The organism is Natronomonas sp. EA1 (assembly GCF_051195035.1).
Taxonomy (GTDB): domain Archaea; phylum Halobacteriota; class Halobacteria; order Halobacteriales; family Haloarculaceae; genus JBNTJV01.
Window position 1 is genome coordinate 105698 of record NZ_JBNTJV010000004.1, and the last position, 53189, is coordinate 158886.

General features: G+C 68.1%; 62 protein-coding genes and 2 tRNA genes (1 of these 64 cut by a window edge). 38 read left to right on the top strand and 26 right to left on the bottom strand.

The genetic code is table 11. The annotated features are described in order from the left end of the window. On the bottom strand, positions 1-288 hold the start of the coding sequence (locus tag ACQUQR_RS13945; RefSeq protein WP_435197113.1) for an amidohydrolase. 1221 nt of this gene lie to the left of the window's left edge; 288 of the gene's 1509 nt are visible here — the first part of the coding sequence; it begins with the start codon at positions 286-288; the stop codon falls past the left edge of the window. A gap of 170 nt (positions 289-458) precedes the next feature. Between ACQUQR_RS13945 and ACQUQR_RS13950 the strand changes: the two genes are divergently transcribed. After that, the gene (locus ACQUQR_RS13950) at positions 459-1094 is read left to right on the top strand and encodes a hypothetical protein (protein ID WP_435197114.1); all 636 of its coding nucleotides are present in this window, start codon (positions 459-461) and stop codon (positions 1092-1094) included. A 289-nt stretch (positions 1095-1383) separates the two neighbouring features. Next, positions 1384-2595: a hydroxymethylglutaryl-CoA reductase (NADPH) gene (hmgA, locus tag ACQUQR_RS13955; protein WP_435197115.1), complete on the top strand. Its 1212-nt coding sequence runs from the start codon at positions 1384-1386 to the stop codon at positions 2593-2595. A 1-nt stretch (position 2596) separates the two neighbouring features. Here hmgA and ACQUQR_RS13960 read toward each other — a convergent pair whose 3' ends face one another. Further along, positions 2597-2962, bottom strand: coding sequence for a hypothetical protein (locus tag ACQUQR_RS13960; protein ID WP_435197116.1), 366 nt, complete (start codon positions 2960-2962; stop codon positions 2597-2599). Beyond that, entirely contained in the window at positions 2959-3474 is a 516-nt protein-coding gene (locus tag ACQUQR_RS13965) for a DUF5817 domain-containing protein (protein WP_435197117.1), read from the bottom strand. The genes ACQUQR_RS13960 and ACQUQR_RS13965 overlap by 4 nt, the downstream gene beginning before the upstream one ends. Before the next feature lie 117 nt (positions 3475-3591). Here ACQUQR_RS13965 and ACQUQR_RS13970 point away from each other — a divergent pair, with 117 nt between their 5' ends. Both ACQUQR_RS13970 and ACQUQR_RS13975 read left to right on the top strand, forming a co-directional pair. After that, on the top strand, positions 3592-3924 hold the full coding sequence (locus ACQUQR_RS13970) for a cupin domain-containing protein (RefSeq protein ID WP_435197118.1): 333 nt from the start codon (positions 3592-3594) through the stop codon (positions 3922-3924). Beyond that, positions 3921-4826: a hypothetical protein gene (locus tag ACQUQR_RS13975; RefSeq protein ID WP_435197119.1), complete on the top strand. Its 906-nt coding sequence runs from the start codon at positions 3921-3923 to the stop codon at positions 4824-4826. The genes ACQUQR_RS13970 and ACQUQR_RS13975 overlap by 4 nt, the downstream gene beginning before the upstream one ends. A 90-nt stretch (positions 4827-4916) precedes the next feature. Here the strand turns inward: ACQUQR_RS13975 and icd are convergent, their stop codons facing one another. After that, positions 4917-6176, bottom strand: coding sequence for an isocitrate dehydrogenase (NADP(+)) (gene icd, locus ACQUQR_RS13980; protein WP_435197120.1), 1260 nt, complete (start codon positions 6174-6176; stop codon positions 4917-4919). Between the two features lie 120 nt (positions 6177-6296). Here icd and ACQUQR_RS13985 point away from each other — a divergent pair, with 120 nt between their 5' ends. Beyond that, positions 6297-7196: an isoaspartyl peptidase/L-asparaginase gene (locus tag ACQUQR_RS13985; RefSeq protein ID WP_435197121.1), complete on the top strand. Its 900-nt coding sequence runs from the start codon at positions 6297-6299 to the stop codon at positions 7194-7196. On the opposite strand, the gene ppk1 is transcribed toward ACQUQR_RS13985, so the two are convergent. After that, a complete protein-coding gene (ppk1, locus tag ACQUQR_RS13990) occupies positions 7193-9430 on the bottom strand; it encodes a polyphosphate kinase 1 (RefSeq protein WP_435197122.1) in 2238 nt (745 codons plus the stop codon). The genes ACQUQR_RS13985 and ppk1 overlap by 4 nt on opposite strands. Then, positions 9427-10134 carry a metallophosphoesterase gene (locus tag ACQUQR_RS13995; protein ID WP_435197292.1) on the bottom strand — a complete coding sequence of 236 codons (708 nt, stop codon included), beginning with the start codon at positions 10132-10134 and terminating at the stop codon, positions 9427-9429. The genes ppk1 and ACQUQR_RS13995 overlap by 4 nt, the downstream gene beginning before the upstream one ends. Positions 10135-10304: 170 nt before the next feature. Between ACQUQR_RS13995 and map the strand changes: the two genes are divergently transcribed. Next, positions 10305-11201 carry a type II methionyl aminopeptidase gene (map, locus tag ACQUQR_RS14000; protein ID WP_435197123.1) on the top strand — a complete coding sequence of 299 codons (897 nt, stop codon included), beginning with the start codon at positions 10305-10307 and terminating at the stop codon, positions 11199-11201. Positions 11202-11250: 49 nt separating this feature from the next. Here map and ACQUQR_RS14005 read toward each other — a convergent pair whose 3' ends face one another. Continuing rightward, positions 11251-11454, bottom strand: a complete 204-nt coding sequence (locus ACQUQR_RS14005) for a hypothetical protein (RefSeq protein ID WP_435197124.1) — start codon at positions 11452-11454, stop codon at positions 11251-11253. A gap of 224 nt (positions 11455-11678) precedes the next feature. Between ACQUQR_RS14005 and ACQUQR_RS14010 the strand changes: the two genes are divergently transcribed. Next, complete coding sequence (locus ACQUQR_RS14010) at positions 11679-12227, top strand: HIT family protein (RefSeq protein WP_435197125.1); 549 nt, start codon at positions 11679-11681, stop codon at positions 12225-12227. A gap of 22 nt (positions 12228-12249) precedes the next feature. Beyond that, positions 12250-13173, top strand: coding sequence for a cation diffusion facilitator family transporter (locus ACQUQR_RS14015; protein WP_435197126.1), 924 nt, complete (start codon positions 12250-12252; stop codon positions 13171-13173). Here the strand turns inward: ACQUQR_RS14015 and ACQUQR_RS14020 are convergent. Then, on the bottom strand, positions 13148-14161 hold the full coding sequence (locus ACQUQR_RS14020) for a helix-turn-helix transcriptional regulator (protein WP_435197127.1): 1014 nt from the start codon (positions 14159-14161) through the stop codon (positions 13148-13150). The two genes, ACQUQR_RS14015 and ACQUQR_RS14020, sit on opposite strands and share 26 nt — an antisense overlap. Positions 14162-14342: 181 nt before the next feature. On the opposite strand from ACQUQR_RS14020, the gene ACQUQR_RS14025 reads away from it, so the two are divergent. The 5 genes from ACQUQR_RS14025 to ACQUQR_RS14045 all read left to right on the top strand — a co-directional run bounded on the left by ACQUQR_RS14025 (position 14343) and on the right by ACQUQR_RS14045 (position 17779). Next, complete coding sequence (locus tag ACQUQR_RS14025; protein ID WP_435197128.1) at positions 14343-15494, top strand: hypothetical protein; 1152 nt, start codon at positions 14343-14345, stop codon at positions 15492-15494. Between the two features lie 65 nt (positions 15495-15559). Next, positions 15560-15961, top strand: coding sequence for a hypothetical protein (locus tag ACQUQR_RS14030; RefSeq protein ID WP_435197129.1), 402 nt, complete (start codon positions 15560-15562; stop codon positions 15959-15961). Beyond that, complete coding sequence (locus ACQUQR_RS14035; RefSeq protein ID WP_435197130.1) at positions 15961-16815, top strand: FAD:protein FMN transferase; 855 nt, start codon at positions 15961-15963, stop codon at positions 16813-16815. The genes ACQUQR_RS14030 and ACQUQR_RS14035 overlap by 1 nt, the downstream gene beginning before the upstream one ends. Continuing rightward, on the top strand, positions 16805-17230 hold the full coding sequence (locus ACQUQR_RS14040) for a hypothetical protein (RefSeq protein WP_435197131.1): 426 nt from the start codon (positions 16805-16807) through the stop codon (positions 17228-17230). Before ACQUQR_RS14035 ends, ACQUQR_RS14040 begins: the two co-directional genes overlap by 11 nt. Continuing rightward, complete coding sequence (locus ACQUQR_RS14045; RefSeq protein ID WP_435197132.1) at positions 17231-17779, top strand: hypothetical protein; 549 nt, start codon at positions 17231-17233, stop codon at positions 17777-17779. 178 nt (positions 17780-17957) lie between these two features. On the opposite strand, the gene ACQUQR_RS14050 is transcribed toward ACQUQR_RS14045, so the two are convergent. From ACQUQR_RS14050 to ACQUQR_RS14065, 4 genes are all read right to left on the bottom strand, one after another. Further along, positions 17958-18251, bottom strand: a complete 294-nt coding sequence (locus tag ACQUQR_RS14050) for a type II toxin-antitoxin system VapC family toxin (RefSeq protein ID WP_435197133.1) — start codon at positions 18249-18251, stop codon at positions 17958-17960. Beyond that, positions 18248-18397 (bottom strand): hypothetical protein, encoded by a 150-nt coding sequence (locus ACQUQR_RS14055; RefSeq protein WP_435197134.1) that lies wholly within the window; start codon positions 18395-18397, stop codon positions 18248-18250. The genes ACQUQR_RS14050 and ACQUQR_RS14055 overlap by 4 nt, the downstream gene beginning before the upstream one ends. Before the next feature lie 82 nt (positions 18398-18479). Further along, the gene (locus ACQUQR_RS14060; RefSeq protein WP_435197135.1) at positions 18480-18719 is read right to left on the bottom strand and encodes an Hsp20/alpha crystallin family protein; all 240 of its coding nucleotides are present in this window, start codon (positions 18717-18719) and stop codon (positions 18480-18482) included. A gap of 22 nt (positions 18720-18741) precedes the next feature. Beyond that, positions 18742-18933 (bottom strand): hypothetical protein, encoded by a 192-nt coding sequence (locus tag ACQUQR_RS14065; RefSeq protein ID WP_435197136.1) that lies wholly within the window; start codon positions 18931-18933, stop codon positions 18742-18744. A 78-nt stretch (positions 18934-19011) separates the two neighbouring features. Here ACQUQR_RS14065 and ACQUQR_RS14070 point away from each other — a divergent pair, with 78 nt between their 5' ends. Continuing rightward, positions 19012-20196 (top strand): CBS domain-containing protein, encoded by a 1185-nt coding sequence (locus ACQUQR_RS14070; protein ID WP_435197137.1) that lies wholly within the window; start codon positions 19012-19014, stop codon positions 20194-20196. Positions 20197-20301: 105 nt separating this feature from the next. On the opposite strand, the gene ACQUQR_RS14075 is transcribed toward ACQUQR_RS14070, so the two are convergent. From ACQUQR_RS14075 to ACQUQR_RS14085, 3 genes are all read right to left on the bottom strand, one after another. Further along, positions 20302-21585, bottom strand: a complete 1284-nt coding sequence (locus ACQUQR_RS14075) for a tRNA (N(6)-L-threonylcarbamoyladenosine(37)-C(2))-methylthiotransferase (RefSeq protein WP_435197138.1) — start codon at positions 21583-21585, stop codon at positions 20302-20304. 76 nt (positions 21586-21661) lie between these two features. Next, on the bottom strand, positions 21662-22132 hold the full coding sequence (locus tag ACQUQR_RS14080; RefSeq protein ID WP_435197139.1) for a hypothetical protein: 471 nt from the start codon (positions 22130-22132) through the stop codon (positions 21662-21664). Next, the gene (locus ACQUQR_RS14085) at positions 22129-22644 is read right to left on the bottom strand and encodes a winged helix-turn-helix domain-containing protein (protein ID WP_435197140.1); all 516 of its coding nucleotides are present in this window, start codon (positions 22642-22644) and stop codon (positions 22129-22131) included. Before ACQUQR_RS14085 ends, ACQUQR_RS14080 begins: the two co-directional genes overlap by 4 nt. 181 nt (positions 22645-22825) lie before the next feature. Here ACQUQR_RS14085 and ACQUQR_RS14090 point away from each other — a divergent pair, with 181 nt between their 5' ends. Then, complete coding sequence (locus ACQUQR_RS14090; RefSeq protein WP_435197293.1) at positions 22826-24346, top strand: spermidine synthase; 1521 nt, start codon at positions 22826-22828, stop codon at positions 24344-24346. Here ACQUQR_RS14090 and deoC read toward each other — a convergent pair. After that, complete coding sequence (gene deoC, locus ACQUQR_RS14095; protein WP_435197141.1) at positions 24335-25009, bottom strand: deoxyribose-phosphate aldolase; 675 nt, start codon at positions 25007-25009, stop codon at positions 24335-24337. The two genes, ACQUQR_RS14090 and deoC, sit on opposite strands and share 12 nt — an antisense overlap. 117 nt (positions 25010-25126) lie before the next feature. Between deoC and ACQUQR_RS14100 the strand changes: the two genes are divergently transcribed. From ACQUQR_RS14100 to ACQUQR_RS14120, 5 genes are read left to right on the top strand one after another with little or no spacing between them, the layout of a single operon-like run. Continuing rightward, on the top strand, positions 25127-26074 hold the full coding sequence (locus ACQUQR_RS14100) for a ribose 1,5-bisphosphate isomerase (RefSeq protein WP_435197142.1): 948 nt from the start codon (positions 25127-25129) through the stop codon (positions 26072-26074). Between the two features lie 52 nt (positions 26075-26126). After that, positions 26127-26933, top strand: coding sequence for a DUF63 family protein (locus tag ACQUQR_RS14105; protein ID WP_435197143.1), 807 nt, complete (start codon positions 26127-26129; stop codon positions 26931-26933). A 42-nt stretch (positions 26934-26975) separates the two neighbouring features. Beyond that, positions 26976-27830 (top strand): carbohydrate kinase family protein, encoded by an 855-nt coding sequence (locus ACQUQR_RS14110; RefSeq protein WP_435197144.1) that lies wholly within the window; start codon positions 26976-26978, stop codon positions 27828-27830. 28 nt (positions 27831-27858) lie between these two features. After that, the gene (locus ACQUQR_RS14115; RefSeq protein ID WP_435197145.1) at positions 27859-28386 is read left to right on the top strand and encodes a hypothetical protein; all 528 of its coding nucleotides are present in this window, start codon (positions 27859-27861) and stop codon (positions 28384-28386) included. A gap of 51 nt (positions 28387-28437) precedes the next feature. Next, a complete protein-coding gene (locus ACQUQR_RS14120) occupies positions 28438-29163 on the top strand; it encodes a nucleoside phosphorylase (protein ID WP_435197146.1) in 726 nt (241 codons plus the stop codon). 294 nt (positions 29164-29457) lie between these two features. Here ACQUQR_RS14120 and ACQUQR_RS14125 read toward each other — a convergent pair whose 3' ends face one another. Next, positions 29458-31680, bottom strand: coding sequence for a CDC48 family AAA ATPase (locus ACQUQR_RS14125; RefSeq protein ID WP_435197147.1), 2223 nt, complete (start codon positions 31678-31680; stop codon positions 29458-29460). A 199-nt stretch (positions 31681-31879) separates the two neighbouring features. Between ACQUQR_RS14125 and larC the strand changes: the two genes are divergently transcribed. After that, positions 31880-33241 (top strand): nickel pincer cofactor biosynthesis protein LarC, encoded by a 1362-nt coding sequence (gene larC / locus ACQUQR_RS14130; protein ID WP_435197149.1) that lies wholly within the window; start codon positions 31880-31882, stop codon positions 33239-33241. Here the strand turns inward: larC and ACQUQR_RS14135 are convergent, their stop codons facing one another. Next, on the bottom strand, positions 33242-33994 hold the full coding sequence (locus tag ACQUQR_RS14135) for a hypothetical protein (RefSeq protein ID WP_435197150.1): 753 nt from the start codon (positions 33992-33994) through the stop codon (positions 33242-33244). A 91-nt stretch (positions 33995-34085) separates the two neighbouring features. On the opposite strand from ACQUQR_RS14135, the gene radB reads away from it, so the two are divergent. Next, on the top strand, positions 34086-34787 hold the full coding sequence (gene radB, locus ACQUQR_RS14140) for a DNA repair and recombination protein RadB (RefSeq protein ID WP_435197151.1): 702 nt from the start codon (positions 34086-34088) through the stop codon (positions 34785-34787). 1 nt (position 34788) lies between these two features. On the opposite strand, the gene ACQUQR_RS14145 is transcribed toward radB, so the two are convergent. Next, positions 34789-35931 carry a CBS domain-containing protein gene (locus ACQUQR_RS14145; RefSeq protein ID WP_435197152.1) on the bottom strand — a complete coding sequence of 381 codons (1143 nt, stop codon included), beginning with the start codon at positions 35929-35931 and terminating at the stop codon, positions 34789-34791. A gap of 86 nt (positions 35932-36017) precedes the next feature. Between ACQUQR_RS14145 and ACQUQR_RS14150 the strand changes: the two genes are divergently transcribed. Next, positions 36018-36338 carry a lycopene cyclase domain-containing protein gene (locus ACQUQR_RS14150; protein ID WP_435197153.1) on the top strand — a complete coding sequence of 107 codons (321 nt, stop codon included), beginning with the start codon at positions 36018-36020 and terminating at the stop codon, positions 36336-36338. Positions 36339-36375: 37 nt separating this feature from the next. Here ACQUQR_RS14150 and ACQUQR_RS14155 read toward each other — a convergent pair. Further along, positions 36376-36450 (bottom strand) — tRNA-Val (locus ACQUQR_RS14155). Between the two features lie 209 nt (positions 36451-36659). Here ACQUQR_RS14155 and trpD point away from each other — a divergent pair. The 4 genes from trpD to trpG all read left to right on the top strand — a co-directional run bounded on the left by trpD (position 36660) and on the right by trpG (position 40717). Further along, positions 36660-37664, top strand: a complete 1005-nt coding sequence (gene trpD, locus ACQUQR_RS14160; RefSeq protein WP_435197154.1) for an anthranilate phosphoribosyltransferase — start codon at positions 36660-36662, stop codon at positions 37662-37664. Continuing rightward, positions 37661-38293 carry a phosphoribosylanthranilate isomerase gene (locus ACQUQR_RS14165; RefSeq protein WP_435197155.1) on the top strand — a complete coding sequence of 211 codons (633 nt, stop codon included), beginning with the start codon at positions 37661-37663 and terminating at the stop codon, positions 38291-38293. The genes trpD and ACQUQR_RS14165 overlap by 4 nt, the downstream gene beginning before the upstream one ends. 244 nt (positions 38294-38537) lie before the next feature. Then, a complete protein-coding gene (gene trpE, locus ACQUQR_RS14170; RefSeq protein ID WP_435197156.1) occupies positions 38538-40118 on the top strand; it encodes an anthranilate synthase component I in 1581 nt (526 codons plus the stop codon). Next, the gene (trpG, locus tag ACQUQR_RS14175) at positions 40115-40717 is read left to right on the top strand and encodes an anthranilate synthase component II (RefSeq protein ID WP_435197157.1); all 603 of its coding nucleotides are present in this window, start codon (positions 40115-40117) and stop codon (positions 40715-40717) included. The genes trpE and trpG overlap by 4 nt, the downstream gene beginning before the upstream one ends. Positions 40718-40731: 14 nt before the next feature. On the opposite strand, the gene ACQUQR_RS14180 is transcribed toward trpG, so the two are convergent. Beyond that, positions 40732-40950: a hypothetical protein gene (locus tag ACQUQR_RS14180; protein WP_435197158.1), complete on the bottom strand. Its 219-nt coding sequence runs from the start codon at positions 40948-40950 to the stop codon at positions 40732-40734. A 375-nt stretch (positions 40951-41325) separates the two neighbouring features. Between ACQUQR_RS14180 and ACQUQR_RS14185 the strand changes: the two genes are divergently transcribed. From ACQUQR_RS14185 to ACQUQR_RS14200, 4 genes are all read left to right on the top strand, one after another. After that, positions 41326-44439 (top strand): adenosylcobalamin-dependent ribonucleoside-diphosphate reductase, encoded by a 3114-nt coding sequence (locus ACQUQR_RS14185; RefSeq protein ID WP_435197159.1) that lies wholly within the window; start codon positions 41326-41328, stop codon positions 44437-44439. Between the two features lie 127 nt (positions 44440-44566). Further along, positions 44567-45289 (top strand): RAD55 family ATPase, encoded by a 723-nt coding sequence (locus ACQUQR_RS14190; RefSeq protein ID WP_435197160.1) that lies wholly within the window; start codon positions 44567-44569, stop codon positions 45287-45289. Between the two features lie 39 nt (positions 45290-45328). Further along, positions 45329-45673 (top strand): ArsR/SmtB family transcription factor, encoded by a 345-nt coding sequence (locus ACQUQR_RS14195; RefSeq protein ID WP_435197161.1) that lies wholly within the window; start codon positions 45329-45331, stop codon positions 45671-45673. A 24-nt stretch (positions 45674-45697) separates the two neighbouring features. Beyond that, positions 45698-45814, top strand: coding sequence for an HVO_2523 family zinc finger protein (locus tag ACQUQR_RS14200; protein WP_435197162.1), 117 nt, complete (start codon positions 45698-45700; stop codon positions 45812-45814). A gap of 3 nt (positions 45815-45817) precedes the next feature. Here ACQUQR_RS14200 and ACQUQR_RS14205 read toward each other — a convergent pair whose 3' ends face one another. Further along, complete coding sequence (locus ACQUQR_RS14205) at positions 45818-46462, bottom strand: TVP38/TMEM64 family protein (RefSeq protein WP_435197163.1); 645 nt, start codon at positions 46460-46462, stop codon at positions 45818-45820. A gap of 72 nt (positions 46463-46534) precedes the next feature. Between ACQUQR_RS14205 and ACQUQR_RS14210 the strand changes: the two genes are divergently transcribed. Then, positions 46535-46888, top strand: a complete 354-nt coding sequence (locus ACQUQR_RS14210; protein WP_435197164.1) for a DUF5830 family protein — start codon at positions 46535-46537, stop codon at positions 46886-46888. A 137-nt stretch (positions 46889-47025) separates the two neighbouring features. Here ACQUQR_RS14210 and ACQUQR_RS14215 read toward each other — a convergent pair whose 3' ends face one another. Continuing rightward, positions 47026-47934: a DUF7115 domain-containing protein gene (locus tag ACQUQR_RS14215; RefSeq protein ID WP_435197165.1), complete on the bottom strand. Its 909-nt coding sequence runs from the start codon at positions 47932-47934 to the stop codon at positions 47026-47028. 116 nt (positions 47935-48050) lie between these two features. Here ACQUQR_RS14215 and ACQUQR_RS14220 point away from each other — a divergent pair. The 3 genes from ACQUQR_RS14220 to ACQUQR_RS14230 all read left to right on the top strand — a co-directional run bounded on the left by ACQUQR_RS14220 (position 48051) and on the right by ACQUQR_RS14230 (position 48986). After that, a tRNA-Met gene (locus ACQUQR_RS14220) sits at positions 48051-48185 on the top strand. A gap of 225 nt (positions 48186-48410) precedes the next feature. Further along, positions 48411-48533, top strand: a complete 123-nt coding sequence (locus ACQUQR_RS14225) for a hypothetical protein (protein ID WP_435197166.1) — start codon at positions 48411-48413, stop codon at positions 48531-48533. Between the two features lie 54 nt (positions 48534-48587). Beyond that, a complete protein-coding gene (locus tag ACQUQR_RS14230; protein WP_435197167.1) occupies positions 48588-48986 on the top strand; it encodes an acyl-CoA thioesterase in 399 nt (132 codons plus the stop codon). Here the strand turns inward: ACQUQR_RS14230 and ACQUQR_RS14235 are convergent. After that, a complete protein-coding gene (locus ACQUQR_RS14235; RefSeq protein ID WP_435197168.1) occupies positions 48983-49225 on the bottom strand; it encodes a DUF7543 family protein in 243 nt (80 codons plus the stop codon). The genes ACQUQR_RS14230 and ACQUQR_RS14235 overlap by 4 nt on opposite strands. Positions 49226-49308: 83 nt before the next feature. Here ACQUQR_RS14235 and ACQUQR_RS14240 point away from each other — a divergent pair, with 83 nt between their 5' ends. The 3 genes from ACQUQR_RS14240 (at position 49309) to ACQUQR_RS14250 (ending at position 51160) form a co-directional block, all read left to right on the top strand. Further along, positions 49309-49728, top strand: a complete 420-nt coding sequence (locus ACQUQR_RS14240) for a hypothetical protein (protein WP_435197169.1) — start codon at positions 49309-49311, stop codon at positions 49726-49728. A gap of 193 nt (positions 49729-49921) precedes the next feature. Next, positions 49922-50155, top strand: coding sequence for a hypothetical protein (locus ACQUQR_RS14245; protein ID WP_435197171.1), 234 nt, complete (start codon positions 49922-49924; stop codon positions 50153-50155). Between the two features lie 24 nt (positions 50156-50179). Further along, complete coding sequence (locus tag ACQUQR_RS14250) at positions 50180-51160, top strand: aldo/keto reductase (RefSeq protein WP_435197172.1); 981 nt, start codon at positions 50180-50182, stop codon at positions 51158-51160. Between the two features lie 2 nt (positions 51161-51162). On the opposite strand, the gene ACQUQR_RS14255 is transcribed toward ACQUQR_RS14250, so the two are convergent. Together ACQUQR_RS14255 and ACQUQR_RS14260 are read right to left on the bottom strand one after the other, a co-directional pair. Next, positions 51163-52128, bottom strand: a complete 966-nt coding sequence (locus ACQUQR_RS14255) for a PrsW family intramembrane metalloprotease (RefSeq protein WP_435197173.1) — start codon at positions 52126-52128, stop codon at positions 51163-51165. Between the two features lie 55 nt (positions 52129-52183). Beyond that, positions 52184-53137 (bottom strand): DMT family transporter, encoded by a 954-nt coding sequence (locus ACQUQR_RS14260; protein ID WP_435197294.1) that lies wholly within the window; start codon positions 53135-53137, stop codon positions 52184-52186. Between the last annotated feature and the right edge of the window lie 52 nt (positions 53138-53189).

Genomic DNA, 53189 nt, shown 5'->3' on the forward strand with positions numbered 1-53189 from the left:
GAGCGTCGACAGCGCGGCCCCCCGCGAGTCGGCCGAGAGGTCGGCGTGGACGAGATACCGACCGGTCGTCTCCATGTGGGTGTGTGCGTCGATGAATCCGGGGAGGAGCACGCCCCCCTCGCAGTCGACCACCTCGGTCTCGACGCCGTTCAGGAACTCGATCTCGTAGGCGGAATCGACCCGGACGATCTCGCCGTCGCGGACGGCGACGGCCTCGTGAACCTTGTCCCGTTCGCCGAGCGTGTGCACCTCGGCGTTGGTGAAGATGCGGTCCGCAGGTGCGGTCATACCGGATGAGGGAACGGCTCCTACATAGCCGCTGGGGAACCGACGACAGGTGGCTCGCGCCGGGGAAACCACTAAGTATCGGGGAGAGTATTGCGAATTGACACCATGCGACGCGCGGGGGACGCACCGATGGCCGGGGTAGCGCGACCGACCGACACCGCGGGGGAACGATGGTCTTCTTCACGCTGAAGCTCATCAAGCTCGTCTTCCGGATCATCCTCTGGCCGTTCCGGGTCACCATCCGGCTTCTCAAGCGGCTGGCCGGGATGGACACGGGCGGGGTGAGCGTCGGTGCCGCGGCGACCGGCGGTGCCACGGCGACAGAGGCGTCATACGATACCTCGGCCGGCGGCAGCAGCTACCAGCACTACTTCATCCGGACGTACCAGGTGCAGGGTTTCATTCTGGTGGGACTCGGCCTCCTCGCCATCGTCGGGAGCTCGGCGCTCGGGGGAATCGCGTTCCTGCTGCTCGGGGGGCTGCTCCTCGCGCTCGCCTCCCGGCTCGACGAGCCCTCGCTGCTGGCACAGAAGGCCGGTATGGTCACCGCCATCCTCATGTCGCTACTGCTGAGCCCATTCGGGTTCGCCGCGCTCTACTTCGGCTACAAGGCGAACGGGGGCCGGCTCTGGCCGACGCCACAGTCGATGGTGACGACGACGCTCGCGGACGATTCGGCGGCCAGCGCGGGGATGGCCTCCACGACGGGCGCGACCACCGACGAGACGGCGAGTACGGGGAGTACGTCGACGGCCGAGACCACGGCGACGGCCGGGAGCACATCGACGGCCGAGACCCCGACCTGAAGACGCCCGTCGCCGTCGTCGGGCTGGCCGCCGACGAACGGGTCGAACTCGGCATCGACGACCACCTCGAACAGGACGGCACCTACTACCTCTCGCTGGCCGACCGCATCCTCAATCTGGAGGCGGTCGCCGACCGGCTGGACGAACTGGAGGGGGCGCTCCGCGACGTGCTCGTCGAGGAGCGTCACGCCCGCCGCCCGCGCGCGGAGATCCGGGAGCGCCTCGGCATCAGGAACGGGAACCGGTAGGAAGGGGAACCGTTAGGAAGCCCCGCCCCCGACTCGCGGGCATGACCGACGCCCAGGAACTCGCGGCCCGGGTCCGCGAGGGGGAGCTTCGCCTGCACGAACTCGAACAGCACGCCGACCACGACACGGCCGCCGCGGCCCGTCGTCTCCTCCTAGAAGCGGAGACCGACGCCGACCTCTCCACCGTCGGGAGCTACACGTTCGACGCCGAAGTCGCGGACTCCGCCATCGAGAACATGGTCGGTGCGGCGCAGATCCCGATGGGCGTCGTCGGGCCAATCCCCATCGACGGCGGAGCGACCGACGGGGAGTATCAGCTCCCGCTCGCCACGACGGAGGGGGCGCTCGTCGCCTCGGTGAACCGGGGCTGTTCCGCGATTCGCGCCGCGGGCGGGGCGACCGCACGCGTGCTCAAGAACGGGATGACCCGCGCACCCGTCTTCCGCGTCGCCGACGTGGGTGAGGCGAGCGAGGTCGTCGCGTGGGTCCGCGAGAACGAGGCCACCCTGCGCGACGCGGCCGAATCGACGACGAACCACGGCGAGCTCACGGATGTCACGCCGTACGTGGTCGGCGACTCCGTGTTCCTGCGGTTCAGATACGACACGAAGGACGCGATGGGGATGAACATGGCCACCATCGCCACGCAGGCCGCCTCGGAGGTCGTGGAGGCCGAAACCCCTGCGGAACTCGTGGCGCTCTCGGGGAACCTCTGTTCGGACAAGAAGCCCGCGGCCATCAATTCGGTCGAAGGCAGAGGCCGCACCGTCGCCGCCGACGTGGTGCTCTCACGTGAGCAGGTGGAAGACCGGTTCAAGACCACGCCGGAGGCCATCGCGGAGGCCAACACCAGGAAGAACCTCGTCGGCTCGGCGAAGGCGGGCGCGCTCGGCTTCAACGCCCACGCCGCGAACACGATCGCCGCCGCGTTCCTCGCCACCGGGCAGGACGCGGCGCAGGTCGTCGAAGGCTCCAACGCGATCACGACCGTCGATGTCCGAGGGGACGAACTCTACGCGAGTCTCACCATCGCGTCGCTGGAGGTCGGAACGGTCGGCGGGGGGACCAAACTCCCCACGCAGTCCGAGGCGCTCGACGTGCTCGGGCTCCGCGGTGGTGGCGACCCCGCGGGCGCGAACGCGGACGCGCTCGCGGAGGTCATCTGCACCGCGGCGCTCGCCGGCGAACTCTCCTTGCTCGGCGCACTCGCCTCCTCGCATCTCGCGAGCGCCCACGAGGAGCTGGGGCGGTAACTCAGTCCAGCTGTTCTCGCGCTTCCGTGACGAGCCAGCCGAGCCCCGCCACCAGCAGGACGATACCGGCGTAGAACACGAGCTCTGAGGCGAACGCCGTCCCCGCGACGATGAGCCCCCACGAGACGCCGACGACGGCGTGGCCGAGCCCCACCAGCCGGTTCCCCCGCCGGAGGTAGATGCCCGCGCCGAGCAGCATCCCCACCGTGAACACCAGCGCGGCGAGCGCGACGGGCCGCACCCGCAGCGAGCCGAACTGGAACGGGTCGACGACCGGCTCGACGAGGAACAGCATCCCCGCCGCCCCGACGAAGAGGGCGACGACGATGGAGGCGGGGTCGGGCCAGCGTCCGCGTTCGTCGGTCACAGCAACCGGTAGACGCCGCGCGATTCGGAGACCTCGCCCCGGCGCGTGAGCTTTTCGAGGGCCCGTCTGGCGTAGTCGGCATCGACGCCCGCGTCGTCGGCGTACTCGACCACGTCCTCCTCGGTCGGGCGCTCGAGGTCGCGAAGCGCGTCGAGCACCACCTCCTTCCGGGAGCGGGAGGCCGTGGTCCCGTCCGCGCGCTCGCCCGCGGCGTCGATCTCGGCCGCGTCGAGTCCCGACGCCTCCAGATACTCCGCGTCGCTCATCCCGGCGTTCATCGCGTCCTCCTCCAGCCCCGAGAAGGAGTCGAGCTCCATGTCGTCGAAGCCCGCGCGCTGACGCAGCATCCGCGAGCGGATCTCCTTCGCCATGTCGGCCTCCTCGTGGGTGAAGAACTGTTTGAGCTTTTTGAACCGATGGCGTTTGCGACAGCGGGGACAGGCGGTGGTGTCGGGCCGCCCCTCCACCACCCACAGGGCGCTGCACTCGTTGCAGCCGACGACCGCGTACATATCCCCAGTTCCCGCTGCCGGGCCTTGATTCGCTCGGTCGGGAGTGTCGGCCGGGCGTGGTGACCGGAAGTGGCGGTCGGGGGTTGGGGTTTTATTCGTGGGGTTCGTTCACACGCTATGGAACGCGTCCCCCTCGAATCCGAGACGGAAGCCGTCGACAACGTCCACCTCGCCCAGCTGGCCACCGGCGAGGAGATGAGCGTCCAGCACTTCCGCATCGAGCCGGGTGCGACCGTCCCCCGCCACGACCACCACCACGAGCAGTCGGGGTTCATCTACGAGGGGGAGCTCACCTTCCTCCTCGAGGACGGCGAGGTCACGGTCGGCCCGGGCGACTCCTACGTCCTCGCGGCCTGGGAGGTCCACGGCGCGGAGAACCGGGGTGACATCCCCGTGAAGGGGGTGGACATCTTCGCCCCGCCGCGGCCCAACCCGGACTGGGCCGAATGACGAGGGTACACACCCTCGCACTCCTCGCGCTCTGCGTCCTCCTCGCGGGTTGTGGCGGCTTTGCTAACGGAAGCCAGCCGACGGAGACGCTCTCGCCCGTTCCGGTCCCGGCGGACCCTGAGACCCCGCCCCCGACGTCGGTGACACCGACGCCGACGCCGGACCCGCCCGGTGAGCGACTCGCGCTCGGGCTCACCACCGCGGGCGTGACGGACCCGTTCGTCCTCGCCGGGTCACACCGGAGCCATCTGCGGAACAGCTCCTACACCCGTATCGAGACGATGCGCATCGAGGCCGGGAACACCACGCTTCGCGAGTGGCGGCGCGTCACTCGCGTCGCCCCGAGCGGGCGGCCGTACCACGTCGTCGAGGTGTCGGAGAGCCACCCCTCCTACCCCGTGAGCGCGGCGAACGCGCACCTGGAAATCTGGTTCGACGGCGGCCCCGCCCTGTTCCGCGTGGGCGAAGAGCAGGTGGACTACCGCGTCGGCACCACGGGGGATTTCGGCGGCCCCCTCCCGGACGTGACGGGCCACGACCGACTGGCCGCGCTCTACGGGGAGTTCACGGACTGGTCGGTGCTCACCACGACGACGTTCGACGGCCACCTCCACATCCTCACCTCCGAATCATCCCGTGGGACGGCCGTCCTCCGGCCACCGCTCTTCTTGGCGAACGTCTCCGACGCCGAGGTCCGCATCGCCGTCCGCGGTGACGGCCGCGTCCAGCGCCACTCGCTCGTCTACGAGGCCACCTTCGACGGCGAGCCCGTGCGTGTCGTGCGCGCGACGAGCTTCGAGAACGTGGGGAACACGACGGTCGAGCGGCCCGGCTGGTACGACGAGGCCCGGAACGCCACCACCCGACCCGCCGGCGGGTCGGAGCAACCGCTTCCGGAGTAGTCGAAACAAAAGGCGTGTTCGAGGTCCGCGGGGTCGCTTACGCGAGTTTCTGGATGGTGCCGGACTGCGTCCGATATACCCAGGACTCGCTTACGCGAGTTCCTGGATATTCGCCACGATCTCGTCGGCGAACTCGCTCGTCGCGAGCTTCTCGCCGCCGTCGATCTGGCGCTCGATGTCGTAGGTGACCTTCTTCGAGGAGATGGTCTCCTCGACGGCGTCGCGGACGAGGTCCGCGGCGTCGTGCCAGCCGATCTGGTCGAGCATGATGCGACCCGAGAGGATCATCGCGGAGGGGTTGACCTTGTCCTCGCCGGCGTACTTGGGCGCGGAGCCGTGGACGGGCTCGGCGAGCAGCCGACCGTCACCGATGTTGGCACCGGGGGCGATGCCGAGCCCACCGATCTGGGCGCCGGCGGCGTCGGAGAGGTAGTCGCCGTTGAGGTTCGGCATGGCGAGCACGTCGTACTGCTCCGTCCGGGTGAGGATCTGCTGGAGCATGTTGTCCGCGATGCGGTCCTTCATGACGACGACGCCCTCGGGGGCCTCACCGTCGTACTCCTCCCACAGCTCGTCCTCGGTGATGGTCTGCTCCGGGAACTCCTCCGCGGCGAGCTCGTAGCCCCAGTCGCGGAACGCACCCTCGGTGAACTTCATGATGTTCCCCTTGTGGACGAGGGTGACGGAGTCACGGTCGTTCGCGATGGCGTACTTGATGGCCTGGCGGACGAGGCGCTTCGTGCCGAACTCCGTGATGGGCTTGACACCGATGCCGACCGGGCCGTCGTGGATGGTGGCGTCGAAGCCCATCTCCTCCTCGACGAACTCCTTGACCTGCTGGACCTCGTCGGTGCCGGCCTCCCACTCGATGCCGGCGTAGACGTCCTCCGTGTTCTCACGGAAGTTGACCATGTCCATCTTCTCGGGCGCCTTTACAGGAGACGGGACGCCGTCGAGGTGGTAGGTCGGCCGCATGTTCGTGTAGAGGTCGAGCTTCTTGCGAAGCGCGACGTTGAGGCTGCGGAAGCCGGCGCCGACGGGCGTCGTCAGCGGGCCCTTGATGCCGACCTTGAACTCCTTGAACGCCTCCAGCGTGTCCTCCGGGAGGTTCTCGCCGTCGTAGCGCTCGCGAGCGGACTCACCAGCGTAGACGCGCATCCAGTTGATCTCTCGACCCGTGGCCTCCGCAGCGGCCTCGAGGACCTTCTGCGCGGCGGGGCCGACGTCCTTCCCGATGCCGTCGCCGTGGATGATCGGGATGATCGGATTGTCCGGGACGATGAACTCGTCGTCGTCATCGACCGTGATCTTCTCCCCCTCCTCGGGGACCTCGACTTTATCGTAGGCCATACGCGCGGTTTCGGAGGGTCTACTGAAAGGCGTTACCAATCTCCGCTCGAATCCTGTACGAACGACCATTACAGTTCCCGACACCCGAGAATTAAGCCGGAGGCACGCGACTGCTCGCGCATGCGTGTACTCGTCCACGGTGGTGCCGGTAGCCCTCCCGAGGAACCTCCCGACAGACAGGCGGTCCTCGACGACGCGGCCGCGAGCGGGGCCGAACAGGCGACCGTCACCGACGCGGTCTGTACGGCCGTCGGCGTGCTCGAATCCGACTTTCGTTTTAACGCGGGCGTCGGGAGCGACGTCCAGTCTGACGGCGTCATCCGCACGGACGCCGGCGTGATGACCGACGACAGGGAGGCGGGCGCGGCCTGTTCGATGCCGGGCGTCGAGCACGCCGCGGAGGTCGCCCGCATCGTGAAGGAGGAGACCCCCCACGTCCTCGTCTCGGGGGTCCACGCCGTCGACCTGGCGGCTGCGTTCGGCGTCGAGACGGGCGTTGACCTCTGGTCCGAGCAGACACAGGAACGGTGGAACACCCTCGAGGACGTCCCGCCGCTGACCGAGAAACGCGAGCAGCTGGAGTGGCTCCGCGAGCGGTTCGGGGGGAGTGACGGGGCCGGCTCGGATGGACGGGGGAAGTCGTGTGACACGGTGGGTGCCGTCGCCCGTGACGGCGACCGGGTCGCCGCGGCCACCTCGACCGGTGGCCGGTGGCTCGCGCTGGCCGGGCGCGTCGGCGACGTTCCCCAGATCGGCTCGGGGTTCTACGCCACCCGCGCGGGCGCGGCGAGCGCGACGGGCGCGGGGGAGGATATCGCCCGGGTGACGCTCTCCCGGCGGGCCGTCGACCACCTCGAACACGGACGGGATGCACAGGCCGCCGCCGACCTCGCCATCGAGGAGTTCGAGGACCTCACCGGGAGCGAAGCAGGCATCATCGTCATCCGCAACGACGGGTCGACGGGGGCGGCGTACAACAGCGCGGCGATGCAGACCGCTGTGGCGAGCGACGAGACCTAGCGGTCGATGTCGCCCGGCGCGAGCGGCGACTCGGCGTCGTAGATCTCGCGGCTCTCCCGATCCGGCGCGTTCCGCGTCGCCCGTTCCATCAGCACCTCGTGGGTGTTCACCGGCTCGTTCTCGCCGGGGCGACACTGGACGTACGAGCCGTCGGACTGCATCTCCCACGCCTTGCGGTTGTCTGCGAGCAAGGTGTCGAGGATGAAGCGCAGTTCCTCACGGAGCGATTCGTCCTCGACGGGGACGACGGCCTCGACCCGTCGGTCGAGGTTCCGCGTCATCCAGTCGGCTGAGCCGATGTAGAACGCCTCATCGCCTCGATCGTGGAAGTAGAAGATTCGCGAGTGTTCGAGGAACCGTCCCACCACCGAGCGGACGTCGATGTTCTCGCTGATACCATCCAGACCGGGACGCAGGCGACTGATTCCCCGGACGATGAGGTCGATGTCGACGCCGGCCTGTGAGGCCTCGTAGAGTTCCTTGACGACGGCCGGGTCCTCCAGCGCGTTCATCTTCGCGACGATGCGGCCCCCCTCCCCCGCGCGGGCGTGCTCGGCCTCGCGGCGGATGTGCTCGACGAACGTCTCGCGCATCGTCACGGGGGCGACGAGCAGTTTCCGGTACTCCTCGTGGAAGGAGTGGCCGGTGAAGAAGTTGAACACGCGGGTGAGGTCCTGTCCGATGGCCTGGTCCGCCGTCAGAAGGCCCAGATCCACGTACGTCTTCGCCGTCTCCGCGTGGTAGTTCCCCGTCCCGACGTGGGAGTAGAGGGTGACACCGTCGGCTTCATCGCGAACGACGAGCGCGATCTTCGAGTGGGTCTTCAGGCCGATCGTGCCGTAGGCGACGTGGATTCCCTCCTCCTCCAGCCGGCGGACCCACCGGAGGTTGTTCTCCTCGTCGAACCTGGCCTTGAGTTCGACCATCACGGCCACCTGTTTCCCGTTTCGCGCGGCCTCGATGAGACTCTGGATGACCTTGGAATCGGCGGAGGTCCGGTAGATGGCGGCCTTGATGGCGAGCACGTCGTCGTCGTGGGCGGCCTCCTCGAAGAAGGACTGGACCGTCTCCTCGAAGGAGTGGTAGGGGTGGTGGACGAGCACGTCGTTCCGTCTGATGATCTCGAAGACGCTCCGGTCGTCCTCGCTCCCGAACCGCGCGAGGCTCTGATGGTGTTTCGGCGTCCACGACGGGAGCGAGAGGTCCGGGCGGTCGAGGTCAGCCACTCGACGGAGGTCGCGGAAGTCGAGCGGTCCGGGCCGTTCGAACACCTCTCGCTCGTCGAGTTCGAGTTGGGTAACGAGCAGGTCGCGGACGTCCGGATGTATGCCCTCCTCGACTTCGAGCCGGACGACGGTGGCGAACCGCCGCTCCCGAAGGACGCCCTCTATCATCTCGATGAGGCCCTCCGCGACCTCCTCGTTCCGCCGCACCTCGGCGTTCCGCGTCACCCGGAAGGCGGCGTAATCGAGGATGTCGACGTTCGGAAACAGCAGATCGAGGTTCGCGGCGACGACCTGCTCTAAGGGGACGAACACGTCGTCGTCGTCGCCCACCTGCACCAGCCGCGGACGGTTCTCGGGGATCTTCACGCGGGAGAACTTCACGTCCTCACCCTCCCGCTGGGTCCGGACCGCGAGCGACAGCGAGAGGTTCGAGAGGAACGGAAACGGGTGGGCGGGGTCGAAGGTGAGCGGTGTCAGCGTGGGAAGCACCGAGGTTTCGAAGTAGTCCCGAAGGCCAGCCCGTTCGCTCGCGGTGAGGTCGTCGTGGTCCACGACCTCGATACCGGCCGCGGCGAGCGCGGGCCGGAGCTCGTCGTGCCAGCTGGTGACCTGCCGCTCGAATATCGGCCGGGCCTTCTCCAGCGCCTCGGCCCACTGCTGTTCGGGGGTTCGGCCATCCGGCGTGAGCTCCGTCACGTCGGCGGCCATCTGCTGTTTCAGCCCCCCGATGCGCTTCATGAAGAACTCGTCGAGGTTCTTCGTGAGGAGGCCGAGGAACTTCACCCGTTCGAGGAGGGGGTTGCGGTCGTCGAGCGCCTCGTACAGGACGCGCTCTTGGAACTCCAGCTCGGAGAGCTCGCGGTTCAGATACAGCCGTGAATCGTCGAGTGCCACGTCCCCGGAGACGGGGTCCCAGGCGTCGGCGATGCCGGTCGTGCGTGGGCGCTCACCATCGGTGGCGGTCTCCCCGGACGGTACGCCCGTCTCGTCGCCCCCGTCGCTGCTCATATCTCGATGTAGCCGTCGGTAGGTTCGATGATCTTCCGGTCAGCGCGGGACTGATACTCCCTCTCTGCCGGGACCGAGAGCAGCTCGTCGTTGCGGTAGTCGTACGCCGTGAGTTCGCCACCGTAGACACAGCCGGTGTCGAGGCCGACGGCCCACTCGCCCACGACGGGCTCGTCGAGCACCGTGTGGCCGAAGAAGACGCGCGGCGGCCCCTCGTATCCCTCGTACCAGAAGGGGCCGTCGTAGCCCTGTTCGGGGGGAATCGCGCGGCTGTTGAGCAGCTCCTCGATGGAGTGGTCGGCGAACGACTTTCGGTAGTCGACCCCACCGTGGACGACCATCGCGTCGTCGAACAGGAGGACGACGGGGAGCGATTCGAGGTAGTCGTCGAACGGCTCCGTGACCGCGTCGAGCGATTTCCGACCGTGGATGAGCTTATCCTCGTTGTTTCCGCGGACGGAGATGAAGTTCTCGTGGCCGCTGACGAGCTCGACGACACCGCGGCTGTCCGGCCCCTTCCGGACGAGGTCACCGACGAACACCACGAGGTCGTCGTCGGAGGGGTCGAGCGTCGCGATGAGCGTCTCCAGCTCGCTGCGGCAGCCGTGGACGTCCCCGACGATGTAGATCTCCTCCCACGCGTCCGCGTCCACCTCGCGGACGAGGGGTGCGACTGCGGGGCTGAAATCCGTGGCCGTGACCATCTCCTCCAGGTTCGCGTCGCCGTCTGAAAACGTTTCACTCGTCGCCATTGCCGGGAGAACACTATCGAGGGAATAAATCGTTTATATGTTATCGCCCATGGGGTATATAGCCATACCCGCACTCGCGAGCAACGACAAACCCTTTTTCCGCCCCCGTCGGAGGGGCAGGTATGACTGACGTGGACCTCGACGCCGAGAAGTACGAGAAACACCGGGAGGCGGGTCGCATCCTCGCGCAGGTGCGCGACGAGGCCGCCGACCGACTGGAGGTCGGCACGGGCTACCTCGAGATCTCCGAGTGGGCGGAAGAGCGCATCCGGGAGCTGGGCGGGACCCCGGCGTTCCCGGTGAACGTGAGCGTCGACAACGAGGCGGCCCACGGCGCGGCTGCCCCGGACGACGAGCGCACCATCGGCGAGGAGATGGTGAAACTCGACATCGGCGTCCACATCGACGGCTGGCTCGCCGATACGGCGATTACGGTGGACTTCACGGGCACCGACGACCTCGTGGCGGCCTCGGAGGAGGCGTTAGAGGCCGCCCTCGACACGGTAGAGGCGGGCGTCCACACCGGCGAAATCGGGGCCGAAATCGAGCGCGTCATCGACGGCTACGGTTACAACCCCGTCGTGAACCTCACGGGCCACGGGCTGGGCCACTGGGAGCAGCACACCTCGCCGAACATCCCGAACCGCGCGGTGGAGACGGGCGTGGAACTCGAGGTGGGTGACGTGGTCGCCATCGAGCCGTTCGCGACCGACGGGGGCGGGAAGGTCCACGAGGGCTCGGCCGAGGAGATCTACTCGCTGGAGCGCGAGGCCTCCGTCCGCAACCGGCAGGCGCGCGAGGCGCTCAAACAGATCGTCTCGGAGTTCAAGACGCTCCCGTTCGCCCGGCGCTGGCTCGACACCTCACGGTCGGGGATGGCGCTGCGGCGACTGAAGCAGGCCGGTGCGGTCCACGGCTACCCCGTGTTGCAGGAGGACGAGGGGTATCTGGTCTCGCAGCGTGAACACACCGTCATCGTCACCGAGGACGGCTGTGAAGTGACGACGCGTTCACGGTAAGCTGCTCACGGCCGGGGTTCGCCGGTCGGAGCGCGCAGAAGGAGTTCGCTTAGGCGTTGTTCATCCGGGTCTTCGTCTCGTGCTCGCACGCCTGGCAGGTCGCGACGCGGTAGGGCTCGCGCGAGAACTGTGCGTTCTCGGCTTTCGTGCTCTCGGTGAGGATTTGCACCGAGACGCTGTGGGGGGTCTCGCGCTCACACGACGGACACTCTTCGAGCATCGAATCGTCGTCGCGGTGGGTTGTGCTCGCCATTGCATCCTCTCGTGCGACGGGGAACTGGATAAAAGGGGGATGCGGTTCAGACCGTTTCTCGTCAGACCCTCACACGGAGCGACGGCGACTCCCGGACCGGCCGCGAGACGGTTCATCGCGGGGGGTCTCGAACGCTGAAATCGAGTGAACGGACAAAAGAATTAAGTACCACGAGGAGACGGGCGACGGACACGGTTATCCGGACGCCCGTTGGAGACGGGGGTATGGATCAGGTGTTCGCGCCGTGGCGGATCGAGTGGGTCGAACGCGACGACGGCGAGGAGATCGAGGGGTGTGTGTTCTGTACGCTCCCCGAGCGCGAGAACGCCCGCGAGGCGAAGGTGGTCGCCCGCAACGACGGGGCGTTCGTCCTCCTCAACAACTACCCGTACAACCCGGGGCATCTGATGGTGATTCCCCACGCCCACGTGGGCGACTGGCGCGAACTCGACGACGAGACGATGCTCGCCCACGGGCGACTCAAGGCCCGGACGTTCGACGCGCTCGACGAGGCGATGGGACCGCACGGCTACAACGCCGGGGAGAACCTCGGGGGGGCGGCCGCGGGCGGGAGCATCGACGACCACCTCCATACGCACGTGGTGCCCCGGTGGACCGGCGACACCAACTTCATGCCCGTCATCTCGGACACGAAGGTCATCGTGGAGGGGATCGCGGACACCTACGACCGCTTGCACGAGGCGTTCGCCCAGCAGGAGGGGGCGACCGTTCCGGGTCCCGAGACAGCCGTCGCGTTCGGCGAACCCCTATAACGGAGGCCGCGCAATCCCCGCTATGGCACGGGCGTCCGCCCTCCGTCGGGTCGGGCTCCTCATCCTCGCGGCCAACCTCGCGCTGGCCGTCGCGAAGGGCGGGGTCTGGTACCTGACGGGCAGTCTCGCCGTCGGTTCGGAGGCCGTCAACAGCCTCGCGGACGCCGTCTACTCCGTCGTCGTCGTCGCGGGGCTGTATCTCACCACCCAGCCACCGGACTTCGAGCACCCACACGGCCACGAGCGCATCGAGCCGTTCGTCTCGCTGTTCGTCGCCGTGGGCGTCCTCGGCGCGGGCTGTCTCGTCCTCTATCAGTCCGTCACCACCCTCCTCTCGGGGGATATCCAGGTCGCCCGCGGTCCCGCGGCCGTCGCCGTCCTCCTCGTCGCCGCGGTCGTGAAGTTCGGGCTCTACCGCTACTGTCTCGCCGTCGCCGAAACCCACCGCTCGCCCGCACTCACGGCGACGGCCGTCGACAACCGCAACGACATCCTCACGGCGGGCGCGGCGCTCGTCGGCGTCGTCGGTGCCGGGTTCGGATTCCCGGTGCTCGAACCGTTGGCCGCGAGCGTCGTCGCGGTGGGTATCCTCGTCACGGGCGTGGATATCGTCCGCGACAACGTGAACTACCTCGTCGGTGCGGCACCCCCCGAGGCCCTCCGGGCGGAGATCCTCCGCCGAGCGCTCGCCCACCCGGACGTGCAGGGGGCCCACGACGTGGTCGCCCACTACGTCGGCCCCGAAATCGACGTGTCGCTGCATATCGAGGTCGAGGGGGAGAAGACGCTCTACGAGGCGCACGCCATCGAGACGGCCGTCGTCGACTCGATCCGGGCGCTCCCCGAGGTGGACGACGTGTTCGTCCACGTCGACCCGAAGGAGCTCGGCGAGTGGAAGGAGGACACCGAGGTGGACCGGCTCATCCGTCCTCGGCGAGGTCGATGACGTTCTCGCGGCCGAGGCGGATCTTCCGGATCTTCCCCGACTCGGCCATCTCCGAGAGCGTCCGCGAGGTCTTCGACGCGGACCAGTCGAGCGCGTCGGCGATCTCGGCCTGCTTCATCCGGCCGCCGTGTTCGCGCAGGAGCGCCCGGACGCGCTCGGGGCCGGTCCGGATGCGGTCGTCCGGAGTGGCGGGCTCCTCGTGCTCCGCAGGTGTGGCGACCGTACGGGTCTCGACCGGGGGCCGCCGGCCTGGCGGCTCCTCGCGGTGGAGTCGCCGGACCCACAGCGCGACGGCGCCGAGCGCGAGCACGCTCCCGACGGTGACGATGACCGCGAGCGTCTCGGTCCGCCCGAGGGGCGTCCGCGTCGTCGTATCCCGTAGCTCCACGCGCGGGTGGTCCTCCGCGAAATCCATCCGGCCCGTCCACCGGACGGTCTGCCCGTCGCGGGAGGTGGGCTCGGGCTCCACCGCCGTGATCTGATACCCCTCGGGGGCGACGATCTCCAGCGTATCGCCTTCCGAGAGGAAGAAGCCGGTGCCGAAGACGTCGCCCGCAGCGTAGCCGTCCTCGGTCGCGGCGAAGTTCGTCCACCGGAAGCGGAAGGTGACGACGCCCCAGCGCCGCGGCACCTCCTGGACGTGGGTCGTCGCGGCGAAGTTCGTCGCCTCCATGGGCCGGCCCGTCTCGTTCGCCGCGCTGGCGACCACTCGCTCCATCCGCTGTCTGAACGGGTCGAACGTCGCACTGGAGTCGTTTCTGAACGCCCGTTGGAACGCGCGATACGCCTCGGCGTCCGCGTCCGTCTCCAGCCGCGTCCGGATCTGGACGGTCCACGTCGCCGAGCCGTTGGCGTGGAGCTCCACCCGCGTCACCGTGGCGTCCGGCTCCGGTGTCGCGGGCTGCGCGCCCGCGGCGGCGGGGACGAGCGACAGGACCACCGCTACCGCCAGGAGCAGCCGAACCCACCCGTATCGCGCCCCGGACATCTCGTGTCTGACTACTCGTTAATCGACGGCTATAAACCGTCCAGTCCTTTCACGAAATCCGGCGAAATTCGGCGAAATTGTCCGATTAACTGAGGGATAATCTCGCAAAAGAGTGCAACTATCCAGAAAATCCCGACAGCGTATCCCCCGTTTATGGGCCTCCCTCGTGTGGACGGAGGTGATGCCAACGACGCGACAGCCGACACGACTCGCGGTGCTCCTGCTGGTCGCGACGCTCGTGCTCTCGGGGACGGGCGTCCAACCCGCGGGACGTGAGGCGTCCGCGTTGGCATCGGGTGGCGAGCCGGAGCGCATCTCCCCGTCCGTCGGTGAGCAGGTCGGCACCGTCCTGTTCGCCGCGGGCGACGACGTGCGCTCGCGACTCGCCGACGCGGCCATCACGGGTGCGAACGAGACGCGCCTCCGGGCCATCGCGGCCCGGGCGACGGAGCTCGAGGAGCGAGCCCGTGCCATCCGCACGGATTACGAGACGGCGACGGCCCGCTACCGCAACGGCACCCTGTCAGCCGAGGCGTACGGCCGGGAGCTCGCCGAACTCGGCATCCGCGCGCGGAACACCCGTACGAGCTACGCGGTGCTTCTCGACCGGATGGAGCCGTTCACGAACGAGACCCTGCGCGCGGCCGGTGTCGACCGGGGCGCGCTCCAGGACGCGATGGACCGGCTCCGCCCCGTCGAGGGCGCCACCGTGCACGCCCTCTCCGAGCGCTACACGGGCGGCGGGGGTGAGGCCTCCATCGCCGCGACCGACGGGGACACCATCGAGGTCACCGTCGAGCGCGAGGACGGCACCCGGAGCCGGCAGGTCGCCAGCGACCGCCAGGTCGAGTCGGGGAGCCACTCGACCGCGGTCACGCGGGCGACGGCCGAGCGCCGGGCCCGCGCCGCCCTCTCCGACTACCCGTGGCGGCTCGTCGAGGCGGAGACCGACGACGACGCCTACGAGTTCGCGTTCGAACTCGGCACCCGCTCGGTCTCCGGCGAAGCGGAGGTCACCGTCGACCGCTCCTCCGGCGCCGTCTTCGAACTGGAAGAGGAGATCAGCCCGCGCGACGAAACCGAGGACGACTCCGAGGACACCCCGTCCTCGAACATGGAGGCCCCTACCCGGGACTCGGACGACGCGGGCGATACGGAGGCGACGACGCCGGAGCCGACCGACGACTGTCCGGCAGACGAGGACGACGATGCGGACGATGCGGACGACGAGGACGAGCAGTGTGCGGACGGCGACGAAGAGGAGACACCCGAACCGACGGAGACACCCGAACCGACGGAGACACCCGAACCCACGGAATCGACCGACACCTGATACGAGAACCGATGTACGCGATCCCTACCCAGACGAATCACTCGCCAACGGAGGCGATGGCATAGATGCGGAACCCAGTCAGCAAGCACACCCTGGTGACGTTCGCCCTCGCGGGCATCGTCCTCTCGGGGGCGCTCACCGGCCTGCTCGCGAACCCGGGCCTCGCGGAGGACCTGCTTCCGAACGACCAGCCCGCGCTCGACGAGGAGTCGACGGCCGCGGAGAACGGCACCGTGGCCGCGGAGACGCCGACGCCGGAGTCGACGGCCACGCCACAGTCCACCCCGACGGTGGTGGTCCAGCCGGCGTCCGACACCCCACCGGGTGCGCCCTATCCCCCCGGTGAGGGCCCCGGTGAGTGGGAGATCAGTCACGACGACGGCGAGACGGAGTATCGCTACGAGTCGCCGGATGGCGAGACGGAGTACCGCTACGAGACCGACGACGACCACGAGGAGGACGACTGATGCTGGCGAACGTCTACGACCGACTCGGGACCGCGACGACGACCTTCGACTGCTGTGACACCGAGTTCTCGGTGCGCGCGTCGGGCGTCCGGGCCGACGCGGCCGTGCGGGCGGCGAAACGGACCGCCCGCGAGCTGGAATCGCGACTGAACGCGTTCGACCCGGACAGCGCCGTCGCGGCGCTCAACCGCGAGGGCGAGGTCACGGACCGCCACGTCGCCGCCATCGTCCGGCGGGCACAGCGCTACACAGACCGAACGGACGGGCGGTTCGCCATCACGCAGGGCGGTGTCGAACACGCGGTGAAGGAGTACATCCGCGGCGAGACGACCCGCGTCGACACGACGTTCGGGACCGGTGCGGTCGAGGTCCACGGCGATACCGTCCGCGCGACCACCGAGGTCGATCTGAATGGGCTCGCGAAGGGGTACCTCGTCGACCGAGCGTGGGAGGCGGCCACGGGCGTCGGCGTCCGCGCCTCCGTCAACGGCGGCGGGGATATCGCCCGGCCGATGACCACCGTCGGTATCGAGCCGCTCGACGGCTGTGACGAGTATCTGAAGGTGCTCGAGACGGACTGGCATATCGCCAGCTCGGGGTCGTACCGTCGCCGACGGAAGGACGTCGACCACATCTACGCCCCCGACGAGTCGCGGCTCGGCGCGGCAAACGAGCTCGTCACCGTCGTGGCGCGGCGCGACTGCATGGAGGCGGACGCGCTCGCGACGACGCTGGCCGCCACGCCACCGGCCGAGGCCATCGAGCTGGCCGAGTCGTGGCCGGGGCTCGAAGCGTTCCTCGTCACTCACGGCGTCTTCCACGAGACGGAGGGGTTCCACCACCATGTCGCGTGAACGCATCGTCCAGGTGCTCGCGGTCGTCATGCTGGTCACGTCGCTGTTCGCGGCGGCCAGCATCGGCGGATATCGCACGTCGCTCGACGGGCCAGAACCGGCCGCTGCCGGGGCAGAGGTCCCGCAGTCGACGGACAGCGGCACGGTCCCGGCGACCACCCCGGCAGCTGGGGGGTCGGACACGGCTGCGACGGTCGAGCCGGTGCTGGTCGGCTACACGGACGAACCGATGACGACCCGTCGCGACGGGGAGACGGTCACCATCCCGGCCGGCACCCCCGTCTACGCTTACGTCGGGACGGGCGCGAACGCCACGACGGGGTCGACCACGACCGGGTCCGCCGGCTCCACGGGGAGCACGGGTGGCTCGACGGGCGGGTCGGCCGCGCCGGAGGAGGAGACGGGGGCCTCGTAGATGGCACCGACGCTCTGGCTGCTGGACCGCGCGACCGCACTCATCGCGTACGGCGCGCTGTTCCTCGCCACGCTGACGGGGATCCTCTACAGCCCGCGGACGGCGACGAAGTTCGGTATCGCCCACCGCGCGGCGCTGACGGTCCACGTCCCCATCGCGGTGTTCGCGCTTTTGATGATGCTCGTCCACGGGGTGCTCGGCTCCATCGACACCTGGAAGGTGTACACCGGCGCCTCCCCCGCCCCGACGTTCGGGACCACCTACCTGCTCGTCGGGGTCGCCGTCGGCATCATCGCCCTCGGACTGGTCATCGTCGCGGCGCTCGGCTTTCTGGACCCACGGCGCTTCTCGCGGCCGTGGACCCCGCGGCTCGTGCACGCGCTCGCCTACGCGGGGTTCGGCTTCGCGACGGTCCACGTCGTCGCAGTCGGCACGGACGTCACCGGCTACGTCCGGGCCGCGGTCTTCGCGGCCGCGGCGTTCGTGGCGTACGTCCTCGTGTTGAAACTGCTCGTGAACAAGGGGTACCCCGAGCCGAGTCGGAGCTAGCGTTCCCGACGCCGTCTTCTGAACGTCGGGGACTCACTCGTGTCGGTCCGTTTCGGTTTCGGTGTGGGAATCGTACGGCTGACTCAGGCTATCTCCGTCGGCGCTACTGCACCGTGATCCAACAGTTCCTCGTCGAACGTGACGAGCGTGGCGTCACTCGCCTCGGCGGCAGTGAGTATCAGCGCATCCATCGGAATAACATCGTCTCGTCCTGCCGCTTGCTTCCTGCGAGTACGTCCTGTGCGTCGGGGACGGTCACCGTCGTCCGATTCACGATTCGTTGCTGGGCTTCCTCGACAGCTACCCGTTCGAAGAGCTTCTTTTTCGTGAGGACAGTTCGGAGCTCCATCAGATTCAACACGGAGGTGAACAGGTCGTGCTCGCTGTTCAATACCCGTCTCGAATCCGTGGCGTGCGCCGACTCGTCAGTGAGCACCGCCACAAAGAGGTTCGTGTCCAGAAACAGCCTCATACGTCTTCGCGCAGTTCACGGACAGCATCGACGGAGTCGATATCGACATCGACAGCGAGTTCGGCCAGAGCGTCGCCGAGCGGCTTGTCGGGGTCCGCGTCCGGGTCTCGGGTGTACGGAGCGAAGTCGTCGGTCGTGAGGCTCATACCAACGAGTAGGCTCTCACCACGGCAAAAACCTTCGGGCACTGCTTCCCCCGGTGATGCCGCCCCGAGGATTTTCTCCGGACTACCGCTTGGGCACCGCGACGCGGAGCTCCCCGCCGAAGAACTCGGCGGCGATCCCCGCCTCGTCGATGGGGTCGGGGAGGGTGACCGTGCAGGTCCCCTGCGGCGTCGTCACCTGCACGCGCCGCTTGCGGGCGCTCACCCGCACGTCCTGTGCCCGGCACTCGGGCGCGTCGACGTAGATCACGTACTTGTCGGGCCGGTCCTGCACCTCGGTCGGGAGTTCGAGAACGCCGTCCATGCCCCCTCTACGTGCCCGACCGCTATCCCGTTTTCAGCCGGCGTCCCGATTCGAGCTCGCCGCCGAGGATCACGCCCCCCGCTTCGAGGAGTTCGGGCGCGTGCTCCCAGCAGACGTACCAGAGCCGACGCCCGCGTCCGACGGCGATATCGGCCCGCTCCCCGCAGGCGTAACACCGCTGGCTCGTGGGCGCGTGGATGACCCGCGCGAGCATGAGAGAGATAGGACCGGCGCGGACCTAACCGTGTGGTGTGGTAAACAACCTCATATCTTCGGAGGTCGAACGTAGGACATGGACATCGGTGCCATCGTTTCTGACGAGTTCGTTTCGTTCGACGCGGAGACCCCGGCTTCGAAGGTGGCGGGGGCGTTCGACGACCCCGTGACGAAGGCCGTGGTGGTGACCGACGACGGCGCGTACGCCGGCCTCGTGACGGCAAAGCAGTTCGGCTCGACCCACCGGACGCCGTCGACGAAGGCCCGCACCCTCTGCTGGCACGTCGCGCGGGCCGCCCCCGACGACGACATCCGGACGGTCGCCCGCCTGATGGTCGACTCCGACGCGAAGGCGCTCCCCGTCTTCGAGGACGGCGACCTCGTGGGCGTCGTCACGGCGGAGGACCTGCTGGCGGAAGTTCGCGAGCATCTCGACGCGCTCGCCGTCTCGGACGTCTACACCGAGAGCCTGCAGACGGTCTCCCGCCGGACGAGCGTGGGCGAGGCGCTGCATCTCCTGCGCGAGCACCACATCACCCACCTCCCCGTGGTCGACGGGGACACGGTCGTCGGCATCGTCAGCCAGCAGGACCTCGTGGACTTCTCGGCTCGGAAGATGGACCGCGCCAGCGGCGGGAACAGCCCGCGGTTCGACGCCCACGGCGGCCGGGGTCGCGGGGGGTACGGCTCCCGCTCCGGCGAGATCCAGCGGATGCTCGATCTCCCCGTCGAGAACGCGATGTCCCGGCCCGTGCTCGCCGTCGAACCGGACGCGCCACTCGGTGGCGCCGTCGAGACGATGCTCGAAAACGGGGTCTCCTCACTCATCGTCGAGGACGGCGGCCCGGCCGGTATCGTCACCAAGACCGACGTGCTCCGCGCGCTCACCTGGACCGACGAGGACCGCCTCCCCGTCCAGATCATCGGCGTCGACCTGCTGGACGACTGCGTCCCGCAGGACGTGACGGAGATGGTCGAGGCCGTCGCCGGAAAGCACCGCCGGATGCGCGTCTACGAGGCCGTCGCCCATCTCCACAAACACGACGAGAAGCTCCGGGGGACCCCCCTGCTGCAGGCCCGCGTGCGCCTGCTCACCGACAAGGGCCACTTCGTCGGCACTGCCGAGGGGTACGGTGCGAGCCACGCGCTCGGGCTCGCCTGCGACATCCTCGAACGCTCCATCATCGACGAGAAGACGTTCGACCGGTCGAAGAAGCCGCTCGACCCGGAAGAGCGGGCGAAGGTGCGCGGGCACCTGTGAGCGGTGAGTGGGCCGACAGGCCCGCGACGAGTGAGAATCAGTCCGCGGCGGCGGCCTCCTCGCTGCGGGCGGGCGAGGGGTAGTGACGCCAGTCACTACTCCGAGTCACGCGAGCCGAGCGGAGCGAGGCTCGCAATCGGGCGAGGAGACGGGGTCGGCGAAGGCGTAGACGGTCTGGGCGCTTCTGACCTCCACCTCGACGAAATCACCCACTTCGATGCCGTGTTCGGAGGCGTCCGTGATGACGAGCTGGCGGTAGGCCTCGTCGTAACACTGCACGGAGTCGCCGTACCCCTCCTCGGCGACGAGCACCTCGTGGCGCTCGCCGACCATCGACTCGTAGGCCTCGCCGATGACATCCATCTTGAGCTCGGTCATCGCCTTCGAGCGCTCCTTCTTGAGCGTCCCACCGAGCCCCTTCAGCTCCGCAGCGTCGGTGCCGGGGCGCTTCGAGAAGCGCGTGACGTTGATCTTCTCGGGGGCCACCTCACGAAGGAGGTCCATGCTCTTTTCGTGGTCTTCGTCCGTCTCGGTCGGGAAGCCGACGATGAAGTCGGTGGAGAGGGTCCAGTGGTCGAGTTTCCCGTCGAACACCTCCACGATCTCTTTGAACTTGTCCACGCGGTGCTGGCGGCGCATCGCCTCCAGCACGTCGTCCGACCCGGACTGGACGGGCAGGTGGATGAAGTTGTAGAGCTTCTCGTTTCGCGCGTACACCTCCGCGAGCTCCTCGCGAATCCCGTGGACACCGCCGGGGTTCGCCATGCCCACACGGACGCGGAACTCCCCTTCGATGTCGCAGATGCGGTCCAGAAGCTCGGGGAGCTTTCGCTCGCCCTGGTCCCAGCCGTAGACACCGGTGTCCTGACCCGTGATGCGGAGCTCCTTCGCCCCGGCGTGGACGAGCGCCTCGGCCTTCCGGACGTTCTCCTCGACGGAGGGGGAGTCGATGCGCCCCGTCGCGAACTTCGTGATGCAGTACGAGCAGTTCGACATACAGCCGCGGGCGATGGGGAGGATGCCGACGACGCCGTCGAGGATCGGCTCGGAGTCGGGCGTCGTGGTCGGACACTCCCCGTTCGTGACGGCGTTGGGGACGTCCTCCCAGTGGAGCACCTGTGCGTTCACCTCTGCGAACTCCTCGCCCTGCGCGAGGGCCATACAGCCCGTGACGATGAGATCCGCCACCTCGCTCTCGAGTTCTTTGGCCCGGCGGAGCATGTTCCGCTCCGTCTTCTCGACGACCGTACAGGTGTTGAGGATGGCGACGTCGGCCTCCTCGGGCCCGTCGACGCGGTAGTGGCCGGCGTCGCGGAGCCGCTGCTCGATCTCACGGCTCTCGCCCTGATTCGAGGTACAGCCGTACGTCTCGATGTGATACCGGGCCATTCGTGTGGTCATTCGAGCGCGGGGCAAAAAGCGCGACGCTTCCGGGGCGGAGCGACTGCCGCATCCGAACCGAGACTTAGGGCGGATTCGAGAGCGTGTTGAGCCGAGTCGGGTCTCCGCTCTCGTAGGCGACCCGCCATAGCTTGTGGACGGCACGGGTCACGAGCGATACCTCGCCGACCTGGATGCAGGACGGTTCCGGGTCGACTGTCCCGTCGTTGCTTCCCTCGCGAGTCCCATCCTCGGCTGGCGGATGGAAATGTCGCTCGGGCGAGTGGGTGTTCGGGTGGCGGTCGAACCGCCAGTTCAGCCCCGCGCTGTCGGTGTAATGAAACGTGTAGTTGTCCAGCGTGCTCCACTGGATGTCGATCCTCGCGGTGTCGGCCGCATCGATACCGTCGTCCAGTGTCACCCGGAGTTCCGTGGGGTTGATCGGGTCGTCGTACCCGGTTTCGACGGTCAGCGGTTCGAGGTCGGTCCACAGGTCCCGGATTCGCCGGAGTGCCGGAAGATAAATCGTCCCAAACTCATCCGAGCGGTCCGTCATGCGGTGAGCTCTCGGCTGGCCTCGTCGTAGGAGAGCGCCGCCTGCGCGACCGCGAGGTTCTGCCGGGTGGTCCGCCACGTGGTCACGTCCTCCCACTCGTCGCGCGCATCGTTCGGCAACTGTCGAGCCAGCTCCTCGGGAGAGCGGGCGTCGTACCGCTCCTCGTACTCTCGGAGGGCTGCCTTCATCCGTCTGATGCCATCGAGCAGTTCCTCGTGGGTGGTCTCCGCCCGGAGCTCCTGGATTCGCGTCATCAGCACCCGGTCGTCGTCACGCCGATAGCGCGTGGTGCGACCGTCCTGTTCGGTCGCGGCGAACCCGGTGTTGACGAGCGCGTCGAGATGCCGCCTGGCGGTCGGCTCGCTCACGAGCGCACGCTCGGCGATCTCGGCCGCGGATGCTCCCTCGTGGGTCCCTTCGAGCACCTCGTACACCCGCTCGAACGGCGTCGTCTCGGCCGTCCACTCCTCGGCCACGCGCTCGTTGATGTCGTCCCACGTCTCGTCGACCATACCCTCCCTACGGTGACTGGGAACAAATAATTTCTGTGCAAAAATTATTCTTTCTTTGCCCCGGTTCGCACCCCAGTGTTTCCACCTCGACTGGGCTTAAGCCCCCACGGTTGCATGAACGCATGTGCGTCTCCGTCCCTCCACGCCCGAGGTCGCGGTCCTCGCCGGCGGCACGGCCAGCATGGGGCTCGAAATCCTCGCCGGCCGCATCGTCGCGCCTGCTCTCGGCTCCTCCGTCTACGTCTGGGGCTCCGTTATCGGCGTCTTCCTCACGGCACTCTCCGTGGGTTACTACCTCGGGGGCAAGCGCGCCGCCACCCACGCCTCCCGGGAATCGCTCTCCGCCATCCTGCTCGCGGGTGTCGGCTTCACCGCCCTGCTCATCGTCGCCGGCGAACCCCTGCTCGGGTTCTTCGCCGGGCTTCCGATTCCCGCTCGGTACGCGGCCATCCCCCCTATCATCGTGCTGTTCGGCCCGATGACGGTCCTGTTAGGGCTCCTCAGCCCCTTCGCCGCGGAGCTCTCACAGGCCCAGTCGTCGGGCGAGTCCGCGGGCCGCGTGTTCGCACTGGGGACCGTCGGCTCCATCGTCGGCACCTTCGGAGCCACGTTCGTCCTGATCCCGTTCCTCTCCGTGCTGCAGGCCGAGCTGGTGTTCGGTGGGATTCTCCTCGCGGGTGCGTTCCGCGTCGCGCCCGCGGAACCGCGCGCAGTCGCGCAGGTCGGCCTCGCGGCCTGCGTCCTCCTCGCCGCGGCGCTCGTGGGCGTCTACGGCGTCCCCACCCCCGCGAACGTCGTCCACGAGGAGTCGACGCGCTACTCCGAGCTACGGGTCGTCGACGACGACGGCGTCCGGACGATGTTCCTCGACGGCGTCCCCCAGAGCGCGATGTACACCGACGAGCGCGAGGGGTACGTCTTCGGCTACTCCGCGTACGCCCACATCCCCCTGCTCATGACCGAGGACGTCGACCGGGTGCTGTTCGTCGGCGGCGGGGGCTTCTCCGGCCCCAAACGCTTCCTCGAAGAGTACCCGAACGTCACCGTCGACGTGGTGGAGCTCGACCCAGCCGTCGTCGACGCCGCCTACACGTACTTCGACGTGCCCCGGGACCACCCGCGGCTGTCCGTCCACACGATGGACGGCCGGCGCTTCCTGAAGGAGACCACCCACACCTACGACCTCATCGTCCTCGACGCCTTCCGCAAGGACCGGGTGCCGTTCCACCTCACGACGCGGGAGTTCATGGCCCTCACCTCCTCGAAGATGGACGACGACGGCGTCCTGTTCGCGAACGTCATCGCCGCGCGCTCGGGGCAGGGCAGCGCCTTCTACCGCGCGGAGGTGAAGACGCTCGGACGGGTGTACCCCCACGTCTACGCGTTCCCGACGAGCAACACGAACGCGCTCCAGAACATCGAGCTCGTGGCGACGAAGGGAGAGCCCTACACCGAGGCCGAACTCCAGCGGGCGAACGAGGAGCGCGATATCGGCCTCGACCTGACCCGGCAGATCCGCCGCTACCAGCGCGGAGAGTCGATCCCGACCGACGACGTGCCCGTGCTCACGGACGACCACGCGCCCGTCGATAGACTGCTCGACGAGGGGTCGGGCCAGCGGTACGTGATTACTGGGTACAACGGGACGACCGACCGAGCCCGGCTCGGACCGCGTGCGGTCTCCGCGGCCTCAGTCGTCTGAGGCCTCCTCGTCGGTCTCCTCCTCTTCATCGTCCGGATACCCCTCCACGATCTCGACGCCCGACGACGCGCCGATGCGGGTCGCGCCGGCCTCGAACATCGCCATCGCCTCCGCGTAGGAGCCGACACCCCCCGACGCTTTGACGGGGAGGTACTCCGACATCTCCCGGACGTCCTCGACGGTGGCCCCGCCGACGGCGAACCCGGTCGCGGTCTTGACGAAGTCGGCGTCGGCGTCCTGGGCGGCCTGACAGGCGCGGTGGAGTTCGTCGTTCGTCAGCAGCGACGACTCGATGATCACCTTCACCGGGACGGGGACGGCGGCGACGACCTCCTCGATCTCGTGTTGCACGGCCTCGTCCTCGCCCGCTTTGAGCCGGCCGACGTTGATGACCATGTCCAGCTCGTCCGCGCCGTCGTGCCACGCGAACTCGGCTTCGGCGCGCTTGGTCTCGGTCGACTCCTGCCCGTGGGGGAAGCCGACGACGGTGGCGAGGGTGACCCCGGGCGCGTAGTCGGCCGCCTCCGCGACGTAACACGGGGGGATGCAGGCGTTCATCCCGTACTGCGTCGCCTCGTCGAGCACCTCCTTCACGTCCGCGAGCGTCGTCTCCGGGCCGAGTACGGTGTGGTCGATGCGGGCCGCGAACTCCTCTCGGTTCATACCCCCTCCTCGATTGCGGAGACAAAAGGTCCCCCGCTCTCGCCCGTGTTCGTTCGGCCTCGTCCGCCGTCGGCTCCACGCCACCCTGCTTTTCCCGCTCGCGTGCTAACGTCCACCATGGACTCCGTCTGTCCCGAGGTCGAGCAGGTCGCCGACGCCATCGCGTCGATGGAGACGCGGGGGGCGGCGACCATCGCGGACGCCGCCGCGGGGGCACTCGCCGCACAGGCCGAGTGGATCGAGACCGAGGACCCCGAGGCGTTCCGGGCCGCGATGCGGGCCGCGGCCCGCACCCTCGCCGACACCCGCCCCACCGCCGTTTCCCTCCCGAACGCCCTCCGGTACGTCCTCCACGGGATGCACGGGGGGACGGTCTCGGACCTGCGCACCTCCGTCGTCACCCGGGCGGAGGCGTTCCGGACGGACCTCGACCGCGCACAGGGGCGGCTCGGGCGCGTGGGTGCGGGTCGGCTCCGCGACGGGGACACCGTGATGACCCACTGCCACTCCACCGCCGCGGTCGCCGTGGTCCGGGCCGCCGTCGAGCAGGGGAAGCACGTCGAGGCGTACGTGAAGGAGACCCGCCCCCGGAACCAGGGGCACATCACGGCGAAAGAGCTCCGGGAGCTGGGGGTCCCCGTGACGCTCATCGTCGACAACGCGGCCCACCGGTTCCTCGACGAGTGTGACCACGTCATCGTCGGGGCGGACTCCATCGCCGCGGACGGGAGCGTCATCAACAAGGTCGGCACGTCTGGATTGGCCGTCCTGGCCCGCGAGCGCGGCGTCCCGGTGATGGTCGCCGCGGGAACCCTGAAGCTCCATCCGGACACCCTCACCGGGCAGGCCGTGGAGATCGAACAGCGCGCGGAGAGGGAGGTCATCGACGACGAGTCCCGAGAGGAGATCGGCGAGATCACCGTCCGGAACCCCGCGTTCGACGTGACCCCGCCCAGACACCTCGACGCCATCGTCACGGAGAAGGGGCAGTTCCCGCCCGAGAGCATCGTCTCGCTCATGCGGGAGCTCTACGGCGACCAGGTGGACGAGCCGTGGAGCGAGTGACGGCGGTACTCGCTATCGGAACGCTTTGGTCCCCGCGTGGGCAGTAGCCGCTATGGCACTGCTCCCCTCTGGCACCGCCTTGCCACCCCTGCCGTATCTCGTCGCGGTGCTCCTCGCGCTCGTCGCTGTCGTGGGGCTGCTCCATCGCCGCTCCCCGGCGATCACGCCCCAGGTCGTCGCCGCGTTCGCCCCGTGGATGGTCGCGGGTGCGACCGGCTACGCGCTGTTTCAGGCTCGCGTGGTCCCCGCCCTCGTCGCCCCGCTGTTCGGCTCTCCCACCGTCTACGTCACCACGTTCGTCCTCGCGGGGGCCGTGTGGGCGCTGCTTGCACCCCGTCCCGCGGAGGGGTGGAGCGTGGAGACGGTACCGGGTGGGCTCGCGCTCGTCGGGACGGGTGTGGCCGGGCTCCTGCTCGCGTACGCGGCCACGGTCGCCCTCTCGCGGGGGACGCTCACGCTCGCGTGGCCCCTCTTCGGGCTTCTCGCCTCGCTCCTCGTCGCCGCGGGGGTCTGGTTCGGGCTCCGTGACCGGCTCTCGCTCCGGGTCGCGGGCGCGCCGGGTGCCCTCGCCGTCTTCGGCCACGTGCTCGACGGCATCTCGACCGCCGTGGGGCTGCATCTCGGCTTCGGCGAGCAGACGCCCCTCTCCGCCCTTCTCATCGAGTTCGGGCACTTCGCGCCCCTCCCCGAGGGCTGGCTGTTCGTCCTCGTGAAGGTGGGGCTCGCGGCCCTCGTCGTGAACCTCCTCGTCCCCTACGTCCGAGAGAAGCCCGGCGAGGGGGCGCTCGCGCTCGGTGCGGTGGCCGCGGTGGGGCTCGGCCCCGGCGCGCACAATCTCGTCCTCTTCGCCATCGCGTGACGGGACCGCTGGGGTTTTCTTTCGGCTTCCCGAGATGCGGGTATGCGCGTGCTGTGTGCCGGCCACGTCAACTGGGACGTGACGCTCCGGCTCGACCGGCTCCCGGTCCCCGACGGCGAATCCGCCATCCGCTCGCGGCGACAGGGCGGGGGTGGGAGCGCGGCCAACGTCGCGGCCGGGCTGGTGGGACTCGACTGCGAGGCCGCCCTCGTCGGGAGTGTCGGCGACGACGAGAACGGCCTGCTCGCCACCCGCGACCTGGCGGCCCGGGGGGTCGACACGGACGGCGTCGTCACCGCCCCCGGGACCACGGCCACGAAATATCTTCTCGTCGACGACGCGGGTGAGGTGTCCGTCCTCGGTGCCGAGGGGGTCAACGAGGCCGTCCGGCCCGAGGACATCGACCCCGAGTACGTCACGGGCTGCGACCACGTCCACCTGACGAGCCAGCACCCGGAGACGGCCCGGTATCTCGCGGCACTCGCCGCCGGCCACGGGATTCCCGTGAGCTTCGACCCCGGCCGCCGCGTCGCCGACCGCGACTTCTCCGCGGTCATCGACCACACCGACCTGCTGTTCGTGAACGAACAGGAGGCCGCGGCGCTCGGGGCGGTCCCCTGTGAGGTCGTCGCGACGAAGTTCGGGACCCGGGGGGCGGCCGTCGAGACGCCCGACGGGGCCGTCGAACACGCCGGGTTCGCCCTCGACCCCGTCGACACGACGGGGGCCGGTGACGCCTTCGCCGCGGGCTTCCTCGCCGCGCGCCTCCGTGGGGAGGCCCCTGGGGACGCGCTCGCGGTCGCGAACGCCTGCGGGGCGCTCGCCGCCGCCCGTGAGGGGCCGAAGGTGCCGCTCTCGTGGGAGGCCGTCGAGCGCCTCACGGCCGAAACGGGCTGATTTTAGGTCTCCACCTCCAGGTTGGGATATGGACTTCGTGTTCCTGCACACCGGGCACTTCGGGCCGCCCCCGTTCACCACGCGGCTCCTCGTGAACGTCGTCGCCGGGCTGTTCGCGACCATCGTCATGAACATCCCGATGAAGACGCTGCGGGAGGGCCAGACTCCGCCGTTCGTCGCCGCGAGCGCGCTCTCCGGGGACGACCTGCCGGAGGTCCCCTCCGCGCTCGCGTCGGGCATCCACTACGGCGCCGGGATGCTCGGCGGCGTGCTCTACACCCTCCTCGTCGTCGGCTTCGAGGACGTGGTTCCGGTGCCGCCGCTCGCGTTCATCGAGGGGACGGGCCTCGCGCTCGGCCCGCATCTCCTCGCCGGTGCCGTCGTCCTCGCGTTCCTCTACGGCTTCTTCGCCTACCTCGTCCTCCCGCGATTCGGCCAGAGCGCCTACGCCGAGGAACGCCGCGACCGCGTCCGGGCCGACTGGCTCCGCTCCGCGCTGGTGTACGTCACCGCGCTGCTCGTGCTCGTCCCCCTGCTCACGGTCACGTTCGTCTGACCGCTCGCCCGACACCGAACCCGACTTTTACCCGGCCCGTGGAGTGAGGATATGGCCAAACAGCCGCACCTGCTCGTCGAGGAGGGTGACCTGAACGACATCGCGCTCATCCCCGGCGACCCGGGCCGCGTGGACCGCATCGCGAAGCAGTGTGACTCCTCGGAGGTCGTCGCCGAAAATCGAGAATACAAGGTCGTCAACGCCACCTTCGAGGGCCGCGAGCTCACCATCTGCTCGACCGGCATCGGCTGCCCCTCCGCCGCCATCGCCGTCGAGGAGCTCGCCGCCGTCGGCGTGGAGACGTTCATCCGCGTGGGGACCACCGGCGCCCTCCAGCGCGGCATCGAGATCGGCGACATGATCGTCGCCACCGGCGCGGCCAAGAACGAGGGCACCTCGAAGCGCTACGAGGATGTCGAATACCCCGCCGTTCCCGACTACGACGTGCTCACCTCGCTCGTCGACTCCGCGGAAGCCAACGACGAGGACGTTCACGTCGGCCCCATCGCCTCCGACGACGCGTTCTACGCCGAGACGGACGAGTACGTCGCAGACTGGGAGGCCGCTGGCATGCTCTCCGTCGAGATGGAGGCCGCCGCCGTCTTCTCCATCACCCGCCGGAAGGGCCTGCGCGCCGGCGCCATCTGCACCGTCGACGGGAACCTCGTCGAGGGGACCCAGAAGGGCGAAACCGAAGGCGAGGAGCTCCCGGAGAAGGCGAAGAACAACGTCGAACGCGCGATCCGTATCGCGCTGACGGCGACGACTGAGCTGTAATCACGAACGCGATCTCTGTTTTCTCACGGGTCGGGAGCCGAGCAAGTGAGTAGCGAAGTGCCGGGTGGACAAACCTGGCGAAATGCCGGCCGAACAAGCTCTTGGCGGAATCTCCGAGCGAGGGCGCGCCTGCGCCCGAGCGAGGTCACCGTGAGACTCACTCCGTTCGTCTCACGAGCGCTCGTTCGCGGGGCTCACGAGCATCACCGACTCAGCCCGACGGGCTGAGTCGGCCTTTTTGGTAGAGCTTTTTCAAGGAGTGGGTCGCGAAGCGACCCCGACGCAGAAAAAGGTCTATTGGAAGCCAATACGCCCGGTCCCGGTCTGCTCCGGGCCGGTCTGGCCGCCCTTGAAGTCCTCCTCGATGCGCTCGTAGTAGTCCCGGATGTCCTCGGAGATGGTGGGGCGCACGGATTCGAGGGCCTTGCGGAAGTGGCGCATTTCGACCTCTTCGGCCTGGTCGCTCTCGCGGAGGGCCTCGATGGCGGCCTCGCGGGCGATGGACTCGAGGTCGGAGCCGACGTAGCCGTCGGTGATCTCCGCGAGCTCGCGGAGGCTCACGTCGGGGGCGAGCGGCATCTCCTGGGTGTGGATGTTCAGAATCTGCTCGCGCCCCTCGACGTCGGGTTCGCCGATGTAGACGAGGCGGTCGAACCGGCCCGAGCGGATGAGCGCGGGGTCGATCATGTCCGGGCGGTTCGTCGCCGCGATGACCATGACGTCGCCCATCTCCTCCAACCCGTCGAGTTCGGTGAGCAGCTGGTTGACCACCCGTTCGGAGACGTTGGAGCCGACGTCGCTCCCACGGCCGGGGGCGAGGCTGTCGAGTTCGTCGAAGAAGATGACGGTCGGGGAGACCTGGCGCGCCTTCCGGAAGGTCTGGCGGATGGCCTTCTCCGACTCGCCGACCCACTTCGAGAGCAGCTGCGGGCCGCGCACGGAGATGAAGTTGGCGTTGGTCTCGTTGGCGACGGCTTTCGCGATGAGCGTCTTCCCGGTGCCGGGTGGGCCGTACAGCAGGACGCCGGACGGGGGTTCGATACCCATCCGCGCGAACTTCTCGGGGGTGTTCATCGGCCACTCGATGGACTCCTGGACCTTTCCCTTCGCCTCATCGAGCCCACCGACGTCCTTCCAGGTGACCTGCGGGAGCTCCACGAGCACCTCGCGCATGGCGGAGGGGTCGACCTCCGAGAGCGCACCCTTGAAATCCGACCGCTTGATGATCATCCGGTCGATGAGACTCGGGGGGATGTCCTCCTCGTCGAGGTCGATCTCGGGGAGATATCGTCTGAGAGCCTTCATCGCGGCCTCCTTCGTCAGGGACTCGATGTCCGCGCCGACGAAGCCGTGGGTGTCGTGCGCGAGGTTGTCGAGGTCGACGTTGTCCGCGAGGGGCATCCCGCGGGTGTGGACCTGCAGGATCTCCTTGCGGCCGACCTCGTCCGGGACGCCGATCTCGATCTCACGGTCGAAGCGGCCGGGACGGCGGAGCGCGGGATCCACGCTGTCGACGCGGTTCGTCGCGGCGATGACGATGACCTGGCCGCGCGATTCGAGGCCGTCCATCATGGTCAAAAGCTGGGCGACGACGCGACGTTCGACCTCCCCCGTCACGTCCTCGCGTTTGGGTGCGATGGAGTCCAGCTCGTCGATGAAGATGATGGATGGCGCTTCCTCGCTCGCGTCCTCGAAGATCTCGCGGAGCTGCTGTTCGGACTCGCCGTAGTACTTCGAGATGATCTCGGGCCCCGCGATGGAGAAGAAGCTCGCGGAGGTCTCGTTGGCGACGGCCTTGGCGAGGAGGGTCTTCCCGGTGCCGGGTGGGCCATGCAGGAGGACACCCTGCGGTGGCTCGATGCCGAGCTTCTTGAAGATCTGCGGGTGTTTCATCGGGAGTTCGACCATCTCCCGGACCCGCTGAATCTCGTTTTGCAGGCCACCGATGTCCTCGTAGGTGATGCCGCCACCGGTCTTCTCGAACCCGGAGATGGGCTCTTCCCGTAGTTCGACCTCGGTGTCCTCGGTGATGAGGACGACCCCCTCGGGCTCGGTCTCGACGGCGATGAGCGGGATGGCCTGCCCCGGCGAGCGCATGAACGGGTGGTTCGTGCTGCTCATGACGGGGACGATGTCGCGCTGGACGACGGGCCGCTTGAGGATCTGGCGTTTGACCATCCCCGCGGCGTCGGAGCCGAACTGCACCGAGGCCTCCTCGGGGGGCGCCAGGACGAGCTTCTCGGCTTTCTTCGCGTCGGCTTTCCGGATGGTGACCCGCTCACCGATGCCGACGTCCGCGTTCTGCCGGGTGAAGCCGTCGATGCGGACCGTATCCGTGTTCCAGTCCTGCCGGTCGGCGCGCCACACCTTGGCGGCGGTCACGTCTGCTCCCTCGATTTCGATGATGTCGCCCGGACTCAGCTTCAGATGGAGGAGCGTATCTGGGTCCAGACGGGCGATGCCGCGCCCCGAGTCGTTGGGGTACGCCTTCGCCACTTCTAGTTGAACCTCGTTCATATCCTTGTGATACTGTAACATTCGGTTCGCTGCGGGGATATGCTTTTTGTTCAGACATGCTTCCTGCCGGGGTTCCACGGTCGTGAATCCCTCCCACGGCGTGCAGTTCTCCCGTCGTCTCTGAGACGTGTGCTGTCAGCTACCTGTCTGACGTGTGGGGAGCGACATCCCTTTGCTCGCGGCCCCCACTCCTCGAAGCATGCGAACACTCGCGTTCGACGGCCGGACCGGGGCCTCGGGCGACATGCTCCTCGGGGCGCTCGTCGCGGTCGGTGCGGACCCCGCGGCGCTCGCCCCCGTGGAGGCCGCCCTCGACGTGGAGTACCGGGTCCGGGAGGTCGACAAGAACGGGATCCTGGCGACGAAGGTGGACGTGCTGGCCGGGGACGGTGAGGACCGCGACGGTGAGGACCGCGACGGTGACGACGATACCGGCGAGGCCCACACGCCGAGTATCATCCCGTCGCAGGCTCACGACCACAGCCACTCTCACGAACACAGCGACCACTCGCACGATCACGACGACCACAGCCACTCGCATGACGCCCACAGCCACGACCACGCCGAGGGGCACGGCCCCCACCGGACCTACCCCGAGGTCATCGCGGTCGTCGAGGGGATGGGGCTCCCCGAGTCGGTCGAGGCGAACGCCAAGGCGGTCTTCGAAATCCTCGGGGAAGCCGAGGCCGCTGTCCACGGGACGGACCTCGATTCGACCCATTTCCACGAGGTCGGCGCCGACGACGCCATCGCGGACATCGTGGGCGTCTGTCTCCTCCTCGACGACCTCGACATCGAGCGGGTCGTCACGACCCCCGTCCGGGCCGGTGGCGGCACCGTCCGGATGAGCCACGGCACCTACCCGGTGCCCGCCCCGGCGGTGATGAACGTCGCGGCGGTGGCCGACTGGGACCTGCAGGGCGGCCCCATCGACGCGGAACTGCTCACCCCGACGGGTGCGGCGCTGCTCGCGCACTTCGCGGAGGGTGTTCCGTCGCTTCCGCCCCTCGATATCGAGGCGACGGGCTACGGCGCGGGCACGAAAGCGTTCCCCGACCACCCGAACGTGATCCGAGGGGTCGTCGGCGAGAGCGAGGGTGAACTCATCCGGGACGACGTGCGCGTCCTCGAGACGAACCTCGACGACGCCCCGCCCGAGGTGCTGGGGAGCCTCCACGAGACCCTGAAAGAGGCGGGCGCTCGTGACGTCTCCATCGTTCCCCTGACGATGAAGAAGTCCCGACCGGGGCATCTCGTGAAGGTAGTCGTCAAGCCCGACGACGTGCAGGCGGTGGCCCGGAAACTGGCCGTCGAGACCGGGACCCTCGGGGTTCGCGAGACGAGCGTCCGGCATCGCTGGGTCTCGAAGCGGACGTTCGAGACGGTGACGCTCGCTATCGAGGGCGAGGAGTACGAGGTCTCGGTCAAGATCGCGAGCGACAGCGAGGGGGAGCGCTACGACGCGAGCGCGGAGTTCGACGACGCGCTGGCGGTCGCGAGAGCGACGGGGCTCCCCGTCCGAGAGGTCATGCGCCGGGCGGAAGCGAAGGTCCTGGAGTAGTCACTCGTCCGTCTCCTCGGTCCCCTCCAGGTCCTGTTCGTGCCGTGCGAGCGCCTCCTCCATGGTGAGTTTCCCCTCCGCGACCTGTCGGGCGAGCGTCTCCGTGATGGTGCGGTTCCCCTCGCTTCGCTCACGGGATTCCGTCTGGATGACGCGGATCTCCCCCTGCGTCGGCTCGATGTTGCGGGATTCGATCACCTCCCCGTCGAGCTGGGCGATGTTCACCGCAGCGAGCACGTCGCCCATCCCCCGCGCCCCGGTGCCGAGATAGGGGGTGGTCCCGGTCTCGTCGACGAGTTCGACGGTCACGTCCCCGAGGTCGTCGATGATGCGAGCACCCTGCAGCCGCGCACCGTCACCGATGCGGACGAGGGGGTCTGCCGTCCCCTCGGTCTCCCGGAGGACGACCTCCGCGGCGTCGGCGACGGGGACGTGGAACGCGGCGACGACGGTCTCGCCGACGAGCACCGCGATGCCGGGGCGCTCCCCGGGGTCGATGCCGACGACGGTCCGGCCCCCACCACCACGGAGGAGGGTCAACGCCTCCTCGACGGCTTTCCGGGGGTCCTTGGGAGTCGTGCGGACGACCGGGACGGGGACCTCGAGCTCGTCGTCCGGGCCGGTGATGACCGCGCGGGTCCCCTCCGGCAGGGACTCGTCGGGTTGGATGGTGGTGAACTGCACCCCCCGGTCGCGCAGTTCGGCCACCGTTTCGTGGTACACCTCGAAGTCGGCGGTGGCGACGACTATCACGGCTGAACTAGGACACTCCGAGGGATAAAGAAGGGGGAGACGGGACCGGAGAACGCGGGAGTTTAAATCCGGTGCGGGCAAACCCTCGGCCGTGAGTGAGCCGATTCCGACCGGCTGTACGCCGATCGACGAGCTGCTGGGCGGCGGGTTCGAACGCGGGGCCGTCACCCAGGTGTACGGCCCGCCCGCCGCGGGCAAGACGAACCTCACCCTCTCCGGAGCGGTGGCGACCGCCGCGGCCGGCGGGACCGCTCTCTACATCGACACGGAGGGGCTCTCAATCGATCGGTTCGAACAGCTCGCCAGCGCCCACGCGAGCGAGGCGCAGACGGTCGAGGAGATCGCCTCCAACCTCATCATCTCCGACGCCCTCGACTTTCAAGAACAGCAGGAGGCAGTGAAGGACGCCGCCGAACTCGCGCCACAGCTGGATTTCATCGTGCTCGACTCCGCGACGGGGTTCTACCGGCTCGAACGAACCGCGAGCGAGGGTGGGGAGACGCTCAGAGCGGTCGCCCGGCAGGTGACGCATCTCCTCTCGCTGGCCCGGAAACACGACCTGAGCGTGGCCATCACGAATCAGGTGTTCTCCGACCCCGATTCGGAGTCGGACCGGGTGCGACCGCTCGGGGGCCACACCCTCAACCACTGGTCGGCCGCCATCCTCCGTATCGAACGTTTCAGAGGGGGGAACCGCCGCGCGACACTCGAAAAACACCGGGCGAAGCCCGCGGGCGAGAGCGCCCGGTTCCGCATCACGAACTCGGGACTGGAGGGCGTCGACGAGCCCTGAGTTAGAGTTCGCCGAGCTTCCGGAGGAGCTGGCCCTCGTACTCCTCGTCGGCCTGCATCCCCTTCGTCTCGAGGACGTTCCGCTCCAGTTTGTCCAGCGCGACGTAGAACGCCGACTCCGCGCCGTACCCCTCGCCGGAGCCACCCATCTGGCCGACGTTCGTCCGGAGCCGGATGCGACAGTGGATGAGCGGCGTGCCGCGGAGCTTCTCCTTGTGCTCCTGGAACCGGACGTGCGCGTGGAGCACCTGCATCTCGGAGTACTTGTCCGCGACCTCGGTGACGGCCTGCTGGATCTCCTCGCGGGTGAGCGTCTCGAGGACGTTCACGTTCGTCACCTGCACGTCCATCTGTGTCTCCTCCGTGTAGGTGAGCGCGCGCAGCACGTCGGTCTTGGTGACGACGCCCGCGATGAGCCGGTCGTCGTCCTCGGGGGTGACGACGATGCCGCCGTAGTCGTGCTCCAGCATCGTCTCGACGGCGTCGCGGACGCTCGTCCCGAGCGGGACCGTCACGACCGGGCTACTCATCACGTCGTAGACGGGTAGATCGAGGATACGCTGGGTCTCGCCCGCCCGATCCCGCTTTCCGGCCTTGTCCATGTTGCGGACGACCACGTTCATGATGTCGTGGGTCGTCACCATCCCCGTCAGGTAGCCGTTCTCGTTGACGACGGGGAGCCGCGAGATGCCGTTCTCGCGCATCAGATTGATCCCCTGCCCGAGCTGGGCGTCCTCCGTGACCGTCGTCACCTCCTCGGTGTGGATGTCCTCGACATCGAGGATATCCAGGTTCTCGATGACTGCCTCGAGGATGTCGTCCTGCGTGACGACGCCCCAGAGCTTCGGCCCTTCGAAGATGGGCGCGATCTTCGTGCCGCCCTCGACGAGCATCCGCGCGACCTCGCGGACCCCGTCGTGGCGGGAGACCTTCGGGGCGCTCTTGACCATCGCCCCCGCCTTCGTGTCGTCCTCGACGTGCGACTGGAGCAGCTGCCGCTCCGAGAGCACCCCTTCGTACTCTCCGTCACGGGTGACGATGATCCCCTTCGGGTTCTCGCGCTCGAAGATGGAACGCACCTTCCCCAGACGCTCGTCGGCATCAACCTCCACAAACTCGCGGGTCGCGATATCTTCAATATCCATCTGTATCTCCTCCCGTGAGTTCGAGTGGCCTGCTAATAAAATCCTGTGCCCATGTGATTATGTAGCACGAACTCCTATCGAGCGGCGTGCTCCCCGATATCGGCGTCTTCGGTCCCTACACCTACCTCGTCACCGAACTGCTGTGGGGGTCGGTCGCCCTCGCGCTCGTCGCGTACGCTCGCGCGTGGCGCGCGGCCGCCCGCACGACACTTCTCCTGTACCCCTTCGCCTACGCCTGGGACTGGTACACCCTCGAAGTGGGGGTGTTCGAGATCCCACTTCGCACCGGAATCGAACTCCTCGGCATCCCGATCGAGGAACACATCTTCATGCTCGTCGTCCCGATGATGGTCGTCGGGACCCACGAGACGCTACGGAAGGTGGATGAGCAGAAACGCGAAGCGTAGGTGTTTCTGAGGAATTAATGTTAGCGAAATGAAATAGTGGGTTCGGGCAGATTTGAACTGCCGACCTCCTCCATGTCAAGGAGGTGTCATAACCAGCCTAGACCACGAACCCACGCTGGTGTGTTTCTCCGCATCCAATCGTACCGCGGTGGGATAATTGAACCTTTCGAATCGGAGGCCCGTATGGTGGTTGGTCACTCGACGGTCGGTCGCCCGCAGAGACTGCCGAATCAGTCGCCAGGGCCCGCGTCCCCCCGACATGCTTAAGTGAATGTACGAACTTGTACATCGTAACGCAGAACCATACATCGGTGACCTTCAATGCAGGACTACATCAAACGTGTGACCGAGGGGGAGGACCTGACACAGGCCGAAGCGCGCGACGCGGCGCGGGCCGTGTTCGAGGACGCGACCGAGGCGCAGATCGGCGCGCTGCTGGCCGCGCTCCGGGCGAAAGGCGAGACCGAAGCCGAGATCGCGGGCTTCGCGGAGGGGATGCGCGCCGCGGCGCTCACCATCGCCCCCGACAGAGAGCCGCTCGTCGACACCTGCGGGACGGGTGGCGACGACTACGACACCATCAACGTCTCGACGACGAGCGCCATCGTCGTCGCGGGTGCGGGGGTTCCCGTGGCGAAACACGGGAACTACTCCGTCTCCTCGTCGTCGGGGAGCTCCGACGTGCTCGAGGAGGTCGGCGTGAATCTCGACTCCGCGCCCGAGGCCGTCGAGCGACTGGTCGAGGAGGAGGGGATCGGCTACATGCACGCGCCGGCGTTCCACCCGGCGATGAAGGCCGTCATCGGCCCGCGCAAGGAGCTCGGAATGCGGACGATCTTCAACATCCTCGGGCCGCTGACGAACCCCGCCGGCGCGGGCGCGCAGGTCGTGGGCGTCTACGACCCTGCCCTCGTCCCGGTCATCGCGGGGGTGCTCGCGCGACTCGACGTGGACCGCGCGCTCGTCGTCCACGGCGACGGGCTGGACGAGATCACCATCCACGGCGAGACGGTCGTCGCGGAGGTCGACGGGGAGAGCTACGAGGGGTACACCCTCACCCCCGAGGATCTCGGGCTCGAACAGGCCCCCATCGAGGCCGTCGCGGGCGGGACGCCCCAGGAGAACGCCGAGGCCCTGCGCGGCATCGTCGAGGGCGAGATCACCGACGCCCGGCGCGATATCATCCTCGCGAACGCGGGCGCGGCCATCTACGTCGCGGGCGAAGCCGACTCCCTCCAGGCGGGAGTCGAGCGGGCTCGCGAGGCCATCGATTCGGGCGCGGCCGCCGCGAAACTGGCCGACCTCGCCGCGGTCGAGGCGGAATGACCCGCGCGAAGGTCTGCGGGCTCACCCGCGAGGCGGACGTTCGGGCGGCGGTCGACGCCGGTGCCGACGCGCTCGGGTTCATCGTCGACGTGCCGGTCGACACCCCCCGAGAGATCAGCCGCGAGCAGGCCCGCTCGCTCATCGCCGACGTCCCGCCGTTCGTCTCCACCGTCGCGGTGACGATGCCCGACGCTCCCGAGGCGGCGCTCGCGGTCGCCCGGGAGACGGGCGCGGACGCCATCCAGCTGCACACCCTCCCGCCCGCGGACTGTGCGGCCCTGCGTGACGCCTTCGCCGGGCCGGTCATCCGCGCCGTGGACCACGAGGAGGCCGAGTCGTTCGCCGACGCCGTCGACGCAGTGCTCGTCGATTCCGTCGACGAGGCCGGCGCGGGCGGCACCGGCGAGACCCACGACTGGGACCGGACGCGGGAGCTGGTCGACCGGCTCTCCGTCCCCGTCGTCCTCGCGGGCGGGCTCACCCCCGAGAACGTCACCGCGGCCGTGGAGACCGTGGACCCCTACGCGGTCGACGTGGCGAGCGGCGTCGAACGGACGGGCGGAGAGAAGGACCACGACGCGGTCCGGGCGTTCGTCCGCGCGGCCACGCACCCGGAGGTGGTGGTGTGAGACTCGGCCGCACCGGTCGGGCGCTCGCTCGCCGTGCGACGCACCCGGAGGTGGTCGCGTGAAGCTCGATCGCACCGGTCGGGCGCTCGCTCGCCGTGCGACGCACCCGGAGGTGGTCGCGTGAAGCTCGATCGCACCGGTCGGGCGCTCGCTCGCCGTGCGACGCACCCGGAGGTGGTCGCGTGAAGCTCGATCGCACCGGTCGGGCGCTCGCTCGCCGTGCGACGCACCCGGAGGTGGTCGCGTGAAGCTCGATCGCACCCGCGAGGAATTCGCCGGGCTAGCCCCCGACGAACCCGCAGTCCTCCGACTGGAGGCGACGCTCGACGCCGACGCCGACCCGCTGGACGCCTACGCCGCGCTGACGGGTCGGACCGGCGGCGAGAAGAGCGACTACGCCTTCCTGCTGGAGAGCGCGGAGAAGGTGGCCTCCTCGGACCCGGACGGGGCGTTCTCCTCCACGGATGCGGGGCGTCACGCCCGCTACTCCTTCGTCGGGTACGACCCCGCGGCGGTCGTCTCCGTCCACCCGGACGGGGACACCGTCGAGACGTTCCGCGAGCGCTACGCGGGGCTCGTGGAGACCGGCGAGGGCGATACCCTCGACCGCCTGCGCGCGGCGCTTCCTGAGCTTCCCCGAAAGGGGTTCCCGACCTCCGAGCGCCAGCACCTCGACGGCGGGCTCGTCGGCTTCCTCGCGTACGACGCCGTCTACGACCTCTGGCTCGACGAGGTCGGCATCGACCGCCCGGAGACCCCGCTCCCGGACGCGGAGTTCGTCCTCGCGACGAAGACGCTCGTGTTCGACGACGAGGCCGATACGGTGTCGCTCGTCTGCACGCCCGTCGTGCGCGGGCCCGCGGACGCACGGGCGGTGTACGACCGACTGGAAGCGGAAGCCGAGCGCGTGGAGGGCCTGCTCACCGAGGTCGAGTCCGCATCCATCGAGACCGGGGAGTTCCGTCGCGAGTCGGAGACCGCCGGGCCCCAGGAGGAGTACGAGGACGCCGTCGCCCGCGCGAAGGAGCACGTCCTCGACGGCGACATCTACCAGGGCGTCATCTCCCGGAAACGGGAGCTCGAAGGGGCGGTGGACCCGCTGGGGCTCTACGAGTCGCTGCGCGCCATCAACCCCTCGCCGTACATGTATCTCCTCGAACACGGCGACCGGACGGTCGTGGGGGCCTCCCCCGAGACGCTCGTCTCCGTGCGCGGCGACCAGGTCGTCGCGAACCCCATCGCGGGCACCTGCGACCGGGGCTCCTCCCCCGTCGAGGACCGCCGGCTCGCGGGCGAGATGCTCGCGGACGGGAAGGAACGCGCCGAGCACACGATGCTCGTGGACCTCGCGCGCAACGACGTGCGCCGGGTCTCCGAACCTGGAAGCGTCCGCGTCGAGGAGTTCATGAACGTCCTCAAGTACAGCCACGTCCAGCACATCGAGTCGACGGTGACGGGGACGCTCGCTCCCGAGAAGGACGCGTTCGACGCGACCCGGGCGACGTTCCCCGCGGGGACGCTCTCCGGGGCGCCGAAGGTCCGGGCGATGGAGATCATCCACGCCCTCGAACGCACGCCACGGGGGCTCTACGGCGGCGGCGTCGGCTACTACTCGTGGTCCGGCGACGCCGACTTCGCCATCGTCATCCGCACCGCGACGATCCGCGACGTGGGCGACCGCCAGCGGGTCACCGTGCAGGCGGGTGCGGGCATCGTCGCCGACTCCGACCCGACGAGCGAGTACGAGGAGACGGAGAAGAAGATGGGCGGGGTGCTCGCCGCGCTGGAGGCCATCGAGGTCGACCAGGAGGTGGCGACGCGATGAAGGTGCTGTTCGTCGACAACTACGACTCGTTCACGTACAACCTCGTGGAGTACGTGAGTCAACTGGGCGTGGAGACGGCCGTCGAGAAGAACACCGCGTCGCTGGAGACCATCCGGGCGCACGAGCCCGACGCCATCGTCATCTCGCCGGGGCCGGGCCACCCGAAGAACGACCGTGACGTGGGCGTGACGATGGCCGTCCTCCGGGAGCTCTCACCCGAGGTCCCCACCCTCGGCGTCTGTCTCGGCCTCGAGGCCGCGGTGTACGAGTACGGCGGTTCGGTTGGTCGCGCCCCCGCGCCCGTCCACGGGAAGGCCTACCCCGTCGACCACGACGGAGCGGGGGTGTTCCGGGGGCTCGACCAGGGGTTCATGGCCGGGCGCTACCACTCGCTCGTCGCCACCGAGGTCCCCGACTGCTTCGCGGTGACGGCGACGACGGACCACGACGGCCACGAGGTCGTCATGGGCGTGCGCCACCGCGAGCACCCCATCGAGTGCGTGCAGTTCCACCCGGAGAGCGTGCTCACGGGGCCGGGACACGACGTCATCGAGAACTTCATCGAAAGCGTCCGCGAGCGGGTCCCCGGTCGCGCCTGAAAACGGGCTTCGGCTTAGACCGGCACGCCCGTCGCCAGGAACGGGACGAACCGGAGCAGGCCGAAGAACCACAACACCGCGACGACGATGCCGGCGATGACCGCGATCTTCAGCGCGATGTTCAACACGAACCGGAGGACCACCAGCGCGATGATGGCGATTATCAGCGTGCTGAGGATTCCCGGCAGCCCGAACGACGGCACCAGTTGCATCGGTGTCAGGAACTCGTACATGGTGGCCCAGACGCCCGCCGAACGCTTAAATACCGTGGCCGTTCCGGAGCGCGAGCCTGCCCCCGAGCGTTTCCGCTGGGAACCCGCAGAGGGCACCCTTGTTTCCGGTGGAAGTAGTTACTTTCACTCCGGTCCAACTAGGCTTATGCACGTGCGTAGTGGATTGGACGGTAGCGCGCATCGCTGCGCCGAGGCACGTCTCAGGACGCATAGCAGTGCCCATCATGATAGGTCAGCCCACGTCGACTTCCCAATGCCAAAGGGTTATTTGGCTACCCACAGTACGCAATTGCCGTCACAGATGCCAGGAATTTATCTCCATACGAACCACCGGAATCGGGCCGTATCACCCGCTACGGCCGGGAGGGCCGAGTGATGTCCGGCGCGGACCTCAGCGCGGACGAACTCACCCTGCCCGTGAAACGCACGGACGGGGAGACGCTCGAAGAGCGGATGACCGCCAACGCCTACCACAACATCCTGCCCGCCCGCTACCTCCGCAAGGACCACAACGGGGAGCTGCGCGAGTCGCAGGACGAGCTGTTCGCCCGCGTGGCGAAGAACATCGCGCTCGCCGAGGCCGTCTTCGAGGCCGAGAAACAGGGGGTCTCGGTCACCGTCACGCCCTCGCAGCTCAAGCCGAGCCACCCGCGACGCGACGAACTCGCGGAAGAAGTCTTCGGGGCTGGGACCACGGCCGACGACGACGCGGAGACCGAGCTCTCGGTGTACAACGTCAACAAGTTCGCCTACGACACCGTCGTCGACGACCTCCCCGAATCGGTCCGCGAGGTCGTCACGGAGAAGCGCGAGGAGTTCCAGGAGCTCATGGAACAGCTCTCCTTCATCCCGAACTCGCCGACGCTGATGAACGCGGGGGACGAACTCCAGCAGCTCTCGGCGTGTTTCGTCGACTCGCCGGGTGACGACCTCACCGACATCCACCAGACCGCCAAGGAGGCCGCGGAGGTCTTCCAGTCCGGCGGGGGGATGGGCTACGCCTTCTGGAAGCTCCGCCCGTTCGGTGACGCCGTCGGCTCCACGGGGGGGATCGCCTCCGGGCCCATCACGTTCATGCGGACGTTCGACCAGATGTGCGAGACCATCGCGCAGGGGGGGACCCGGAGAGGGGCCCAGATGGGCGTCATGCGCGTCAGCCACCCGGACGTCATCGAGTTCATCCACGCGAAGAACAAGGACGTCTCGCTGGCCCACTGTCTCCGGCTGAACGACCCCGACGACTACACCTACACCACCTTCTCCGAGGCGCTGGAGGAGGCCCGCGGCCTCATCGACGAGGACGGGAAGGTGCCGAAGCACCTCCGGAACGCCGTCGAGGGCCATCTCTCGAACTTCAACATCTCCGTGGGCGTCACGGACGCCTTCATGGAGGCCCTCTATGAGGGCGAGGAGTTCGTCTTCGAGAACCCCCGGACGGAGGAGCCGCACATCGCCACCGAGGAGACGAAGGAGATGTACTCCCGGTACGACCTCGGTGACTACGTCACCGTGGGCGAGGAGCTCTCCATCCCCGCCGACGTGCTCTGGGACCGCATCGTCTCCGGGGCCCACGAGAACGGGGAACCGGGCGTCATCTACCTCGAACGCGTGAACAAGGAACACTCGTTCGACCCCGAGGAGCACCCGGACCACGAGATTCTAGCGACGAATCCGTGCGGTGAACAGCCGTTAGAGGAGTACGAGGCGTGTAACCTCGGGCATATCAACCTCTCGACGCTCGCGGACCTCGACGCGCCCGACTGGCGCGTCTGGGCGGCCGAGCACGCCGACGAGTACGACTCCGAGCAGGAGGCCGTGCAGGCGTTCCTCGAGGAGGCCATCGACTGGGAGGAGTTCGACGAGCGCATCGAGCTCGGCACCCGGTTCCTCGAGAACGTCGTCACGATGTCGGATTTCCCGGTGAAGAAGATCGAACAGAAGGTCCGCGACATGCGGAAGATCGGGCTCGGCATCATGGGCCTCGCGCAGCTGTACATCCAGCTGGGCATCCGCTACGGGAGCGAGGAGGGCAACGAGGTCGCCCGCCAGCTCATGACCCACATCAACCACACCTCGAAGTGGACCTCCCACGAGCTCGCGGAGGAGCGCGGCCCGTTCAACGACTGGGCCGACTCGAAGTACGCGAACCCCACGGAGTATCGCGAGTGGTTCGAGCACCAGACCGGCCTCGACGCCGACGACTGGGCGGACGGCTTCACCATCCGCAACCACAACACGACGACCATCGCCCCCACGGGCACCACGAGCATGGTCGGCAACACGACGGGTGGCTGTGAGCCCATCTACAACGTCGCCTACTACAAGAACGTCTCCGACGACGTGCAGGGCGACGAGATGCTCGTCGAGTTCGACGACTACTTCCTCCGCGTGCTGGAGGCCAACGATATCGACGTCGACGAGGTGAAGCGGGAGGCACAGGAGCAGATGGCCTCGAACCAGTTCGACGGCGTCGCCTCGCTGTCGACGGTGCCGGACGCGATTTCGGAGCTGTTCGTCGTCACGAGCGACCTCTCCGGGCTCGACCACGCGGGCGTGCAGTGCGCCTGCCAGGAGGGTGTCGACTCCGCCATCTCGAAGACCTGTAACTTCCCGAACAGCGCGAGTAAGGAGGACATGGACGAGGTCTACCGCTACATCTACGACAATGGCGGGAAGGGCGTCACCGTCTACCGTGACGGCACGCGCTCGAAGCAGGTGCTCACCACCCGCGCGGACAACACCGAGTTCTCCGAGGATATGGACGAGTCGGAGGCCGCGACGGTCATCGTCGACAAGATCGAGGAGATCTTCGGCGGTATCGAGAACTTCCTCGAGAACCCGGACGTCCAGAACGAGATCGGCGAGGACCTCGCCCGGCTCCTCGACGACATCGACGTGCCGGACTACGCCGAGAAGAAGGCCCGGCCGGACCTCCTCCACGGGGTCACCCAGCGCATCGACACGGGCTACGGTAAGCTCTACGTCACCATCAACGAGGACGAGAACGGCCGACCGTTCGAGCTGTTCGCGAACATCGGCCACTCCGGTGGCTTCACGAACTCCTTCACGGAGGCGCTGGCGAAGGTCATCTCGACGGCGCTCCGCTCGGGTGTCGACCCGATGGAGGTCTGTGACGAGCTGCAGGGGACCCGCTCCCCGAAGGTCGCGTGGGACAAGGGCCAGCAGATCAACTCCATCCCGGACGCGATGGGGACGGCGCTGCGCCGCTATCTCGACGACGAGATCGACAAGCCCTACCCGCGCCAGCAGAGCCTCGAGGAGGTCTCCGAGAGCGCGCGCACGCAGGACCCGAACGTCGCACCCGAGCCCGACGGCGGTGCGGCCGCCGAGTCCTCGGATGCGACGGACGCCACGCAGGACCTCATCGACGCGGGTGAGAGCCCCGAGTGTCCCGACTGTGGGTCGATGACGCTGTACTTCTCGGAGGGTTGCAAGACCTGCGAGTCGTGCGGCTGGTCCGAGTGCTGAACTGACCCCCACTTCTCCGTTTTTCCACCATCCAACAGCGACGGCCACGTCGCGCCCCCCGGTTCCCGGGCTCGCCCCCCGTCTCGTGACGAAGCTTTATCTCTACGCGGGGCAGTGATTTCGCGTAATGGAACTGGTCGAAACCGGTGTCGAGGGGTTAGACGCCATCCTCAACGGCGGCATCGCACGGCGGGCCGCCGTCCTCGTCAGCGGGCGCCCCGGCACGGGCAAGAGCATCCTCGGTCTGCAGTATCTCTACAACGGGGTCGAACAGTTCGACGAGCGCGGGATCTACCTCTCGTTCGAGGAGTCCGAACGCGACATCCGGGAGGCCGCCGAATCCATCGGCTTCGAGAACTGGGCCGAACACGTCGAGAACGGCGACATCACCGTCTTCGACAAGCGACAGCTCCTCCAGGAGGACGAGTTCGCGGGGACGCTCGACACCCTCATGGCGGAACTCGACGGTGGTGACTACGACCGGCTCGTGCTGGACTCGCTCACGATGTTCGGGCTCTTCTTCGATACGGAACGCGAGAAGCGGACGTACCTCCTGAAGTTCGTGGACGTGTTGAAGGAGTTCGGGCTCACCTCGCTGCTCGTCGCCGAGCAGTCGGAGGCGTTCCCGACCGCCGGTGGCGTCTCGCTCGAGAACTTCCTCACCGACGGGAACATCTTCATGCTCCAGACCCCGACCGAGGCGGGGGTCAACCGCTATCTCTGGGTCTCGAAGATGAGAAAACAGGAGATTCAGACGGACATCTTCCCGATGGAGATCACGCAGGGCGGTATCGCCGTCTACGAGCGGGCGGCCGGTTTCTCGCTCATCGGCGGGAACCCCATCACGTAGGCCGGAAGGATTTATCTCCTCCAGGGCTGTTCTCAGGGTATGGAATCAGGGGCGGTACTCACGGTTCTGGGGAACAAGTACGCGCCCGAGATCCTCGCCGCGACCGCGGAGCCGCGGTCGGTACAGTCGATTGCGGACGAGCTGGGTGTGCCGGTTGCTACCTGCTATCGCCGCGTGAACGAACTCGCCGACGCGGGACTCGTCGAGCTCCACGAGCGCGCGCTTTCCGACGAACGCCGGCGGGTCAGCCTCTATCGCCGCACCGTCGACGAGATCACCGTCGACTTCGGCGAGACGGGTATCGACGTCGACATCGAGACGCGCGGGGAGGTGAAAAGTCGCATCGACTCCGTCTGGCGGATGCTCTCGGACCGCTCGAACTAAGTTCTCGCTGGCGAAGGTGGAGCCATGTCCAGTGGCCGTCCCTGTCCGCTCTGTGAGACCCCGATGGAACACCGCCACTGCAAGTACGTCTGTCCAAACCACGGCGTGGTGATGGACTGCGGGGACTGTTTTTGGATATAGCCGCTACGCCGCGCGATACCGTCTGTACTGCCGATACGCTGGCCCCGCGAGCAACAACACCGCGAGCGCTGCGGCCGCGACGACGAGCGGGAGCGCGTGGACGCCTTCGGTCTGAACCGTCCGGGTGGAGGCGCCGAGGAGCACGGCGGCGGTCACCCACGGCGTCTCGCCGAGGGCGGTCCCGAGCGCGTAGGCTGAGAGGGGGACCCGTGCCAGCCCCGCGGTGTAGGAGACGGGGTCCGCGGGGAGTGGCGCCAGCCGGGCAGCGACGACCCCACGGAGGGGGCCGGCACCGGCGAAGTACCGTTCCCCGGCCGTGCCCACGCGGCCGAGTAACCCCGCGTGGCCGGTCGTCCGCGCGAGCAGGTACGGGGGGAGACAGGTGAGCACCGCGCCGGCGAGCGCCACCGGGATGCCGACGGGGCCGAGCACGACGCCGACCGCGATGCTCACGACGCTGATGGGCCACGCGAAAAGCGGGCGGACGAGGTAGGCGGCGAGGAGCAGGCCGACGAACTGCCAGGGGTGGGCCGCGAGCGCGGTGGTGCGCGCGAGCACCGCGGCCGGGGACAGCAGGAGCGCCCCCGTCCCCGCGACCCCGGCGAGGAGGACCATTCCCACCAGCTGGCGTCTCGTCGCCGGATGCATACCCGCCTCTCGCCCACGGCCGCGCAAATCCCTTGTGGTAATCGCTTAGTGTGCTCGCGGAGAAGTGGGTGCGTGTCCGCGACGGTCGAACTCGGGGTGCAGCTCATCGAACGGCTGGAACACGAGGAGCTGCCGCTCCCCGAACTCATCGACCGCATCGAGACGATAACGAAAGACCCCACGACCACCCGCAGGATCCTGGAGGAGGCCGAAGCGCGCGGCCTCATCGAGCGGGAGGGGAGCTCGGTCCTGCTCACGAGTCCCGGGTTCCTGCAGTTCGAGAGCGAGGTGATCACGAAGGAGGGGGAGTTCACGTGTCGGCGCTGCGGGGCCTCCATCTCGACGGGTTACTTCATGCGGCTGCAGGCGGGAGAACACGGGCCGTTCGGCTCGTCGTGTATCCGGAAGGTGACGGGGAGAGAGTAGGAGACGCGACCGAAGCCCTCGCGAACGGCGTGAGTGAGCCTGCCGGAGCGTCTCCGGCAGAGGGAGTGTCTCCGAACAGGCGAGCCGGGAGCGGACGAACGAAGTGCGATACTGCGAGCCGCGAGGAGCGAAGCGACTCAGCGACCGCGGCGGAGCTCCTCGATGAGCTGTTGGATCATCTTCCCCTGCTTCTCTAAGACCTCGTTCTGCCGTTCGACGGCCGCGCGGAGCTCCGCGACCTCGGCCGCGAGGTCCTCGTCGGTGTCGGGCTCGCGCGGCGCCTCCTGGAACGCGAACCCGTCGTCCGCGGTCTCCTGTGTGGCCTCCTGCGCGGAGCCTTCGGCACCCTCACCGACGAGGGGCTTGATGTTCGACTCCTCGAAGTCGCGCGAGTGGTCACGCTCGGGGCGCTCATCCTTCTCGGCGCGGAGCTCCGCGATGGAGTCGATGCCGTGGTACGCGAGGAGCGCCGACCGGACCGCGTGGGCGATGGCGGGGGCGTTGTCGTTCGGCACCTTCACGCGCTGGGGCCGGCCATCGACTTCGATGACGAGCTGGGTGGCGACGCTCCCCTCCTCCGTGTCGAAGTCGGTGGTCTCGGCGAAGCGGTACTCCTCGTAGTCGTCGTCCCAGACCGCGCCGCCGACGTGCTTGAGCATCCGCGCGTCGGTGACGACGAGCGTGAGCTCGCTGAAGCGGCTGGCCGACCGGACGCGTTCGTCCTCGTCGATGACGCCCTTCCGGCGGAGGATCCCCCCCAACAGGGGGGAGAGCACGTCGCTCGCCGAGCCGGCGGGGACGGCGAACGTCTCCTCGTCGTCGATGTAGGTGAGGGTGAACGTGGCCTTCCGCCGCCCCGACGAGAGGGTGAGCCGCTCGACGTCGTGGTCGTAGGCGGTGACGGACTCGTCGCTCAGCAGGCCTTCGGAACGGTAGACGAGCGTCCGTGTCGGAGTGACGAAGACGGCGTCGTCGCCGCCGAGCGCGACCTGCGCCCCGACGGACTCGCCGTTCAGCTCCTGACGGACGAGCTCCGGTAGCTCCATGCTCGTTCGTCCTCGCGGGGTAGCTTAAAACCGCTGGACGGACGGGCCCGCCACCGCGCCCCACGGGGATTCCAGATGAGAAGGTTCAAGTCCGACACCGCGCTACCCGAAACTGAGCCCGGGTGGCTTAGCTGGACATAGCGCCGCACTCATAGGGTTATCGAGTACGGTACACCGCACCCATGGGGTCTCTGCCGGGACCCCGAACCTGGGACATGCGGAGATCGAGGGTTCGGAGCCCTCCCCGGGCATGATTCTTCAGGCGCTTCGTGGCGAGGGACCCGTAGGTCCTGCGCGAGCCGTGACTACCGTCGTCTCCGGTTCGGTCACCGAAGCCCGTCGTCTCCGGTTCGGTCACCGAAGCCGAAACGACTCTGTAGTCCCCGGTCGTTAGGACACCCATGCGGTGTGCACGTTGCGAAGCGCAGTTCAGCGGTGGTGACGAGTGGATCGAGCTCTGCCACCATCACACGTATATGCACTTCGAGAGCACCTTCTGTGGGGCCGAGTGTGCGGTCGCGTATCTCGAGAACGGCCTGGAGAGTGACGGCCCCGACGACCTGGGTGACGACCTCGGTGGCGACCTCTCGACCGACTGAGCGGGTGACCGGGTGACCGAAAGGGCGAACACGTCCGGGTGAGGAGTGGGTCCCGTGAGCTTCGATTACGTCCACGAAATCACGGTCCGATACCGGGATCTCGACCCGATGCAGCACGTGAACAACGCGGTCTACTCCTCGTATCTCGAACAGGCGCGCGTCGCCTACCTCCGGGAGGTGCTCGGGATCAACAAGGACCCCGGAATGGTCGTCGCCCACCTCGAACTCGATTTCAAGCGCGCGGTGGAGTTCTCCGACGAGCAGGTCGCGGTGGCGTGTCGCATCCCCGAGCTGGGAGAGAAGAGCTTCCGCATCGAGTACGAGATCCGCACGGACGACGGGGTGGCGGCGACGGCCGAGACCGTGCAGGTGGCGTTCGACCGGGAGGTGGGGGCCTCACGACCGATTCCGGATGACTGGCGGGAGGCGATACAGGAGTTCGAAGGGCGCTAGCGGGCCTCGGGCACGTCGAGGTCGTACTGTTCGCGCCAGGTCGCGGCGAGCGAGAGCGCGGCGTCCCGGTCGTCGACGCGCTCGTGGTCGTAGGCGTCGCCCTCGGGAGCCTGAATCAGGCGGTCGACGTGGACGGCCCACTCCCCACTGGTCGTCTCGCGAGCGACGATGGTGGCGTAGCGGTCAGAGCGCTCCCATTCGAGGCGCGTGGCCTCCTCGACGGTGGCGGTCCAGGGCATACGTGGACTTGGCGCGGACGGGAGAAAAGCCCGCCGACTGCCGGGGGGAGAACGCTCTTTCCGGTCGCGGTCCTCATCCGGGTGTGCAGTCAGACGACCCCACCGTCATCCGCGTGCTCGCGGTCCACACCGACGACATCGTCACGGCGCTGGAGGCGAACGAGCGGCGGGACACGGGGACCGTCCTCCGGGTGACCCCGCCCTTCGCGGGCCGGATGCGCGCCCGGCTCCACCGCGCGGGCCACGAGTCCCCCTACGGCGACCCCGCCCCCATACACATCGATCCCGCGGCGCTCACCGACGTGCCGGCGTTCCCGACCCCCGACGACGTGGAGGACGAGCTCCGCGCGAGCGATGAGCCCTACTCGCCGGAGCGCCACGAGGCGTGGTACGCCGACGCGGTCGAACGGTGGCGCGACGCGGCCCGCGCGGGGGTGCGCGACGAACTCACTATCTCCACCCCGGATGGCTCCCATTCGGTCCGAATCTCCACCCTGGGGTAGCCCTCCAGTCGACTATATAGCCGAACTCGGTAATTCGCGCGTAACTGTTTCTAAACAGCTTGTGAAAGTTCTAAGCCACTCTGAAGCACTCGTGAAACGTTACAGTTGTCCTGACGTTCGAGTAAAACGTATCGAAAACGGTCGAAGGCTCGGCGGGGTATATGTCGTATCCGTCACAAGGGGTGGATGAGTCATGTCACTGAGTCCCTCCACTTCCACGCTGTCCGGTTCGCGGGCCTCCCTCCTCGTGGGCCTGGTCCGCCGCCCCATCGAAGCACTGAGCTTCTGGACTGCGGTCGCCCTCCCCGTACTCTACGTCCTCATCCTCACGGGCGTGGTCACCGGCGTCTCCCCGGCGAGCTTCGCCGCGCTCATCGGGCTCAACGCCCTCGCGCTCGTCGTCGGGCACGGCCATCGGCGCGACTAAGACCCACCCGCCCGGACGGCCGGTATGCTCGAACATGTCCCCCTCGGGAACACCGGCACGTCCGTGACGAACCTCTCTTTCGGCACGTGGCGCTTCGGCCGCGAGAACGACGACGGCGAGATCGAGGTCGGCAAGGAGCGCGCACACGAACTCTTAGACGCCTACGCCGAGGCCGGCGGCAACTTCATCGACACCGCCGACATGTACGGTGACGGCCTGAGCGAGCAGTGGATCGGCGACTGGCTGGCGACCCGTGACCGCGAGGAGTTCGTGGTCGCCTCGAAGATCTACTGGCCCACGCGCGAGGGCCCGAACGGCCAGGGGCTCGGCCGCAAGCACCTCGAACACTCCATCGACGCGATGCTCGACCGGCTGGGAACCGACTACATCGATTTATTATATATCCACCGCTGGGACGACGCCACCCCCGCCGAGGAGTTCATGCGCACCCTAAACCGGTTCGTCACGGAGGGGAAGGTCCACTATCTCGGCACCTCCACCTTCGAGCCGAACGCGTGGAAGGTGGCGAAGGCGAACGAGCTCGCCGAGCGGAAGGGGTACGAACCCTTCACCGTCGCCCAGCCCCGCTACAGCCTCGTCACGCGCGAGGTGGAGTACGACTACGTGGAGGCGTGTGAGCACTACGACATCGGCATCTGCCCGTGGTCGCCCCTCGGGGGTGGCTTCCTCACCGGGAAGTACGGCCGCGACCAGATCCCCGAGGGGAGCCGTGCCGCGGAGAACGAGACGTTCGCGGAGCGGTACCTCTCCGAGGAGAACTTCGACGCGCTCGACGTCGTCCGGGCGGTCGCCGAGGAGGTGGGTGCCACGCCCGCACAGGTCTCGCTCGCGTGGCTCATGCACCACGAGCAGGTGACTGCGCCCATCGTGGGGGCGCGCACCGTCGAGCAGCTGGAGGAGAACCTCGCCGCGGCCGAGGTAGACCTCACGGAGGAGCAGTTCGAACGGCTGAGCGAGGCGAAAGACGCCCCGTCGCTGGTCTGAGTTCAGTCGGTCGCCGTTTCAGCTCCGGATGTAGACTCCGCGTCACCGCCGATGGCCTGGTACTTCTCGCGGTAGCGCTTGAGCTTCCGGTAGAGGATGTAGCCGAACAGCCCGTCGTAGACGAGAATGAAGGCGATGAAGGTGAGCCCCGGCAGCGGGACGTAGGTGACGATGGTGTTGTACGTCGCGTGGATGAACGCGGCGATGAGCAGGCCCTTCACGACGATGGGGCCCGCGTGCTCGCGGTTGAACTTCGCCAGCCCGAGATAGTAGCCCGCGAACGCGGAGTAGATGACGTGTCCCGGACCGACGAACGCACGGGCGGTCGCAGTGGCGAACGCCCGTTCGATGGGTGCGGCGACGAGGCCGCCGTTCTCGATGACAGCCTGGGTGATGTACAGCGCGTTCTCGATGGTGGCGAAACCGAGCCCCGCGACGGCCCCGTAGACCGCCCCGTCGATGACCGCGTCGAAGTCGTCGCTGTTGAACGCGAACACCCGGACTGCGAGCCACTTCACCGTCTCCTCGATGGGGGCGACGACGACGAAGAAGAACAGCGCCATCCCGACGACCGGGACGAGTTTGAAGATGGGCTGGAGAACGGTGTTCACCGTCGCGGCGAAGCTGGCGAACAGGACGGCGAGCACGAAGGTGACCGCGAGCACCGAGACCGGTTCGCGCATCGTCGCGTCCTGATACCAGACGAAGCCGACGAGCCCCAAAGCGGGCAGGATGGAGAGTACGGCCAGCCCGCCGAGCGTCGGCTCGACGGTGAACGCGTAGGCGATGACCCCGACCTGCGCGACGAGAAGCAGTGTCGCGACGAGCACGAGCAGCCCGCGGCTCCCCTTACTGAGCGCGCCGTGCACCCCCGTTGCGAGCCGATCGAGTGCCGTCCGCTCCTCCCAGTGCGCCACGTCGTACAGGTCCTCCCCATCGGAGGCATCGGCAACCGGGTCTTCTGGCATACGAGAGGAGCTGACTCGCGCCAACCGGTTATGTTTTCTGGTCGGGGACAGGATGTCAGTCGTCCGCCGGCGTGGGCCGCCCACCGCCGAAGAACTCCTCGCGGATGGCGTCGCGTTTGAGGAGCCCGAAGCCGACGAGGATGACGAGAAACCCCGCGACCGTCGCGGCGTCGACGACCTCCGAGAGGAAGAGGAACCCCGAGATCGCGGCGAACAGCGGCGCGACGTAGGAGACGAGGTTGATCTCGATGGCGCCCAACTTCTCCAGAAGGTCGAAGTAGATGAGGAAGCCGAGGGCGCTCGCCGCGACCGAGAGGTACGCGAGCGCGACGATGGCGTCGGTGCTCCAGGTCACGTCGCTCACGGACTCGCCGAGCCCGACGCTCACGACGTGCATCATCCCGGCACCGAGCAGCATCGCCCACGCCTCCATCGTCTCGAGGGGGAGGTCGTCGTCGAGTCGCTGGGAGACGACGGCACCGAGCGCGAACGCCAGCGCCGCGCCGAAGACCAGCAGTTTGGCGGTAACACCCTGCGAGATCGCCGCCGCCGGGGCGGGGCCGCTGGCGAGCCCCACGGTTTCGAGGAGGCCGTACCACGCCGCCACCAACTCCGGGGGCTGGGAGAGCACCACGACGCCGAGCAGCCCGAGGAACATCCCCAGGAGGCCGAGGACGGTTAGCCGCTCGCTGGGGAGCAACAGCCGGGCGAACGCCGTCGTCAGGACGGGCGACAGCGAGACGATGACGGCCGCCGTCGCGCTGTTGACCGCGGGGTCCGTCTCCCCGATGAACAGCAGCGCGTGATACGCCGCGATCATGAGCGCCCCCGCTGAGAGGACGTTCACCCACTCCGTACGCGTCCGGGGGACCAGTCGGTCCGTCGCGTACGCCGCGTAGGCGAGCATCAGCACGCCCGCGAGGTCGTAGCGGATCGCGGCGAACAGCACGGGCGTCTCGAAGAACCCGCCCGGATGCGAGGGGGTACCGAGTCCCGCCTTGATGGCCATGAAGGCACTCCCCCACACCGCCGCGAGAACGGTGAACAGTATCGCGTTTCGA

Bases quoted from the DNA above. Each gene is read 5' to 3' on its own strand.
- ACQUQR_RS13950 (WP_435197114.1), top strand. From the start codon at position 459: ATGGTCTTCTTCACGCTGAAGCTCATCAAGCTCGTCTTCCGGATCATC.
- hmgA (WP_435197115.1), top strand. From the start codon at position 1,384: ATGACCGACGCCCAGGAACTCGCGGCCCGGGTCCGCGAGGGGGAGCTT.
- ACQUQR_RS13965 (WP_435197117.1), bottom strand. From the start codon at position 3,474: ATGTACGCGGTCGTCGGCTGCAACGAGTGCAGCGCCCTGTGGGTGGTG.
- ACQUQR_RS13970 (WP_435197118.1), top strand. From the start codon at position 3,592: ATGGAACGCGTCCCCCTCGAATCCGAGACGGAAGCCGTCGACAACGTC.
- ACQUQR_RS13975 (WP_435197119.1), top strand. From the start codon at position 3,921: ATGACGAGGGTACACACCCTCGCACTCCTCGCGCTCTGCGTCCTCCTC.
- icd (WP_435197120.1), bottom strand. From the start codon at position 6,176: ATGGCCTACGATAAAGTCGAGGTCCCCGAGGAGGGGGAGAAGATCACG.
- ACQUQR_RS13985 (WP_435197121.1), top strand. From the start codon at position 6,297: ATGCGTGTACTCGTCCACGGTGGTGCCGGTAGCCCTCCCGAGGAACCT.
- ppk1 (WP_435197122.1), bottom strand. From the start codon at position 9,430: ATGAGCAGCGACGGGGGCGACGAGACGGGCGTACCGTCCGGGGAGACC.
- ACQUQR_RS13995 (WP_435197292.1), bottom strand. From the start codon at position 10,134: ATGGTCACGGCCACGGATTTCAGCCCCGCAGTCGCACCCCTCGTCCGC.
- map (WP_435197123.1), top strand. From the start codon at position 10,305: ATGACTGACGTGGACCTCGACGCCGAGAAGTACGAGAAACACCGGGAG.
- ACQUQR_RS14005 (WP_435197124.1), bottom strand. From the start codon at position 11,454: ATGGCGAGCACAACCCACCGCGACGACGATTCGATGCTCGAAGAGTGT.
- ACQUQR_RS14010 (WP_435197125.1), top strand. From the start codon at position 11,679: ATGGATCAGGTGTTCGCGCCGTGGCGGATCGAGTGGGTCGAACGCGAC.
- ACQUQR_RS14015 (WP_435197126.1), top strand. From the start codon at position 12,250: ATGGCACGGGCGTCCGCCCTCCGTCGGGTCGGGCTCCTCATCCTCGCG.
- ACQUQR_RS14020 (WP_435197127.1), bottom strand. From the start codon at position 14,161: ATGTCCGGGGCGCGATACGGGTGGGTTCGGCTGCTCCTGGCGGTAGCG.
- ACQUQR_RS14025 (WP_435197128.1), top strand. From the start codon at position 14,343: ATGCCAACGACGCGACAGCCGACACGACTCGCGGTGCTCCTGCTGGTC.
- ACQUQR_RS14030 (WP_435197129.1), top strand. From the start codon at position 15,560: ATGCGGAACCCAGTCAGCAAGCACACCCTGGTGACGTTCGCCCTCGCG.
- ACQUQR_RS14035 (WP_435197130.1), top strand. From the start codon at position 15,961: ATGCTGGCGAACGTCTACGACCGACTCGGGACCGCGACGACGACCTTC.
- ACQUQR_RS14040 (WP_435197131.1), top strand. From the start codon at position 16,805: ATGTCGCGTGAACGCATCGTCCAGGTGCTCGCGGTCGTCATGCTGGTC.
- ACQUQR_RS14045 (WP_435197132.1), top strand. From the start codon at position 17,231: ATGGCACCGACGCTCTGGCTGCTGGACCGCGCGACCGCACTCATCGCG.
- ACQUQR_RS14050 (WP_435197133.1), bottom strand. From the start codon at position 18,251: ATGAGGCTGTTTCTGGACACGAACCTCTTTGTGGCGGTGCTCACTGAC.
- ACQUQR_RS14055 (WP_435197134.1), bottom strand. From the start codon at position 18,397: ATGAGCCTCACGACCGACGACTTCGCTCCGTACACCCGAGACCCGGAC.
- ACQUQR_RS14060 (WP_435197135.1), bottom strand. From the start codon at position 18,719: ATGGACGGCGTTCTCGAACTCCCGACCGAGGTGCAGGACCGGCCCGAC.
- ACQUQR_RS14065 (WP_435197136.1), bottom strand. From the start codon at position 18,933: ATGCTCGCGCGGGTCATCCACGCGCCCACGAGCCAGCGGTGTTACGCC.
- ACQUQR_RS14070 (WP_435197137.1), top strand. From the start codon at position 19,012: ATGGACATCGGTGCCATCGTTTCTGACGAGTTCGTTTCGTTCGACGCG.
- ACQUQR_RS14075 (WP_435197138.1), bottom strand. From the start codon at position 21,585: ATGGCCCGGTATCACATCGAGACGTACGGCTGTACCTCGAATCAGGGC.
- ACQUQR_RS14080 (WP_435197139.1), bottom strand. From the start codon at position 22,132: ATGACGGACCGCTCGGATGAGTTTGGGACGATTTATCTTCCGGCACTC.
- ACQUQR_RS14085 (WP_435197140.1), bottom strand. From the start codon at position 22,644: ATGGTCGACGAGACGTGGGACGACATCAACGAGCGCGTGGCCGAGGAG.
- ACQUQR_RS14090 (WP_435197293.1), top strand. From the start codon at position 22,826: ATGGGGCTCGAAATCCTCGCCGGCCGCATCGTCGCGCCTGCTCTCGGC.
- deoC (WP_435197141.1), bottom strand. From the start codon at position 25,009: ATGAACCGAGAGGAGTTCGCGGCCCGCATCGACCACACCGTACTCGGC.
- ACQUQR_RS14100 (WP_435197142.1), top strand. From the start codon at position 25,127: ATGGACTCCGTCTGTCCCGAGGTCGAGCAGGTCGCCGACGCCATCGCG.
- ACQUQR_RS14105 (WP_435197143.1), top strand. From the start codon at position 26,127: ATGGCACTGCTCCCCTCTGGCACCGCCTTGCCACCCCTGCCGTATCTC.
- ACQUQR_RS14110 (WP_435197144.1), top strand. From the start codon at position 26,976: ATGCGCGTGCTGTGTGCCGGCCACGTCAACTGGGACGTGACGCTCCGG.
- ACQUQR_RS14115 (WP_435197145.1), top strand. From the start codon at position 27,859: ATGGACTTCGTGTTCCTGCACACCGGGCACTTCGGGCCGCCCCCGTTC.
- ACQUQR_RS14120 (WP_435197146.1), top strand. From the start codon at position 28,438: ATGGCCAAACAGCCGCACCTGCTCGTCGAGGAGGGTGACCTGAACGAC.
- ACQUQR_RS14125 (WP_435197147.1), bottom strand. From the start codon at position 31,680: ATGAACGAGGTTCAACTAGAAGTGGCGAAGGCGTACCCCAACGACTCG.
- larC (WP_435197149.1), top strand. From the start codon at position 31,880: ATGCGAACACTCGCGTTCGACGGCCGGACCGGGGCCTCGGGCGACATG.
- ACQUQR_RS14145 (WP_435197152.1), bottom strand. From the start codon at position 35,931: ATGGATATTGAAGATATCGCGACCCGCGAGTTTGTGGAGGTTGATGCC.
- trpD (WP_435197154.1), top strand. From the start codon at position 36,660: ATGCAGGACTACATCAAACGTGTGACCGAGGGGGAGGACCTGACACAG.
- ACQUQR_RS14165 (WP_435197155.1), top strand. From the start codon at position 37,661: ATGACCCGCGCGAAGGTCTGCGGGCTCACCCGCGAGGCGGACGTTCGG.
- trpG (WP_435197157.1), top strand. From the start codon at position 40,115: ATGAAGGTGCTGTTCGTCGACAACTACGACTCGTTCACGTACAACCTC.
- ACQUQR_RS14180 (WP_435197158.1), bottom strand. From the start codon at position 40,950: ATGTACGAGTTCCTGACACCGATGCAACTGGTGCCGTCGTTCGGGCTG.
- ACQUQR_RS14185 (WP_435197159.1), top strand. From the start codon at position 41,326: ATGTCCGGCGCGGACCTCAGCGCGGACGAACTCACCCTGCCCGTGAAA.
- ACQUQR_RS14190 (WP_435197160.1), top strand. From the start codon at position 44,567: ATGGAACTGGTCGAAACCGGTGTCGAGGGGTTAGACGCCATCCTCAAC.
- ACQUQR_RS14195 (WP_435197161.1), top strand. From the start codon at position 45,329: ATGGAATCAGGGGCGGTACTCACGGTTCTGGGGAACAAGTACGCGCCC.
- ACQUQR_RS14200 (WP_435197162.1), top strand. From the start codon at position 45,698: ATGTCCAGTGGCCGTCCCTGTCCGCTCTGTGAGACCCCGATGGAACAC.
- ACQUQR_RS14205 (WP_435197163.1), bottom strand. From the start codon at position 46,462: ATGCATCCGGCGACGAGACGCCAGCTGGTGGGAATGGTCCTCCTCGCC.
- ACQUQR_RS14215 (WP_435197165.1), bottom strand. From the start codon at position 47,934: ATGGAGCTACCGGAGCTCGTCCGTCAGGAGCTGAACGGCGAGTCCGTC.
- ACQUQR_RS14225 (WP_435197166.1), top strand. From the start codon at position 48,411: ATGCACTTCGAGAGCACCTTCTGTGGGGCCGAGTGTGCGGTCGCGTAT.
- ACQUQR_RS14235 (WP_435197168.1), bottom strand. From the start codon at position 49,225: ATGCCCTGGACCGCCACCGTCGAGGAGGCCACGCGCCTCGAATGGGAG.
- ACQUQR_RS14245 (WP_435197171.1), top strand. From the start codon at position 49,922: ATGTCACTGAGTCCCTCCACTTCCACGCTGTCCGGTTCGCGGGCCTCC.
- ACQUQR_RS14250 (WP_435197172.1), top strand. From the start codon at position 50,180: ATGCTCGAACATGTCCCCCTCGGGAACACCGGCACGTCCGTGACGAAC.
- ACQUQR_RS14255 (WP_435197173.1), bottom strand. From the start codon at position 52,128: ATGCCAGAAGACCCGGTTGCCGATGCCTCCGATGGGGAGGACCTGTAC.
- ACQUQR_RS14260 (WP_435197294.1), bottom strand. From the start codon at position 53,137: ATGGCCATCAAGGCGGGACTCGGTACCCCCTCGCATCCGGGCGGGTTC.